The following is a 54655-nucleotide window of genomic DNA, read 5'->3' on the forward strand; positions in this document are numbered from 1 at the left end:
ACCGACGAGGCTGGGGAGGCGTGAGGTGCGGTTGCCGTGCGGGGTGGGACTCAAAGGGGCAGCCGCGAGGACGAAGACGGGCGACGCAAGCACCGCAGGGAGCGAGTGAAACGAGCGACTGAGGAGCGCAGCGAGTCCATCGAGTCCTCGCGGCTGGGGCTTTGGAGGTGTTCACCACCGATCCGCAGTCATCAATTTATAAGCGAGCGGCCGAGGCTTCGAAGGAGATCAGTCCGCTGCCAACGCAACTCATTTATAAACAACCGAGATCACACGCCGCAATCGAAACGACCACTCCGACGGAACCGACCTATTATTCCTCTAACGAAAGCGACGCGAGCAGCGACTCCAGTTGCACCTGCTCGTTGGCGCCCTCGGCGATCCGGTAGTCGGCCTCGCCGACCCGCTCCATCAGTGCGACCGCCTCGCGCTCGCTCAGGTCGAACTCCCAGACGGAGCGGTGGAGCTGGTCGATCACGTCGCCCCCGGCCATCCCCGTCTCCGTGAGGAGCGTGTCGAGCGTCGCCCGCGCCCGCGAGAAGTCGCCCTCTAGGGCGTCCGTCACCATCGACTCGATCTCCTCGGGCCGCGCGGTCGCCGTGATCGCGTACACCGCCTCCTCGTCGACGACGTCGCCGGTCGTCGCCGCCGCCTGTAGCGAGTTGATGGCGCGGCGCATGTCGCCGTCAGCCGCGTACACGAGGGCGTCGACGCCCTCGTCGGTCACCTCGATCTCCTCCGCCGCCGCGATCTCGCGGGTTTGGGCGGCGACGGCCGCGTCCGAGAGCGGCGAGAAGCGGAAGACGGCGCACCGCGACTGGATCGGGTCGATGATCTTCGACGAGTAGTTACACGAGAGGATGAAGCGCGTGTTGTCGGAGAACTGCTCCATCGTCCGCCGTAATGCTGCCTGAGCCTCATCGGTAAGCGAGTCGGCCTCATCGAGAAACACGATCCGGAAGTCGCCGCCGAACGACGAGCGCGCGAACCCCTTGATCCGGTCGCGCACCACGTCGATTCCGCGCTGGTCGGAGGCGTTGAGTTCGAGGAAGTTGCCGCGCCAGTTGTCGTCGCCGTACACCTGGCGGGCGATGGCGGTGGCCGCGGTGGTTTTCCCGGTACCGGCAGGCCCCCCAAAGAGCAGGTGGGGGATGTCGTCCTGCTCAATGTAGCTCTGGAGGCGCTCGACGATCTCCTCCTGTCCGTGGATGTCGTCGAGCGACTGCGGCCGGTACTTCTCGATCCAGATCTCTCGGCCGGTCGCGGTCGCAACCGTCTGCTCGTCGGCCTCGCTCATGCCGGATCGGAGGGTGGGCGGGGTGATAAACGAACCGAGAACGGGGCGTGCTCACGGCTCCGGAGAGGCGGTCGACGCGGCTGCCGAGCCACCGATGCCGCCTACGCGAACTCGTCGATGAGTTCCGGAACGACCTCGAACAGGTCGCCGACGACGCCGTAGTCGGCGATGTCGAAGATGGGCGCGTTCGGGTCGGTGTTGACCGCGACGATCGTGTCCGACCCCTTCATCCCGGCGACGTGCTGGACCGCGCCGGAGATGCCGATCGCGATGTAGACGTCCGGCGTGACGACCTTCCCGCTCTGTCCCACCTGCCGGTTCTTCGGGAGCCAGCCGTTGTCCACGATCGGCCGGGAGGAGGAGAGCGTCGCGCCGAGCGCGTCGGCGAGGTCTTCGACGAGCCCTAAGTTCTCTTCCTCCTCGATCCCGCGGCCGACCGAGACGAGCACCTCGGCGTCGGCGATGTCGACGTCGCCGCCGCCGACCTCCTCGAAGCCCGTGACGCGCGCGCCGGACTCGGGCAGGTCGACCTCGACCGACTCGACCGCCGCGTCGCCGACGCCCTCCGCGGCCGGCCACTCGCCGCCTCGAATCGTGAGCACGTGGCGGTCGCCGTCGACGTCGACGGTCGTCTCTACCTTCGAGCCGTACATCTCGCGGGTGACCGTTAAGCCGCCGTCGTACTCGAACCCGATCGCGTCGGTCACCAGCGGGATACCGCGGTTCTCGGCCACCGCTGGGGCGTAGTCGAGCCCGTTGACCGAGTTCGGCGTCACGACCGTGTCGGCGTCGGTTCGGTCGAGCAGCGCCGCGACTGCCGTCTGGTAGACGTTGTGGTCGAACTCCTCCCCGTTCCCGACGGTGTGGATGGCGTCCACGCCCTCGCGGTTCAGGTCCTCGGCGAAGGCGTCGACGTCGCCCGCGATGGCGGCCACGTGGAGGTCGCCGCCGCGCGCGTCGGCGAGCTCGCGGCCGGCCGTAACGGCCTCGTAGGAGACGTCACGGATCTCCCCGCGGCGGTGTTCGGCGACGACGAGCACGTCGGACATCACGCGCTCACCCCCTTATCGCGGAGGAGCTCGGCGAGGCGTCCCGCGACCTCCCCGGCGTCGCCCTCGATCATCTCGGCGTCCGACTCGCTCTCCGGCTCGTACATCGACGTGATATCGAGCGCGCTCTCGACGTCACCGGCGGTCACTCCGAGGTCGCCGAGGTCCTTCGCGTCGATCTCCTTGCGCTGGGCCTGCCGGATGCCGCGCAGGCTCGCGTAGCGCGGCTCGTTGAGTCCGGTCTGGACCGTCAGCACGGCCGGGAGGTCGACGTCGGTCAGCTCTTCGACGCCGCCCTCCAGCTCGCGGTGGACGTGCGCGACGCCCGCGTCGGCGTCGACCTCGAGATCGTTAACGACCGCGGCGTGCTCGAAGCCGATCCGCTCCGCGAGCGCGACGCCGGTCGCGCCGAACCCGGTGTCGGCGGCCTGGACCCCGCCGAGAACGAGGTCCGGATCCTCGGCCTCGACGACGGCCTCGATGGTCGAGACCTTCGCGGCCACGTCGGAAAACCCCTCCTCGAAGGCGTCGTCCCAGACGCGGACCGCCCGATCGGCCCCCTTCGCGAGCGCCATGCGGATCGTCTCCTCGGCGCGTTCCGGGCCGACGGTGACGGTGACGACCTCGTCGGCGATCCCCGCCTCGGCCAGCTGGACCGCGGCCTCAACCGCGTAGTCGTCCCACTCGTTGAGGTCGTACTCGAGGTCCCCCTCCGCGATGTCGGTTCCCTCGATCGCGAAGTCGTCGTCCGCCTCCGCGACCTCCTTGACGGTCACCAGAACTTTCATGATCGTTACTCCGGCGCTGACCGTGTAAGGGTTTTCGAAACGCCCCACTCACCGCGAGGGGTTGCCGCCGGACGAATCCCCTCCTGCCGCCGGCCGCGCTCTACCGTCGGTCGGGGTCGTCGCTGCTGTCGCCGTCCGCGTCGCTGTCGTCGTCCGGGAGCGAGATCAGGTTTTCGCGGCCCAGGCGGAGCTTCTCGACGCGCTCCCCGTCGGCCATCTCCGACAGGAGCTGTGAGACCTTCGCGTCGGACCACCCCGTCTCGGCGACGATGTCGGCCTGTCGCATCCGCCCGCCGTTCTCCGTGAGGAGCCGCTCGACGCGCTCCTCGTCCGAGAGCAGCGAGAGGTCCTCCTCGGGCTCCGACCCCGCCGCCGCGCTGAGCTCTCCGTCGGGATCGGCGTCGGTAGACGCCCCCGTACCCGCGTTCGGGCCGGCGCTCGCGTCCGCCTCCGGTCGGGGACTCTCACCGTTCCCGTCCGTCCCGTTCGCGCCCGCCGCACCGGACGTCCCCGCCGCGCCGCCTGCGCCGCTCTCTCGTCGCCGGTAGCCGACGACGCTCCCCGCGATGAGCAGCGCGGCGACGACGATCGCGGCGGCGAGCATCCCCCACGGCGGTCCCACGGTCCCGGTCGACGCGTACACCACCGCGACCCGCTCGTCCTCGCCGAACGTCCGCGGCCCCTCGATTATCACGGCGTTGTCCCGGAGCGGGACGGTGGCCCCGGGGGTCCCGGTGACGGTGTACCCCTCCGGCGTCGCCACCTCCAATGTCTGTCCCTCGCCGAGCGACCGGAGCCACGTCCCTTCGGGAGTCGTCAGCGCGTCGCCCAACACGAGGTTCTCGCCCTCGGTCCCGAGGAACTTCGTCCAGACGAACGTCAGCCGGAGCTCGCCGACGGCGACGGCCTCGTCGCCGGCGAACTCGAACTCGGACGGGTCCTCGTGGACGATCACCTCGCGCTCGACGCTCTCGATCCGCATTGTCCGATCCACGTTCCGGCTCGCCTCCCGCGCGAACCCCTCGAACAGCGCCGGACTCGGCCCGATCTCGCCGTCGAGGAAGCGCTCGCCAGCGGTCTCGAACGCCCCGACCTCAGTCTCGTCGGCGAGCGCGTACCTGACCGACACCTCCCACCGGGCGTCGCGGTCAGGGGTCGGTTCGATCCGGATCCCGGTCGCCGTGTTCGGGTCGAAATCGGTGTCGATCTGCGTGACGGGGCCCGCGGTCGTCCCGAGGGCATCCGCCGCCGGAATTTCGCCGCTCAGTCCCCCGTGCGAGGGCGTCGCGCCCGGCGCGGACGCCGCCGGCGCCGCGACCGCGCCTCCGGCGACCGGCGCCGCGACGCCGCCGACGAGGAGGAGGGCGAACAGCGAGACGAGGAAGACACGAGGGGGATTCCGCATGCACGTCTGTCCTCTCGTGGACCGGGCAAAACGCTTTCCATAGCCGGTTTCGCCGGACGCGGGTGGCTCGGCGGCGGCGTCCTCGCCCGGAGTCCCGCGGAGCCGTTGAGGTGGATTTTTTATAATAGGGGGAGAACTCATGCGTGATGAGAGCCCTCCCGGTCTTGGTCGCGATCCTACTGCTGGTGGTTCCGGTCGCGGCGGCGACCTCCCCCGCCGCCGACTCCGAATCGTCGGCGGCCGTCGAGGCTCCCGGTCCGGCCCCGATCGACTCCGCCGACGCGGTCGATCCCGCCGACGCGGTCGATCCCACCGATCCGGTCGAGCCGCCGCGGCTCCCGAGCGACCCCTCGCAGATCGACGAGTCGAATCTCACGTTCCGGACGCTCTCGGCGCCCGCCGACGCCGACTCCCGGGTCACCAGCGTCGTGCGCGGCGCGAACCTCGGTCCCGCCCTCTCCTTCTCGGTCGACGAGGCCGGCGCCGCCGCCGAGACCGCGGCGGTCGTCGACCGAGTCGAGAACGCTGAGACGACTACGGAGCGACAGCGCCTGATCCTCGCGGCGCTCAGCCGCGTCGAGCGCGACGAGGTGAGCCTCTACAGCCGCCAGGCGGCGGCGTTCAGCGCGCACGCGTCCGGAAACCTCTCCGACCGGGAGCTGCTCGACGAGCTCGTCCGCATCTCCGCCACCGCCCGCGAGTACGACGAGCGGCTCGAGGAGATCGACGCGCTCGCGGAGCAGACCGACGGCTTCAGCTCGCCGACCCGGCTCGACGAGCTCCAGGTCGCGCTCCAGGTGTACGAGGGCCCGGTCCGCGACCTCGCGGTCGCGGCCGCCCGCGCCGAGGTCTCGGCCACGGAGATCCACGTTGAGTCGACCGCGAGCTCGGTCACGTTGGCGGCGATCGTCGACGGCGAGTACGTCCGCGAGACGTTCCGGAACGACCGCTGGGACCGCGGGGGCGGCGCGATCAGCAACGACGCGGCGATCAACGTGACGACGGAGTCGTACCCCGAGACGGCGGCGCTCAGGGCGCCCGACGCGTTCGGTGCCGGCTCCGTCCAGCGGATCACCATCCCGCACGAGTACGGGCTCCTCCGCGTCTTCGTCAGCGGCGGGACGGAGCAGGTGTTCGTCGAGCACCAGCGGATCGACCTCGACGCCTTCCCCGACAGCGAGCGCGTCTCCGAGACCGGCGACGGGTTCAACGTCACCGTCGATCGGAGCTACGCCGGCGGACCGGTGACCGTGACTGTCCTCGACGAGGAGACAGGCGAGCCGGATCCCGACGTCACCGTCACGAAGAGCGTCGGCGGCGGCGACAGCAGGGCGATCGGGACCACGAATGCCGACGGCGTCGTCCGGACGCTCTCGCCGGCGGACTCGTACCGTATCACCGTCGTCGATGAGCCGCGGGTCGTCGTCGTCGACGGTCTCCGGCCGATCGCGACCCCGCGGCTTGAAGACGACGAGTAGCGAGCCGCTTGGACCGACCCGCTCGCCGCTCCCGGCTCTCTTGGTTCCCTCACTTTTTACCGGATACCGCGGCCAGCCGCCCCGTGCCCTTCGACCGCTCACCGCCCCCACGCTCGCCGTTGCGTCGGGACTCTACCGCGGACGCCCGTCGCCCCGACCGGGCGCTCGCCCCGGTCGCCGGCGTTCTGTTGCTCGCGATCACCGTCGTCCTCGCGGGCGGCGTCGTCACCGTCGCGCTCGGCGCTCCCGCCGAACCCGCGCCGACGGCGTCGCTGTCGCTGTCGGCGACCGACGATCGGATCACCGTTGCGCACCGCGGCGGCGACGCCCTCAACGCGAGCGGACTTGACGTTCGCGTCAGCGTCGACGGCGAGCCGCTCGCCCGCCAGCCGCCGGTGCCGTTCTTCTCTGCCGCGGGGTTTCGACCGGGACCGACCGGCGCGTTCAACGCCGCCAGCGACGGCGACTGGCGGGTCGGCGGGGAAGCGTCGTTCCGCGTTGCCGGGACGAACGACCCGGTTCTCGAACCGGGTCGCACCGTCACCCTCGAGATATCGGTCGACGGACGGCCGGTCGCGACGCTGGAGACGGTCGTCGAACCGGAGTAGAAGAGCGGTCGGGACCCTCTACGGCCCGCGCTACTCCTCGGAGACCCGCGCGACCGTCGTGATCGCTCTGGGGCTCTGCGGACTCGCCTGCTGGATGTGGTGGTCGAACGCCTCGTAGCCCGCCGCCTCGAACATCCGGTCGGCCTCGTCCTCGTCGTAGAAGAGCATGATCGCGTCGGCGACCCGCTGGAGGACGCGGTTGTGCGGGTAGTCGGGGCCGACGACGAGCACCTGCCCACCCGGCTTCGCGACGCGGCGCAGCTCTCGGAGCCCCTCGACGGGGTTCGGCCAGTACTCGATCGAGCCGGACGACCAGACGACGTCGAACGCGTCGTCGCGGAAGGGGAGCCGCTCGGCGTCGCCCCGGTAGAAGTTCACTCGGTCGTGTTTCCCGAACTTCCCGAACGCCTTCTCCATCTGGTGGACGCTCTGATCGAGCCCGTGGACGTCGTCGGCGTGTTCGAGCAGCCCCTCGGTGCCGAACCCGGTCCCGCACCCCACGTCAAGCACCTTCGGGTCGTCGTCGAACTCCAGCCAGGAGAGCGCCTCCGAGCGCATCTCCTCGGTCCAGGTGAACCGGTTGACCCGGTCGTACACCTTCGAGAGGTATTTGTAGAACAGGCGAGCGTTCGACTTGTTCTCGAGGATCCCCATTTACCGTTCCGTTGGGCCGGCACCCCCATAACGACACGGATCCGCCACCGCGGCGACCTCGGCGTCCGGGGCGTGACCACCTCGTGGCCCCGTGCGCGCCCCGGTCCGTCCCGCTTATCCGCGCGCCGACCGATCCCCGTGTATGGACCCGACGACGAGCGGCCGGTTCCGCGTGCACGACCGGCGGTCACGCCCGGACATCGAGGGGGACCCAGAAGCCCACGACTCCGATGTCGACAACGCCCCGGACGAGTTCGTCCTCGTCGAGCTCCCGGACGGCTCGATCGACCCGACGGCGCCCGACGCCGAAGACCGGTTCGACCCTCTGTACGCCACCGCGGAGGGGTACGAGGGAGCGCTCGCCGACCGCGTGGCGTCGCTGGAGCCCGGATACGTCGTCGACGCGACGCTGGCGTGGGCGGACGGCTCGGCGCGGTTCGACGACGTCGAGGTCGCCCGCGAGAGCCGATTCCGCTTCGCCGACGGCGTCGAGGGGATGTTCGAGGCGGCGGTCGAGACGTGGGAGCAGATACGCGCCGACGGCGAGGCCGTCGGCTCGATCACGACCCGGTCGAACGACGGCGAGCCGAACGGCGCGCTGTACCTGTTCGCCGACGCGCCCGGCGGCGACGCCTTCGCGGACCTCCAGGCGGGTCGACTCCCCGTCGAGCCGCTCGTCGCCCGCGTCAACGAGTCCCGCGAGGACGACGGCCCGCGCGAGGTGTTCGTGCTGCGTCCCGCCGCCCACGACTTCGTCGCCGTCTACGTCGTCTTCGACCGCGACGGGGTGCTCGCGCAGACGGTCCGGGACACGTACGACCTCGGTCTCGGGCTGGCGGCCGGGCTGGATGCGGGGGAGTTCGAAGCGGCGAAGGCGGACGACACTGGGGCGTCGGAGGACGGGTCCGGCGACAGTTCCGAGGACGGCGACGGGTTCGACGCCCTCGACCGCCTGTAGCCCGCTTCTCGCCGCGTACCGCCCATCGCAGCGCTACAGCCAGTCCGCGTCCGGATCGACTCGCCCGTCCGGGGTCTTGCCGTTGAGGACGGCGGCGACGTCGGCCGCGCCGCTGCGGTTCAGGTCGTCTCTCGCCTCCTCGCTGTACCACGCCGCGTGCGGCGTGACGAGCGTGTCGTCGCGACCGACGAGCGGGTCGTCTTCCGGGGGTTCCTCGGCGAGCACGTCGAGGCCGGCGCCCTTGATCTCGTCGCGCTCTAACGCGTCGAGCAGGGCGTCGGCGTCGACGACCGGCCCGCGGCTCACGTTGACGAGTACCGAGTCCTCGCCGAGGCGTGCGAGCGCGTCAGCGTCGACCATCCCGCGGGTCGCGTCGGTCAGGGGCGCGTAGACGCCGACGTGGTCGGCGCGGTCGAACAGCGCCTCGAACTCGACCTTCTCGACGCCGTACTCCGCCATCTCCTCGGCGTCGACGAACGGGTCGTGCGCGATCAGTTCCGCGTCGAAGCCGGCCAGCTGCTCCGCCGCGCGCTGCGCGATGGGACCGAACGAGAGCAGCCCGACCGTCGACGCGCTCACGCGCCGGACCGGACTGCCCGCCTCCCAGCTCCAACCCCCGCCGGCGACGTCGTCGTCGTACGGCTTCAGCGAGCGCAGGCAGGCGAGGAGGAGCGAGACCGAGTGGGTCGCCACCTCGTCGGTGCAGTAGTCGGGGACGCGGGTGACGGTGACGCCCTCGTCGGCCGCGGCGCCGACGTCGACGTTGTCGACGCCGACGGCCGACCGGACGACCACCCGCAGGTCGAGCGCCGCGAGCGCCTCGGCGGTGACGGGCGTGTTGATGTCGGTGACGACCGCGTCGGCGCCTGCGGCCGCCTCGATCACTCGCTCGGCCGACCCCAGGTCGGCCACCTCGATCTCGACGGGTCCCTCGACGCGTTCGCTCAGGACCTCCCGGTACGTCTCCGGGTCGATCATCGGGAACGACGACAGGACGGCTCTGGCCATGATTCGGCTTCGACCCGATCCCACTTGATGGCTGGTATTGACGTTGTCAGGCACTCAAACGTCTGTTTCGATCGTGATGTTCTCGTCCGACCGGTCTCGTCCCGCGCGCTTCCGGTGGCTCTTTGCTGACCGGGCGACTACGATCTCCCGTGACCGACGAGAGCTCGTCTAAACCCCCCATGCTCGTCTTCCTCGAGTCGCTGGCGTTCTACCGGAACGTCCGGATCGGTCTCGTCGCGGGCGCCGGGGTCGCACTCCTGTTGTACCTCGTCCGGACGCTGGAGCTGCTCGGCCCCGTGATCGACACGCGGGAGTACCCGCTGTTCGGGCCGGACGTCTGGTTCCTGTTCCTGGCGTTCGTGCTGGCGGCGACGTTCGCACTGCTGGTCGCCGTCGCGCTCACGATCGCCGAGGCGGCTCGCGGAGCCGGCGAGGTGTCGACGGAGTAGGTCGAGCGAACCGGAGAACGGACCGCTCTGCGGTGCGAAAGAGCGAGCGATAGCTGGGGCGGATCGGGTGCGGACCGGCCGCAGCGGTCAGTCGGCGGTACAGGAGGCGTCGCTCTCCTCGCCGGTGAACTCCTGTGCGGGCTCGGTGAGCTTGTAGAGGTTCTGTCTGGCGTCCGCGAAGTAGACGTCCTCGTCGACAACCCCGATCCCCTCCAACCGTTCGAGGGCGTACCGAACGGTACGGGCCGACAACATCGACTCCTGCACGATGCCCTTCTGCGTCAGCGGGCCGTTGTACTCGAGCATCTTGAAGACGAGTTTGGCGCTCGGCGGGAGGTCGTCGAGACCCTCCGTTTGGCTTCCTTCCATCGTGAGAATTTGAAACCGCACATCGGCATAAATGTTGATGGCCCGCGGCCCTATTTCGCGGATTTTGCCGGTATAACAGGATCGTCCTGCCGGTTACTCCGTTGATAACCAGCAATATAGTCCGCTACCCCCGGTTCGACTGACCAGTCAGTCAGCGATGCGACTCGCGCGCGCTCCGCCGGGGCCGCCTCGCTCCCCTCGCGCCGGCCGCGTTCCACGACGCGATCCCCGGGCTCGACGGCCGGAACGAACGGCTTTTCACGGGCGCTCGCGGATCCGTTGGTATGAGCGACGAATCGGGCATATCCGGCCACGCGCGCGGTGTGGTCGTCACGACGATCTGCTGTCTGGCGGGGATCGCCGCCGGCGTCGTCTCGGCTGCCTACGTGGGGACGACCGTGGAGGCCGCCCAGAGTACTACGGTCGTGCTGGTGCTCGGCGCGTTCGTGCTCGCCCAGTACCCCCTGTACAAGATCATCGGTGTCAGCGACTTCGGCGTCAAGGACAACCTCTACGTGGCGTTCCTCACGTTCACGCTGTGGTTCATCAGCTACACCGTGCTGGCGACGTCCGGCGTCCAACTGGTGGCGTGAGATGGCGGACGACAGCATCGCCGTGGTCGACCTCGATCGCTGCCAGCCCGACCGGTGTAACTACGAGTGCGCGAACTACTGCCCGCCGAACCGGACGGGCAAGGAGTGTATCACTCAGCGCGGCGAGGACACGGTCGAGGGCGACCCGGACCAGATCCACATCTCCGAGGAGATCTGCTTGGGCGAGACCTGCGGTATCTGCGTCGAAAAGTGCCCGTTCGACGCGATCGAGATCATCAACCTCCCCTCCGAGCTCGACGAGGAACCCGTCCACCGCTACGGCGAGAACGCCTTCTCGCTGTACGGCCTGCCGACCCCCGAACCGGGCAACGTTACCGGTATTCTCGGTCCGAACGGGATCGGGAAGTCGACGGCGGTCCACGGGCTCGCCGGCGAGATGGTCCCGAACCTCGGCGACCACGAGTCGGACGCCGACTGGGACCGCGTGCTCGACCGCTTCCGCGGCACGGGGTTACAGAACTACCTGGCGGCGCTGCGGGACGGCGACGTGAGCGTCTCCCGCAAGCCCCAGTACGTCGACCAGATCCCCAAGCAGTTCGACGGCAACACCCGCGAGCTGTTGGAGCGCACCGACGAGCGCGGCGCGCTCGACGAGCTGATCGACCGGCTCAACATCCGCCCGGTGATGGACCAGGACATCGACTCCATTTCCGGCGGCGAGCTCCAGCGCGTCGCCATCGCGGCGTGTCTGGCCCGCGATGCCGACTTCTACTTCCTCGACGAGATCACGCCGTACCTCGACATCGGCCAGCGGATGATCGTCGCCCAGCTCATCCGCGAGCTGGCGGACGACGACGCCGCCGACCGCTCGATGCTCGTCGTCGAGCACGACCTCGCCATCTTGGACCTGCTCGCCGACACCCTTCACGTCGCGTACGGGGAGCCGGGCGCGTACGGGGTTATCACCGACCCCAAGTCCGTCCGCAACGGTATCAACGAGTACCTGAAGGGATACCTCGACAACGAGAACATGCGGATCCGTCCCTCCGCGATCACGTTCGAGGAGCACGCGCCCCGCGTCGCCTCGCGCAGCGAGACGCTGATCGAGTACCCCGAGCTCTCGAAGTCGTACGGCGACGGGGAGTTCGAGCTCCGCGTCGAGGGCGGCGAGATCAACCACTCGGAGGTGCTCGGTGTCGTCGGCCCGAACGGGATCGGGAAGTCGACGCTCGCGAAGCTGTTCGCGGGCTCGCTGGAGCCGGACGAGGGGTCACTCGACTTCGCGCTCGACATCGCGCACAAGCCGCAGTACATCGAGATCGACCAGCCGATGCGCGTCGACGCGTTCCTCTCCTCTATCACCGACGAGTTCGGCGGCTCCTACTGGAACACGGAGATCGCCCAGCCGCTCCAGCTCGACCGGATCATGGAACAGGACCTCACGGACCTGTCGGGCGGGGAGCGACAGCGCGTCGCCATCGCGGCGTGTCTCTCCGAGGACGCCGACCTGTACCTGCTCGACGAGCCCTCCGCCCACCTCGACGTCGAGCAGCGCGTCCGCGCGACGACGGCGATCCGGCGGTACGCCGAGAACCACGACGCGACCGTGATGGTGATCGACCACGACATCTACATGATCGATCTCCTGGCCGACCGGCTGATGGTGTTCGACGGCGAGCCGGCCGAGCGCGGTCACGCCGCGCCGCCCCAGGACATGCGCGACGGGATGAACGAGTTCCTCGCCGACCTCGAAATCACGTTCCGCCGCGACGAACGCACGGGGCGCCCCCGGATCAACAAGCCCGGCTCGCAGCTCGACAGCCAGCAGAAGCGCGACGGCGAGTACTACTACTCCGGCTGAGCCGGCACGGGGGCCACGTTCCAGTCGGCCGATCCGCCGTATCGAAGCGATTAAGCGGGGAACCCGCCAACGACGGGGTATGCAACACCTCATCATTCGCGGCGACCCCGAGATCCGGCGGGACGCGGTGATCGAGTACGACGGCGAGGAGTTGGTCTGTTTCAGCATCAACGTCCAGGGCGGCTGGCACGGCCCGGACGAGCCCCAGCTCTGGTGTACGGTCGGCAGCGAGGACGAGCGCGAGGCGTACGACAAACGCGAGTACGTCCCCCACTGGCTCGACGTCGACGCGGTCGACGCCGAGGAGATCGAAGTGCTGAGCGAGAAGGGCGCGCTGTCGGTCTGAGCGCGGAGTTCTCTTTTATATGGGCGGATCCGCAAGCCACGCCTCGATCGCGCCGGCCATCGCGCCGCGCCGGTGGATCGTCCCCGCGTCGGGGTCGACGACGGTGCTCTCCGTGCCGGGCGTCTCGCCGTCGTCGATCGCGGCGCCGACGCCCTCGCGGATTTCGTCCCCGAGGTCGTCGAGATCGGTGACGCTGCCGGTCCCGGAGGCGTTCGCGCTCGTCGCGGTGAGGGGGCCGGTCTCGCGGAGGAGCGCCCTGGCGACCGGCTGGTCGGGGACGCGGAGGCCGACCCGGTCGCCCCCGGCGGTGAGCGCGTCCGGGACCCTGTCGCCGCGCTCGACGACGATGGTCACGGGGCCGGGGAGGAACGCCCGAGCGAACGCGACCGCGAACTCCGTGGGCCGGGCGTAGCGGAGCGCGTCGTCGACGCTCGCCACGCCCAGGGAGAGCGGGTCCGACCGCTCGCGGCCCTTCAGCTCGAAGACTCGTTCGACGGCGTCGGGGTCGAGCGCGTCGCCGCCGAGCCCGTACACCGTCTCCGTGGGGTAGACGACGAGCTCGCCGCCCGCGACCGCCGCGGCCGCCCGCCGGACGTCGTCTCGGCCGCTCGCGGCGTCGCGTCCGGCGTCCGGCTCGGATCCGGGGCGAGGCTCTCGACCGTTGGTGTCGTCCGTCACGCGCGGTCGTTCGGCCGCTATTTAAAAAAGGGTGACGTGTACGGACGTCGTGATCGCACGCGAGAGCCGTCCGTGTCGACACCGACCTCAGTCGACGAGCCGGTCGACCGCGTCGTCGATCGCCTCGGCGTCGGGGAACTCGGGGTGGTCGCTCGCGACCCACGCGTGCTCCACGGTGCGGTCGCCGGCGAGCAGGAACACGGCCGGGCGCGCCTCGGTGACCCCCGTCATGCCGTCGATGTCGTGAGCGACGCCGTACTCCTCGATCACGCCAGCGCCGGGGTCGGCGAAGATCCGAACCCCGTCGCCGCGCTCGGCGAGCAGGCGCTTGTGGGCGTACGGCGACGAGATCGACAGACCGAGGACATCGAGGTCGTCGGCCCAGCCGTGGTCGTCGATCGTGTTGTACAGGTACGTCCCCTGGAAGGCGCCGTCCATCGGGTGGAAGACGAGGAGCGTCGGCCCGTCGACGACGTCGTCGAGCGCGCGGTCCTCCCAGTACTCCTCGTTCACGAGGGGGCGGGTGAAGTCGGGCGCCGTGTCGCCCTCGGCGACGTGGTCCGTCTCGGGCAGGGAGACGACGTCGAAGTCGGGCATCTCAGGCACCTCCCTCGCCGTACGTCCCCTCTAAGTACTCCACGATGTTCGCGCTCTCGGACATCGTCACGCCGGTCTCGCGGTCGATGATCGCCGGGACGCTCCGGGCGCCGGAGACGCGCTTGACGACGTTCCGCTCCGAGTGCATCGGCTCGACGTACCGGGACTGATACTCCAGCCCGAACCGGTTCAGGGTCCGGACCACGCGCTCGCAGTAGGGGCACGCCTGCAGCCTGTACAGGGTGATTTGTGGCTCCGTCATGGACGGTGATTCGACCGCGGGAGGTGTAACCGTGTCGGCCGCGGCACGCTCCGTGCGTGTCCGCGCGCGACCGGCGGCGACCGGCGACCCGCCTCGTCGACCCCGTCGTCGATCGGGTGAATCGTCCGACGACCCGGACCGTCGAAGGTAATCCTTTAACCGTCCGCCGCCGGAAGGCGAATGAATATGGGCTTGCCGCCGAGCGCGCTGACGGCCGATCTGCTACAGCTGCCGCCGCCGGGCGACAACGCCGTTATCGTCCTCGGCGTCCTCGCGATCGTGGTGCTGGTCGGCCTGTCCGCCTTCTTCTCCTCGTCGGAGATCGCGATGTTCTCGCTGCCGCAACACCGCGTCGACAGCCTCGTCGACGAGGGCGTCGCGGGCGCGGAGACCATCCGCGACATGAAGGAGAACCCCCACCGGCTGCTGGTGACGATCCTCGTCGGCAACAACATCGTCAACGTCGCGATGACCTCCATCGCGACCGCGCTGTTCGGCCTCTTCCTCAGCCGCGGACAGTCCGTGCTGGCGACGACGTTCGGGATCACGACGCTGGTGCTGATCTTCGGCGAGAGCGCCCCCAAGTCGTACGCTGTCGAGCACACCGAGTCCTGGGCGCTCCGGATCGCCCGCCCGCTGAAGGCCTCGGAGTACGCGCTGTACCCGCTCGTCGTCCTCTTCGATTACATCGTGAAGGCGATCAACGAGGTCATCGGCGGGTCGGCCGCGATCGAGTCGACGTACGTCACCCGCGACGAGATTCAGGACATCATCGAGACGGGCGAGCGCGAGGGCGTCATCGAGGAGGAGGAGCGCGAGATGCTCGACCGCATCTTCCGGTTCAACAACACCATCGCCAAGGAGGTGATGACGCCACGCCTCGACGTCACCGCGGTCGCGAAAGAGCAGCCGGTCGAGGAGGCGATCGAGACGTGCATCCAGGCCGACCACGAGCGCGTCCCCGTCTACGAGGGGAACCTCGACAACATCGTCGGCGTGGTGAACGTGCGTGACCTGGTCCGCGAGCTGCGCTATTCCGAGGGAGAGCCCTCGCTGGCGCGGGTCGTCAAGCCGACGCTGCACGTCCCCGAGTCGAAGAACGCCGACGAGCTGCTCGCGGAGATGCAGGAGAACCGCCTTCAGATGGTCACCGTCATCGACGAGTTCGGGACCACGGAGGGGATCATCACCCTGGAGGACATGGTCGAGGAGATCGTCGGCGAGATCTTGGAGGGCGACGAGGAGGCCCCCGTCGAGTTCCTCGAGGAGAACGTCGCCATCGTCCGGGGCGAGGTGAACATCGACGAGGTCAACGAGATGCTCGGGATCGACCTCCCCGAGGGCGAGGAGTTCGAGACGCTCGCCGGCTTCGTGTTCAACCGCGCCGGGCGCCTCGTCGAGGAGGGCGAAGAGATCGAGTTCGACGCGATCCGGATCCGCATCGAGCGCGTGGACAACACCCGGATCATGTCGGCGCGCGTGACGGTGCTCGACGTCGACGGCTCCGAAGAGGGCGAGGCGGGCGAGGCCGAGACGCCGGCCGACGACGCATTTTAATAGGTTTATAAGGGCGTTTCAGTCAGCGTCGAGTGGTTATCGGGGTTGGTGGCGATGAGACAGAGACCGGTTCCGGAAGCCCGACCGCCTGCTTATAAACAGCGTCACCGCTCCCGATCGGGCAGCGTCTCGATCCCTACAGCGGTCACCGCTTCGGCTCTCACACCGCGTACGCCCGGGCGGCCGCGACGAGCGCTTTCCGGTAGTCGCTCTCGGAGGGGTCGGGGCCGAGCCCGAGGAAGCGCTCTTTGAACGCGCCCACGTCGACCGCGTCGGTGTCGCTGCCGGCGGCGCGCGCGAGGTCGTAGATCCGGTGCTCCGGGCCGGCGATGTCGTGGCGCTCGACTAAGGCCAGCGCGAACGCGGCGTTGACGGCGGTGATCTCCGGGTCGGCGCCGGCCGTCACGGGCGGCGAGCCGTCGCGCGAGACGTCGGGGCGGTCGGCGACCGCGGCCGCGAGGGTGGACTCCAGGAAGCCGAGGAGCTTGTCGGCGGGCGCGACGGAGAGGGTGATGTCGTCGGCGTAGATATCTTTCATGTGATTCGCGATCTGGTAACAGTGCGCGAGCTTGCGGCGCTCCACCTTCTCGCCGGAGAGCCCGAGGTACAGCGCCTCCTCCGTCGACTGGAGGTGGGATGGGTGACCCTCCTCGTAGCGGGCCATGTGCGAGAGCTCGTGGACGGCCAGCTCGCGGGCCATCGCGCTCGTGGCCGCGCGCTTCGAGACGTTGAGGACGTGGTAGCCGTCGTAGTGGCCGGCCCACGTCCGCTCGTCGGGGTCCTCGCGCACCTTCACGTGGACGGGGTCGGCGAGCGACCACTCGGTCTCGAACAGGTCGGCGGCGCCGAGGAACGGGTCGGGGGGAACGTCACCCTGCACGCGGAGATCCATGCGTACCGTTCTCACGGCGTCTGCCGATAAGTCTCTTGCGCCCGCCGCAGACGTTTGCCGAGACGCGGACCGCCGGGCGGCCGGTCGAGCGACGCGGTCGCCTACTCGCGCACGGCGCCCACGACGAGGTAGACGACCGGGGTGTCGAGGACGGCGATGACGAGCTTGAGGAGGTACTGTCCGAGCCCGAGCGCGAGGAGGACGCCTCCCGGGAGGGGATCGCCGACGCCGAGCAGGACCGGGGCGGCGTAGAACGCGACGCCGACGAAGATCGCGGTGTCGAGCGCCTGACTGCTCGCGGTCGAGGCGATGTTGCGCAGCCACAGCACCCCGGAACCGGTGCGGTCGCGGATCGCGTGGAAGACGAACACGTCCCAGTTCTGGCTCACGACGTACGCCAGCAGGCTCCCGGCGACGACGTTCGTCGCGGGGCCGAGCGCGGTCTCGAACGCGGCCGATATCTCGGGATCCACTCCGGGCGCGGCGAGCGTCGACCAGACGAGGGCGAGCACGAGGAAGTTCGCGAGGAACGCGACGTTGATGACCACCTGCGTCGCGCGGCGGCCGTACAGCTCGGCGTAGCAGTCGGACGCGAGAAACGTCAGCGCGTACGCGAGCGCGGCGCCCGGCAGCGTGACATCGGCGCCGACCACGGGAAGCGCGAACGGCAGCGGCAGCGAGATCACCTTTGCGGCGGTGAGCTGCGCGGTCGCGAGCGCGACGACGAACAGGGTGATCAGCCCGACGGCGGCCACCGCGGAGCGGTCGACCGGATCCGCCGCGAACGGACCGTCGGTCCCGGTCTCCGTCGGCGCGCGACTACTCATCGCTCGCCTCTCCGTCGGGGTCGGTGCCGTCGACTCCGGCGTCCGCCCCGCCGGCGTCGAGCCGGTCGTGACGCGCGTCGATCTCGTCGAGGCGGTCGAGCGTCTTGCGGATCGACGCGCGGACCGCGTCGCTGCGGTTCACGAACTTCCCGTCCTCGCCGACGTGCCCGTCGAGGTCGTCGAGCAGCTCGCCGGGGATCTCGACGCTGATCTTGGGCACGACTCACTCACCCCCCGCAGGCTCTCTCAGTACCCGATCGACCGTACCGCCGCTCATTCTCCGAGATGCTCTCATAGTACTACTGCGGGATTATCGAGGGGGTGATTAAAGCTCACTGTTCCGACGGAGCTCCGTTGCGTCCCGACGTCGGCCCGTTACCCGTTCGGTCGATCTGTCGGACATCCGTTGTCAGAATCGGCCGCCGACGCGCCGCGATCGAACCCTTTTATACGATCAGTCTGCCGATATTCCCCGACTATGGCACAACGAGAGTCGTGGGCGACCCGGGCGGGATTCATCCTCGCGGCGGCGGGCAGCGCCGTGGGGCTCGGGAACATCTGGCGTTTCCCTTCCTCACCGCCGAGTCCGGAGGCGCGGCGTTCCTCGTCGCGTACCTCCTGCTCGTCGTCGGGGTGGGGCTCCCGCTCGTACTCGCGGAGTTCGTGATCGGACGGCGGTCGAACCGGAACGTGATCGGCGCGTTCGAGGAGCTCGGCCGCTCGAACTGGCGGTTCATCGGCGGACTCGGCGCGCTCGCTGGCTTCGTCATCCTCTCGTACTACAGCGTGGTCGGCGGCTGGGTGATCCAGTACGTCATCGCGAGCGTCACCGGGGCGTACACCAGCGACCCCGCGGCGTACTTCGAGTCGGTGTCGGTCGGAGCGAACGCGATCGCCTTCGACGCGCTGTTCATGGCGTTCGTCGCGGGTATCGTCGTCTTCGGCGTTCGCAACGGGCTCGAGCGCGCGGCGAAGTTCATGATCCCGAGCGTCATCGTCCTGCTCGTGGTCCTCGCCGGCTACGGCGCGACGCTCGAGGGAGCGGCCGAGGGGTACGCCTTCTACCTCTCGCCGGACGTCTCGACGCTGTTCGGCGACGCGCTCGCGCTGCTGCCCGACGCCGCCGGGCAGGCATTCTTCACACTCTCGCTCGGGATGGGCGTGATGGTCACGTACGCCTCCTACCTCGGCGAGGACCGCAGCCTGCTCAACGACAGCCTGATCATCCTCGTCGTCGACACCTCCATCGCTTTCTTGGCCGGGCTCGCTATCTTCCCGTTCCTGTTCTCGCAGGGCGTCGACCCGGGAACGGGCGGCCCGGGAACGGTGTTCGTCGCGCTCGGCACCGCGTTCGCCGAGTTCCCGGCCGGCCGGGTCGTCGGCACGGTGTTCTACATCGCGCTGTTCATGGCCGCGGTCACGAGCGCGTTCAGCATCCTCGAGGTGATCGTCGCGTACGTCACCGAGACGTTCGACGTCGACCGGAAGCCGGCGACCGTCGGCCTCGCGGTCTTGATCTTCCTCGTGGGGATCCCGACCGCGACCGACCTGACGTACCTCACCGCCTACGACGTGCTCGCCAACCAGGTGCTGCTCATCGGCGGCGGGCTCCTGCTCGCGGTCTTCGTCGGGTGGGCGTACGCCGACGAGGGGATCGAGGAGTTCCGGACGGGCATGCGCGGCGGCGACGCGCTCAGCACGGTCTGGATCTGGCTGCTTCGGGTCCCGATCGCCCTGATCCTGCTGTACGTCCTCTACTTCGGCGTGCAGGCGACCGCTGAGGCCATGCAGGCGGCGCTGTGAGCGCTCCGGCGCGCCGCTGACCGGAAATCGACGCGCTGATCTCCCCTCTTTTCGTTCGCTTCGCTCCCGATCCGACCGACCGTCTCGCGCGTCCCGGTCGGCCTGGTCGCGGGCGGTCGACCGTGTGAGGTGGCCCCTTTGCGGGCCGATCGCGGCGGCGCCGACGCCCCGGGGAGAGCGGAGCGTCGGTCGAGGGAAATCGGTGCGGCCGGGCGCCACGGCCTGCCGTCCCGGCCCCCAGTGTCCGGACGGACACAAAAAGGCCCACGTTGCCGGGGGACCGCGCTTATTGAGCTCCCGTCGCTACGATCAGGTGCCGGTGGCCGACGGCTCCATCGGCGATAGTAGAGCGGTACTCGTCACCGACGGTGTGTCCCCCTCCCTGTGGGACGCGCTCGTTACCCCCACGCCGCCCGTGAGCGATCCGCCGGGGCGCGTCTCGCGGTCCGTCGCACCCGCGGGGTGCGCCGCTAAGGCCTCGATCGCACCTCTCTTTCCCGCGCGTCGGGTTCGGTATCGGCCGAACGAACGCTGCACTCGACGAGCCGCGTCTCGATCCCGGCGCGTTGGCGCCCCACCCGGGTAACCCGCCGCCGCTCGAGGCGTGGCACCTCCACCCACGCGAACGCCGTAGCGAAGCGGTTAAGGGCGAACCGCGGGAAATACGGACAACTCGCTGGTGCGGACACAGCGGGCGCTCGCCGCCGGGATCCCGTCGACGCGATCGACGCGCCCCGGGACGAGACGACATGTGGCCGCCTCGCGGCTGAATCGCAACCGTCCGCGGACAACATATGGCACGAAGCTTCTACTCGCACATCAAGGAGGCGTGGCGGTCCCCCAAGGAGGGGAAACTGGCGGAGCTGCAGTGGCAGCGCAAACAGGAGTGGCGCAACGAGGGCGCCATCGAGCGCATCGAGCGCCCGACTCGGCTCGATAAGGCCCGCGAGCTCGGCTACAAGGCCAAGCAGGGCGTCATCGTCGCCCGCGTGAGCGTCCGGAAGGGCGGCTCGCGAAAGCAGCGCCACAAGGCGGGTCGCCGCTCGAAGCGCCAGGGCGTCAACCGTCTCTCGCGCCGCAAGTCGATCCAGCGCATCGCCGAGGAGCGCGCCTCGCGGAAGTACCGCAACCTCCGCGTGCTCAACTCCTACTGGGTCGGTGAGGACGGCTCGCAGAAGTGGCACGAGATCATCCTCGTGGACCCCGCCCACCCCGCGATCGAGAACGACGACGACCTCGGGTGGATCACCTCGGACGACCACCGCGGGCGCGCCTTCCGCGGGCTCACCTCCGCCGGCACGAAGGGCCGCGGTCAGCGCACGCGCGGCACGGGCACGGAGAAGACCCGCCCGAGCGTCACCGGCAACGACCGCCAGGGCAAGTAGGCCCGTCCCGGTCTCGACAGACTTCTCTCGTTTATCAGCCGCGTAGTGGCGAGACCGACGTGTCCACAGCGCCCCCCGATCACAGTACGGTAACGACGAGTCCCGCGGCTCTCCGACTCGGCTCTCAAAAAATGAAACCAGGGGAACGCGAGCGTGCGTGTTCGAGGTGCGATGCGCGGTCGAAACGGGTCTGAGGGGTGTGAGTGAACCTATCCGAGACTCACGCCTCGCGGGTCGCTATCGCTCACGGGACGTATCGTCCCGTTCGCTTCGAGGTCTCCCTTCGGTCGACCTCGCTCGCTCCCCGCTCGGCAACGAGGTTCTTTCAGAACCTCGCTTACATCGCACCGCCCATGCCGCCCATGCCGCCCATGCCGCCGGCCGGGGCGCCGCCCTCGTCGTCGTCGCCGCCGGTCGACAGGTCGCCCGCGGAGATGATGTCGTCGATTTTTAATACGAGGTTCGCGGCCTCGGCGGCCGAGGAGATGGCCTGCTCCTTCGCCTGGGCCGTCTCCACGACGCCGGCCGCGGCCGTGTCCTCGACCTCGCCGGAGAAGACGTTCAGCCCGGCGTGCGCGTCGCCGCCCTCGTGGGCCGCGCGCAGGTCGACGAGCAGGTCGATGGCGTCGAGCCCGGCGTTCTCGGCGAGCACGCGGGGGATTAGTTCCAGCGAGTCGGCGAACGCCTCGACCGCGAGCTGCTCACGGCCAGTGACGGAGTCGGCGTAGTCGCGGAGCCGGCTGGCGAGCTCGACCTCGATGGCGCCGCCGCCGGGCAGGGTGCGCCCGTCGGAGACGGTCGTCGCGACGACGTCGATCGCGTCCTCGATGCCGCGCTCGATCTCGTCGACGACGTGGTCGGTCGTGCCGTACAGCAGGAGGGTGACGCCGTGGGCGTCCTCGCCCTCGACGTAGAACAGCTCCTCCTCCTCGTCGCGCTCGATCGAGCCGACCGCCAGGTCGTCCGCGGTGAGCGAGTCGAGGTCGCTGACGATGGGTGCGCCGAGCACGTTCTTGAGGAAGCTCAGGTCGGACTTCTTGGTCCGGCGGACCGCCAGGACTCCCTCCTTCGCGAGGTAGTGCTGGGCGAGGTCGTCAATGCCCTTCTGACAGAAGACGACGTCCGCCCCGCTGTCGACGATCTGGTCGACCTTCTCGCGGAGCTGCTCCTCCTCCTGGTCGAGGAACTTCTGGAGCTGGTCGGGCGAGTCGACGTTGACCGAGGTGTCGACGTCGGCCTCCTCGACCTCGATCGCGTCGTTGAGGAGGAGGACGTCGGCCGACCCAAAGTCGGTCGGCATGTCGTCGTGGACCGGGTCCTTGTCGACCGCCGCGCCCGAGAGGAGGCGGGACTCACCGGCCGCGCGGCCCGTGCGGGTCTCGATGTTGAGGTTCGCCAGGTCGACGACGTGCGAGCCGTCGTCGGCCTCGACGGTGACGCCCTGAATCGCGCGGACGACGAGGTCGGCGAGGGTCTCCTTGTCGAGCTCGGCGCCCTTGCCCGTCATCGACGTCTCGGCGACGTTCTTCAGCGCCTCCGTGTCGCCGGCGTCGACCTGCGTGGCGATATCGTCGACCTGCTCGCGGGCGTACTCGCTCGCGAGGTTGAACCCCTTGATCACCGCTGTCGGGTGGATGTCCTGCTCGAGGAGGTCCTGAGCGTTCTTGAGGAGCTCGCCCGCGATCGCGACCGCGCTCGTCGTGCCGTCGCCGGCCTCGTCCTCCTGGGTCTCGGCGACCTCGACGATCATCTCGGCGGTCGGGTTGTCGATGTCCATCGTCTGCAGGATGGTGACGCCGTCGTTCGTGATGGTGACGTCGCCCGTCGAGTCGACGAGCATCTTGTCCATCCCTTTCGGTCCGAGCGTCGAGCGCACGGACTCGGCGACGCCGCGCGCCGCGGAGATGTTGTACTCCTGTGCGTCCTTGTCCTGGACGCGCTGGGCGTCGTCGCCCATGATGATCATCGGCTGACCCTGCTGCATTCGCTGACTCATACACTGTTTGATTGATTGTGATTCTATATAAACCCGTCGGTGAGAAACGATCGAGCCGCGCCGGGATCGGCGGTCCGAAATCCGACAAAAACGCCGGACTCCGGTCGCTTCCCCCGTCGCATATGCGGGTAGTTAGCATGCCACCCCGCGGCGATTCTGGCGCCCACACAGGCCTATTTATATACCTCGACGTCCGTCGCGGCGGGGAGACAGACGAGAGAGGCGCGTCGCTCTCGGAGTGCGAGACGGCGGGCGCGTCGCTCCCGGAGTGCGGTTACGAATCGAAAAGCGAAGGCGGCATTCGGTCGCGAGCGGTCACCGATCGAGCTCGTCCCCGTCGAGGTAGTTCGAGTCGACCTCGTCGAGCGTCGGTTCCGGCGGTTCGTCGGCGGCGTCGAGCTCGCGTTCGTTGAGGCGGCTCTCCAGCTGCCGGCGCTTGTTCTTCCCCTTCCGTTCGCGACCCGATTTCGTGTCTGGCATCGTCACCCGTGACAACACAACCCACACATATGAGTCTTGTGTCGGTGTGCGGAAACGTCGAGCGACGGGGTGGAGACGGCGCTGTGGCTACGAACTCGCGTCGGCCTGAAAACGCCAGGAGAGGGATTTGAACCCCCGATCCCAGAAGGGAACACGCTTTCCAGGCGTGCGCCTTACCACTCGGCCATCCTGGCTCACGTCGAGGTAATCCGCTGTGACTGTTAAGTCCTTCTCTTCGGGTGCTTCGTCCGCAGTCGATGCTCCGTCGCGTAGGCGATCCCGCCGGACGCGACGGCGACCGCCGCGGCGAGCCCGATCACGCCACCGTATCCGACCGGGAGGTCGCCCGCGGCGATCCGGAACCCCTGCGCGAGCACGAGGAACGAGAACCCCCCGACGAGCCCCCACAGGGCGGCCGACTTCGCTCTGGCGCGCTTCGTCGGCCCGGGAGCCCGCGTCTCGGACCCGCCCGTGGCTCGTCCGCCGTCGCCGTTCATCCTACTCGACGACGGCGACTGCCTCTATCTCGACGCCGACGCCCTTCGGGAGGGCGCCCGCCTGCACCGCCGAGCGCGCCGGCGGCGACTCGCCGAAGTAGCCCGCGTACGCCTCGTTCATCTCATCGAAGTCGTCGATGTCGGCGAGGAAGACCGTCGTCTTCAGCACGTCCGTCGGTTCCGCGCCCGCCTCGTCGAGCACGGCGACGAGGTTGTCGAGGGCTCGCTCGGTCTGTTCCGCGATCGGCGCGTCGCCGAGGAGGTCGCCGTCAGGCGTCAGCGGGATCTGCCCGGCCGTGAAGACGAGGTCGCCGTTCGTCGTCGCCTGGCTGTACGCCCCGACCGCCTCGGGCGCCCCGTCCGTGTGGACGATATCCTTCATACCCCTCCACGTTCGGCGGGCCGCCGTAAGAGTGGCGGGGGACGCCTCCTCGAGAGAACCGTACCGGACCTCCCTCAACCACCGTTGATCCTATATCCCTCGCCTGCTAACACGCGACACATGACGGGAGGTACCCTCCTTCCGGTCGCCTCGGTGTTCACGGCGGTGATCGCCGCCAACCTCGCCCTCGCGTGGCTCCTCGCGAGGCGGGACTGGGAGCGGCCCGAGATCCTCGGGTCGGCCGGCGATTCGTCGCCCTCGGAGTCGGAGTCCGGACCGGGAGCCCACCCGGACGGCTCCCCGGCAGCTGGCCCGGAGTTCGCCGCGGACGCCGACACCGGATCGTCGGCGACCGGAACCGTTCCGGACGGAGACCCGCCGTCGATCGACGTCGACGGCGAGACCGTCGTCTGCCAGCACTGCGGGGCGGAGAACCGATCGGACTTCCGCTACTGCCGGTGGTGCGTCCGGTCGGGGTTCCCGGCCCAAGGCTCGGGCGCCGTCGGCGGCTCGGGGGTGACCGAGGGTTCGCCGTGACCGGCGTCGGACCACACCCGCAGACTCAGTCCGCGTCCACGCGACAGCCGCCCGAGTAGTCGATCCCGTCGATCGTCTCGATGGCGTCGTCGCCGCACACCGGACAGTCCGGATTCCGCCGGTACGGGACCGTCTCGAAGCTCAGGTCCATCGCGTCGTAAAAGAGGAGTCGACCGCCAAGCGTCTCCCCGACCCCGAGCAGGAGCTTGATCGCCTCGGTGGCCTGGACGCAGCCGACCGTGCCGGGGAGCACGCCGAGCACGCCCGTGGCCGCGCAGTCGGGCACCGTCCCGGGCTCGGGCGCCTCCGGGAACAGACACCGGTAGCAGGGGCCCTCGGGGACGAGCGTCGTCGCCTGTCCCTCGAACTTGTAGATGGCGCCGTGGACCACCGGCAGCCCCTCGATCCGGGCTGCGTCGTTGACGACGTACCGCGTCCGGAAGTTGTCCGCGCAGTCGACGACCACGTCGTACCCGGCCAGCAGGTCGCGGACGTTCCCCTCGTCGAGGCGCGTCTCGCGGGCCTCCACGTCGATGTCGGGGTTGAGCCGGTCGACGTACCGCGCCGCGGACTCGACCTTGGGCTCGCCCACGTCGGCGTCGCCGTGGATCACCTGCCGCTGAAGGTTCGAGCGCTCGACGACGTCGTCGTCGACAATCCCGATGGTGCCCACGCCGGCGGCCGCGAGGTACTGGATGACCGGCGCGCCGAGCCCGCCCGCCCCGATCACGAGGGCGCGCCCGTCGAGGAGCCGCTTCTGCCCCTCCGGGCCGACCTCGTCCATAATCACGTGTCTTGAGTACCGGTCGAGCTGGTCGGCGTCGAGCGAGAGACTCATGGATCGGTGTGTGTCGGGAGCCGGTATAATCGTGTTCCCGACTGTACGACGTTTGAGTGTTCTCGGGGCTCGGCGGTTCTGTTGGTTGTTTATAAACAGCTGACCTCGATCTGACGATGAACACCTGCAAAGCCCAGGCCGCTCGCCTATAAATGGTTGACTGCAGACCGGCGGCGAACATATCCAAAGCCTCAGCCGCTCGGATCTGTGTGATCGACTTCCTCGCGGTGAACACCTCCAAAGCCCCAGCCGTGAGGACGGCGCACGCTCGCCGCGCTCCTCGGTCGTTCGCTTCGCTCACTCCCTGCGGTGCTCGCGTCGTCTGCGCCGTCCTCACGGCTGCCCCTTTGAGTCCCACCCCGCCCCGCACAGCAACCACACCTCACACCTCCCCAGCCTCGTCGCTCACTCCGTTCGCGACTCCCTCGCACGCGCTGACTCGCGGCCGCCGAGGGCGGCCGCTCGCAGGCGCGCGCCACCGCAGACTCATTTATAAATCAAATTCATAAATCACGTCACCGACGCTCCCGTGTGGGACCTCACCGTCGCCCCCGCGCCCGCCGTCGATCCAGCAGGGTTCAAGTACCCTTCTGGCAAAGCTTGCGGTATGCAGACGCTGCTTCTCAACGCGGACGACGTCGACGAGAACGCCCGGATGGACCGCGTCATCGACGCGGTGCGCGGCGCGTTCACGGCCTACGAGCGCGGGAACGCGAAGATGCCGGCGAAGTCGTACATCGACCTCCCGGAGTACGACGGCGACTTCCGGTCGATGCCCGCCTACCTCGACATCCGCGCCGAGGACACCGCGGAGGAGACCGGGTGGGACGCCGCCGGGATCAAATGGGTGAACGCCCACCCGGACAACCCCGCCGACCACGGCCTCCCGACCGTGATGGGGACGATGATCTACTCCGACCCCGAGACGGCGTTCCCGCTGGCGATTCTCGACGGCACGACGCTCACGATGAAGCGCACGGGCGCGGCCGCCGCGGTCGCCACCGACCACCTCGCGGTCCCCGACGCGACCTCGCTCGGGATCGTCGGCGCCGGCGTCCAGTCGTACACCCAGCTGGAGGCGATCGCCGAGGTGCGCGACATCGAGGAGGTCGTGGTCAGCGACCTCGACGAGGAGCGCGTGGCGGACTTCGTCGACGCCTTCGGCGACCGGTTCGACGTCCGGGCGGGCTCTCCCTCGGCGGCCGGGCACTGCGACGTGCTCTCGACGGTGACGCCCGTCGAGGACCCGATCGTCGGCCCCGACGACGTGGGCGAGCACACCCACGTCAACGCGATGGGCGCCGACGCCGAGGGCAAACACGAGCTCGCGGACGACCTCCTCCTCGACGCGACCGTCGTCATCGACGACCGCGAGCAGTGCACCCACTCCGGCGAGATCAACGTCCCCTACGCGGCGGGGACGCTCACCGACGACGACATCTATGGCGAGGTCGGCGAGATCGTCGTCGGGAACCGACCGGGCCGAGCCGGTGTCGACGCGGGAAGCGACGCCCCCGACGCGGACGCGGAGGGCGTCACCGGGGTCACTGTCTTCGACTCGACCGGCCTCGCGATCCAGGACGTCGCCGCCGCCCGCGTCGTCTACGAGCAGGCCGACGACAACGACAACGGCTACCCGTTCGACCTGCTCGGGCTCGCGGAGTAACCGGAGCGACCGCCTTTTACCGCCGCCGCGCCTATCGTGCCCGTGCAACTCGTCAGCGTCGCCGCGCTCGCGGAGAACCGAGTGATCGGCAACGACGGCGGCGTCCCGTGGCCGGACCTCCCCGAAGACGTCCGCCAGTACCGCGAGCGCGTCGCCGGCTCGCCCGTCGTCCTCGGCCGCCGGACCTTCGACTCCATGCCCGACGACCTCCCCGGCCGCCGGCAGATCGTCGTGAGCCGCAGCGTCGATTCGGTGGACGAGCCCACCGCGGTCGTCGCCGACGGCGTCGACGCGGCGGTCGAACTCGCCCGCGAGAAAGTCCGCGAACGAACCGATGCCCGCGCGGCCGACGGCGTCGCCGGCGAGGCGTCGCCCGCCGGAACCGGACCGGTCGACGCTCGCCCGGATGACTCCCTCCCAGACGACCCCCTCTCGGACGCCGCCGTCTACGTCCTCGGGGGCGGGACGATATACGAGCTGTTCCAGCCCCGCGTCGACCGGATGGTCCTCAGCCACGTCGACGGCGCCTACGAGGGCGACACCCGGTTCCCGGCGTGGGACGAGACGGCGTGGCGCGTGGTCGACGAGACGGCGTACGACGGGTTCACCCTCCGCGAGTGGGTCCGGCGCGCGGACGCGACCTGACCGCCGCGGACGCCTCCCGCCGCGGACGCCTCCTGCCGCGGCTCGTCACACGAGCGCCTGTGGTTCTCACATCTGCGAGTCGGGGCCGTTGATTAAGTAGACTCGCTCTCTTCGACTAAGCTGAACATGGCTGTGTCATGGTGGTTCGCGGGGCTGTTCGCGCTCTCGGGAGCCGCCTGCTTCGCGGCCGCGCTCCACGGCTCCCGCCTGCGGAACGACGACGCCAGGCACGGCCTCCGCTGGCTGCTGATCCTCGTCGGCGTCTGGGGGGTCCTGCAGGCCGGCGTGCTGCTGGCCGGCACGGAGTCGACGGCGGTCGCGCTCTACGTCCTCGCGCTCCTCGCCGGCTTCGCCACGCCGTTCGCGTGGCTCTACTTCGCCTCCGCGTACGCCGCCCGCGACTACCACCGCCGACCGAGGTACCGGTGGGTCGGCCTCGGGGTGTACGTCGCTGTCGCCGGGATGAAACTCACGAACCCGATCCACGGCCGGTACTTCTCCGCGTCCTTCCGCACCGATCCCGCTCGTCGCCTCGTCATCGACGAAGGGGCGCTCTACTGGGGGTCGCTCGCCCTCGCGTACGCCCTCTCGCTCGTCGGCTTCTACCTGCTGTACCGTCTCTTCCAGGAGTCCGAGCATTCCTCGTGGACGCTCGTCGGGCTGTTCGCGGCGACCGGACTGGCCGTCGTCCCGAACGCGGTCGCACAGGCGGCGCCGAGCGTGCTTCCGGCGCTCAGCTACGAGCCGCTCGGGGTCGCGGTGTTCGCCGTCGGGACGGTGTACTTCGTGGAGGACACCTTCCTCGCGCTCGAACGGACGGCGACCAACTCGTTCGTCGAGCGCACCGCCGGCGGCGTGCTCGTCCTCGGCCCCGAGGGACAGGTCCGCGACCACAACGAGCGGTTCGCCGAGCTGTTCCCCTCGGTCGCGGCCGGTGCGACTCGCGTCGGGGAGATCTCGCCGGCCGTCGCCGACGCGTACCGCGAGGAGCGGACCGCTCTCGTCGACGTGGCCGAGTCCGAGAGAGACACGCGGACTTACTGCGTCACGAGCGAGTCGCTCTCCATCGGCGGGGCGGAGTTCGGGCACGCGCTGCTCGTCCAGGACGTGACCGAAATCGAGCGACAGCGCGAGCGGATCGAGCGCCACGAGGAACAGCTTGGGGACATGGCGGGCGCGATCGCCCACGAGCTTCGGAACTCCGTCGCGATCGCCGACGGCTACCTCGGGGACGCAGCGGGGCGGCTCGACGGCGGCGACGACCCGGACGCCGCCGAGTCGATCGCGGTGGCGCGCCGTCGGATCGATCGGATCGGCGACGTCGTCGAGGACCTCCACACGCTGGTGCGACACGCCCGCGACTTCGACGACCCGTCGCTCGTCGGCTTCGAGGGGGCGGTGCGCGACGCGGAGGCGGCCTCCGACGTCGGCGTCGACGTGGTCGTCGAGGGGTCCGGCCACATCCTCGCGGTCCCGACCCGATTCAAACAGCTGCTGAAAAACGCGTTCGCGTTCGCGGCGTTCAACGAGGCGACCACGGTGACGGTGTCGCTGACGGACGGGGGATTCGCGGTCACGGACGACGGCCGGTTCGCCGCGGGCGCCGCCGCCGACGCCGAGCTGCTCTTCGAATACGAGAGCGCCGAACCGGCCGCCGACGCCGGGATGTCGCTCCCCAACGTCCGCGCTCTCGCCCGGATCGAGGGCTGGTCCATCGAACCCGACGTCGCGCACGACGAAGGGGTCCGGTACGTCGTCTGCGGTGCCACGGTCGAGCCGCCGGCGCCCGCCGAGCCGGAGCCCGACGCGTGACTCGTCGTCGCCGACTCGGGCGCGAGTCGCCGAAGCGCTCGTCCGAGGTCAACGGCCGCCGGAGTCGCTTTCGGACTCCGCGTACGACCGGAGCTGTAGCTCCGCGCTCTCGGTGAGCCTGTCGAGCGCCTCCGCCGTCCCGTACTCCCGCGCCTCGACCGACGCCTCGGCGACGAGCGTCCGGACCGTGTCGAACGGCCCTATCCGGGCTCCCGTCGTGGCGACGCGGTCCTCGGCGTCCGCCAGCTGGTCCATCGCCGTCCGGTAGCCGGGGTTCTCGTTGAACCAGCCCTCCCGGGAAAGCCGGTCGACGGCCCCCTCGTGGACCGGGAAGTAGCCCGTCTCGCGGTGCCAGCGGGCCTGCCGCTCCGGGGCCGCGAGCCACCCGAGGAACGCGGCGGCCGCGCGCTTCGCGTCGGTCGGCGCGCCGTCGGCGACCCACAGCGACCCGCCCCCGACGACGACGCCGTGGCGCTCGTCGGCCACCGGGAAGTAGCCGGTGCCGACGGGGAACGATGCCCCCTCGCGAACGGTGACCATCGCCGAGGTCGACCCGATAAGCATGCCGGCGCGCCCGTCGTGGAACGCCTCTCTGGCCTGCCCCCGCGCCTCGATTCCGGGGTCGTGGTACAGCCCGTCGGCCGCCATCTCGGCGATCCACTCGTACACCCGCTCGCCCGCCTCGGCGTCGAAGTACGCCTCGGTCGGGGTCCCCGCCCGGCCGTTCTCGGCGTCGACGAGGGGCTGGCCCGCCTCGGCGAACCACTGCTCGACGAACCACGAGTAGTTCGCGAACGTGATGCCGGTCTCGACGCCGCCGCGCTCGACGAGCCGCTCGGCGCAGTGCCGCACCTCGGCGAACGTCGACGGCGGGTCGTCCGGGTTCAGCCCGGCGCGCTCGAAGGCCGCCCGGTCGTAGTAGAGTACCGGCGTCGAGGCGTTAAAGGGGAGCGAGTGGAGCCGCCCGTCCGTCCGGTAGTAGTTCGCGACCGGGTCGAGGAGGTCGTCGGGGTCGAGCGCGGCGTTGGCCCCGAACCGGTCGCGGTCGACCGCCTCCAACAGCCCCTCGACCGGCGCGAACGCGCCGCTGTCGAGCGCGCGCTTCGTCCCGATCTCGTAGAGGTGCGCGACCGTCGGCGGCTCGCCGCGCTCGGCGGCCGCCAGCGTCGCGTCGAACACGCCGCGGTAGCTCCCCTTCGAGGACGGTCGGATCTCGACCCCCTCGGTCGCCGCCTCGAACTCGGCGGCGAACTCGTCGAGCAGGTGGGCCTTCCGCCCGCCGAGGGCGTGCCAGAACTCCACGACGGTCGCGTCGTCGTCCGCGGTCGCCCCGTCGAGCGCGTACGTCTCCAACTCCTCGTCGAGCGCACCCGTCCGGTCGGAGAGCGTCGACGCGCCCGCAGCCACCTCGGTCAGCGATGTCTTCTGCGTGTGGGCGATCGTCGTCACGGCGGCGGCGTCGGCGGCCGTGTCGTCCGCGAGCGCGCCCACCGATTCGACCATGTCGACGGCCTCCTCGATCGAGGCCGCTTGGTCGTCGGTCGCCTCGCTGATCTCCTCGACTCCGCTCGTCGTCTCCTCGACGTCCTCGGCGAGGTCGGCGAACGCCTCCAGCGCGGTCTCGGCCGTGTCGATCCCGTCGCCGACGCGCTCGCGCATGTCGGCGATCTCCGCGACGGTCGCGTCCGTCTCCTCGCGCACGTCGTCGATGGACGCCTCGATCTCGGCGGTCGCCTCCTGCGCCTCCTCCGCGAGCGACTTCACCTCCTCGGCGACGACCTCGAAGCCGGCGCCGGCCTCGCCGGCCCGCGCGGCCTCGATCGAGGCGTTCAGCGCGAGGATGTTCGTCTCGTCGGCGATATCGCGGATGAGGTCGGTGACGTCCTCGATCGCGGCGACTTCGCTCTCCAGCGACTCGACGCGCTCGCGGGCGGTCTCGGTGCGTTCGTCGACGACCCGGAGCTCGTCGATCGCGGCCGTGGCGGCGTCGTTGCCCTCGTCGGCGCGCTCGGCGACGCTCGCCGCGGTGGTCGCGACCTCCTCGGCGGAGGCGGCGACCTCCTCGGTCGCCGCGGAGACGCTCTGCAGCTCCCGCGTCGCCTCCGCGATCTCGTCGCGCTGCGTCGTCGCGGCCGCCTCGATGTCGTCGACCGCGGCGTACACGTCCTCGCTGCGGTCCTTCGCCCGCGCCACGTTCGACCGGACGTGATCGGACGCTCCCGCGACCTCGTCGCCGAACCCGTCGGCCGCCGAGAGGGTGTCGGCGACGTCGTCGACGAAGGCGTTGAGGTCGCTCGCGAGCGCGGCCGCCTCGGTGTCCCTCTCGTCCCCGTCAGGCTCCGGGAACCGCGCGCCCAGGTCGCCGTCGGCGAGCCGCGCCGCGACCTCGCGGAACGCCCCCGTCGGAAGCCCCTCGTCGTCACCGGACGCCTCCGGCCCCTCGCTCGCTCCCGTCGCCGTCGCTCCGTTCGTCGCGTGCCCGTTCGACCGCTCTCCGTCCCCTCGGGACGGCTTCTCTCCGTTCGACCGTTCGCCGCCGCCGTTTCGACTCATTCGTCGCCGGTTTCGGATCGGGGTATATAACCACTCGACCGGAGTTCTCGGAACTGATAAGGGAACCGCGGGCGGCGGCCGCGAAAAGCGAGCGCCTACGCGTCGGCGTCGTCGGCGTGCGCTTCGTCACCCTCGTCGCGTTCCTCGGCGACATCGACGCGCTCCGCGAACCCGAACCGCGGCTTGGCCTCGTCGATCTCGACGGTCACGGTCTCGCCGACCGCGGCGTCCGAGACGAAGACCGAGTACCCCTCGACGTACGCGATCCCGTCGCCCTCGTCGCCGAGCTCTTCGACGGTCACCTCCAGTCGGTCGCCCGCCTCGACGGGCGCCGTGTTCAGTCCCTTCGCGACGAGGTACACCTCCGAGGAGGAGTCGCGGGAGGCGGGCGGCGAGACGGTCCGGAGGTACTGGAACTCCCCGCGGACGTCCTCGCGGAAGGCGTCGAGGTCCTCGCCCTGGAAGGCCTTCGCGACGAAGTCGCCGCCGGGCGCGAGCAGCTCCTCGGCCACGTCGAACGCCTGCCTGGCGAGGTGAATCGACCGGGCGTGGTCGAGGGAGTACTCGCCGGTCATGTTCGGCGCCATGTCGGAGACGACGACGTCGGCCCCGCGCTCGCCGACCGCCTCGCGCAGGTAGTGACGCGTGCGCTCGTCGGTCATGTCGCCGCGGATCGTCTCGGCGTCGTGCTCCTCGAGGTCGTCGATGCGCTGGAGGTCGACGCCGACGACCGTCCCTGACTCGCCGACCTCTTCGGCGGCGACCTGTAGCCACCCGCCGGGCGCGGCGCCGAGGTCGACGACGGTGTCGCCGCGCTCGAACAGGTCCGACTCCTCGTCGATCTGTTTCAGCTTGTAGGCCGACCGGGCGCGGTACCCCTGCTGTTTCGACTTGTTGTAGTATTTGTCCTTTCCTGCCATTGGTTGCGGGCCGTAGACGATACAGGCCTAAACCCGTGTCGTTGTCCCGATTCGTCCGCCAAACATCCAGAGATTGTTACCGGTACATGAGACAGAAGATAATGAAGCAAACAACCGTATTAGACACTGAAATACCCGAAAGCGTCCGACACGGGCGGCTATCGAACCTCCGAGATTCCCCGCTCGTTTACCGATTAGAAAGCGTGCAAGCCCATGAGGGACATATCCGGTGTATCTCCGACTCCCACCTCCTATGAGTTCACAGGAATCGCACGTCGACGCTGAACAGTTCCTCACCAATCTTGTCAATTTCCGCTACCGGGAGGTGATGATGGCACTCGCGACACTCATCGTCGTCGCCGGGTCGGTCGTCTTCTTTCCGGGGACGGACAACCTCACCGCGGGACTTCAGTCGGACGTGTCGGGTGGGTTGCTCGCCCTGTTCGTTCTCGTCGCAATCGCGGCCGGTGCGGTCAAGGGGATGATCGGCTTTGGCTACGCGCTCATCACGACGCCCATCTTCGCGTCGGTCATCGACCCGACGCTCGCGGTGGTCGTGCTCGCGATTCCCCCGTGGATGCTCAACGTCTTCCAAATCGGCGAGACGGACACTGGCATCGCGTTCATCCGGGAGGAGTGGGTGTTGCTCGGACTGGCTGTCGTCGGCTCTGTTATCGGCGTCACGTTCCTCTCGCAGTTCCGGACCGGCCCCATCGTCCCCTTCCTCATCGGGCTGGTCATCCTGGGCTACGTCGTCTTTCAGGTCCTCCAGAACTTCGTCACGGTCGAGGAAGCCCACCACCCCGTCGCGCTCAGCGTCGCTGGCTTCCTGGAGGGATTCTTGCTCGCGGTGGCCAACCTCGGCCCGGTTCTCCCCACGTACTTCCACACGTTCGAACGTGACGTCGAGCGGTATATCGGCGGACTCTCGATGGTTCTCCTGACGATATTCACCGTCCGCATCCTCCAGATGGCCTTCTTTACCGACCTCATGACGACATACCGGCTCTGGCTCGGTTCGGTCATCGCCGTCGTCACCATCGTCGGCCTGCTCATCGGCACCTACCTGCGACGGCTCGAAATCGACGAGGAGAAGTTCAACTGGCTCGTGGTCGGACTCCTCTTTCTCATCACGCTCAACATCTTCCGGAACACGATTCCGGCGCTGTTTTTCTGATTACTGTCGTTCCCCACGGTAGACATTTGCTACCGCGGCACATACAGCCGGCATGGCCTACTGCGAGCACTGCGGCTTTCGCATCGAGCGGGGGGTAGAAACCTGCCAACAGTGTGGCCACCTCGACTTCTCGTACGTCAGCGACGACGCCAAACCGATCGACCCCGAAGACATCAGGTGGGCCGACACCGAGCGGAACTTCGACTTCGAGACGACGAGCCGTGAACTGGCTGCCGGGCTCTCGGTGTTGCTTACCCAGCGCGGAGAGAAGCACTCGTTGAAATACAGGGACGCAAAATCGTCGTACACGATTCGGACCTGTGACTACTACCGTTCCGGACGCGACCCGGTGCTAAACGACGTCGACCACGACGGGTACGTCTACGACCTGAGTGTCGAAGAAAACGAGAACTTCGTCGACGGCGTCGGCGGTCTCGTCCTCCACAACACCGACTCGGTTATGTTAGAGGTTGGAGATGTCGGCCCCGAAGATGTCGAGGGCGGGGTCGAGATTACCGACGAGATGCGGGAGAAACACCCGGAAATGGATGAGGGGGAACTCGAAACCATCGCGGCGACAATCCAGAAGGGGTTCGAACTGGAAGACGTCATCAACAGTTCCTACGACGAGTTCGCCCTGGAGGAACTCAACGCGGCCGAACACCGCTTCCAGATCGAGTTCGAGAAACTCTACCGGCGCTTCTTCCAGGCGGGCAAGAAGAAACGCTACGCGGGACATATCGTCTGGAAGGAGGGCAAGGACGTCGACGACATCGACATCACGGGCTTCGAGTACCAGCGCTCTGACATCGCCGCCATCACGAAAGAGGTCCAGAAGGAGGTCATCGACATGATTGTGACCGGCGAGGACACAGAGACGGTCAAGGAGTACCTCCACGAGGTCATCGAGGATTTCCGGGCGGGCAACGTCTCGCTGTCGGATGTGGGCATCCCCGGCGGCATCGGGAAGAAACTGGACAACTACGACACCGACACCGCGCAGGTCCGGGGCGCGAAGTACGCCAACATGCTGCTGGGAACAAATTTCCAGAGCGGCTCGAAACCCAAGCGACTGTATCTGAAGAAGGTCCACCCCGATTTCTTCCAGCGGGTGCAGGACGAGCAGGGGCTGGACCCCTCCGAGGACCCGCTGTATGGCGAGTTCAAGCGGGACCCGGACGTCATCTGCTTCGAGTACGACGACCAGGTGCCCGAGGAGTTCGAGGTGGACTGGGACAAGATGCTCGACAAGACGCTGAAAGGCCCAATCGAGCGCATCATCGAGGCACTGGGCATCTCGTGGGAGGAGGTCAGGTCCGGGCAGGAACAGACCGGACTCGGGCAGTACATGTGACCGGACTGTCACCGCCAGCAGCTAGTCGGTCAGAATCTCGAAGCGCGCACCGCCGTCCTCGCCGTTCGTAATCTGCAATTCCCAGCCGTGGGCGTCGGTGACGTTCTCGACGATCTGGAGGCCGTACCGGCCTTTTTCGGTGTAGTAGTCGACGACGGACTGGCCGGCGGCGAGGGCATCCTCGGGAAAGCCGGGGCCGTCGTCTTCGACGTAGAATCCACCGTCGATGTCCCCGACGGTGACGGTTACGCCATCCTCGGCCTGTGACTGACTGTCCGTCGAACCGTGCTCCACGCTATTCCGAAAGAGGTTCTCGAAGCACTGTCTCAGGCGTCGTGGGTCGGCGTCGACGGTGGCTGTCGTCTCGACGTCGAGCGTTCCGGGCCCATCGCTGGTGGCGTCCCACACCTGCCGTGCCATCGACTGTAGCTCCACGATCTCCGTCTCGTGGATGTCCCCGCCCGTGCGCGCAACCGTAAGAACCTGGTCGACGATTTCCTCCATCCGTTCTGTCGCCTCGGCTATCGACTGGAGCCGGTCTTCGTGTTCGGACTCTTCGATGAGTGCCAGATTCGCACTGATAATCTGGAGCGGGTTGCGCAGGTCGTGTGAGACGAGTCCGGCGGCCTCGTCTAACTGTTTGAGTTTGTAGGCCGACCGGGCGCGATACCCCTCCTGTTTGGCCTTGTTGTAGTATTCGTCTTTGCCGCTCATCTGCCTCTCCTCCCGTCTCGTGACGCCTTGCGCGCGAAGACCGCTGGCGAAACTGCGTTCATAAGGTCGCATACGCCGCCGACGCGGAAAGGGACGTCGGATGTGCGCCCCCTCTCGCCCGCGGGCGACTCGGAAAGATTTACAAGTGTGCTTTTGTTCGTACAAATTAGATTGTCAATGGCTGCGAACACGGTTCACGACCGGCTGTGACTCGCGCGAACGGAACTCACGCTCACGCAGGTGCTGTCCGTCCTCCTCGCGGTGGCGGCGCTCGGCTTCGCGCTCGCGCTGCTCCAGGAGCCGACGGCACACGAGGCGATGCACGACTTCCGGCACGCGGCCGGCGTCGTCTGCCACTGAGATGATCGCCGCCTACGTGGCGAACGGCGTCAAGTCCGGGCTCGTCGCGGGGCTCGCCTTCGGGCTGCTCGTGGCGCTCGTGGCGAACCCGCTCGTGGCGTTCGCCGAGGGGAGCGCGCACGTCGAAGGCGCGGGCGGCCACGACCACGCGGGCGACTCTCACGGGGAGGGCGGGCTCTCGGCTTCCGTCGCCGACGGCGCGAGCGTGCTCTCCGGCGTCCTCTGGGGCGTCTTCCTCGGCGTCGTCGCGTTCGGGGTCGCCTTCTACCTCCTCGAGCCGATCGTCCCGGGATCCGGCGCGGTCCGGAGCTACGCGTTCGGCGCCGCAGGCCTGCTGACGGCCTCCGTCGCGCCGTGGCTCGCGTTCCCGCCCGGACCGCCCGGGAACGTCGGCCGTCGCGGCGGCAGCGGCCTCGCGGCCGGGCTGACGAACGAGCTGGTCCACGTCGCCAGCGACGCCCGCGACGGCGGGGTCGAGCTGTGACGGGCGAGGAGGCGGCCCCCCCGGACCTCCCCGATCGCCCGGCCGAGGCGGCGAGCGCGGCGCCGGAGCCGTCCCGGGCCGACGACGAGGACCGCCGGCCCGTCCACGCCGTCGGCATCGGTCCGGGGAACGCCGAGCTGCTGACGCGGCGCGCGGGTCGGCTGCTCGGCGAGGCCGACGTCGTCGTCGGCTTCGAGACGGTGGTCGACTTCGTCGCCGGGGAGACCGACGCGGAGCTTATCACCTGTGGCTACCGCGACGAGCCGGAGGCGCTCGGGCGGTTCGCCGCTCGCGCCGCCGACGGCGCGCGCGCGGTCGCCGTGCTGATGGGCGACCCGAACCACTCCGGCTACCAGTTCCTCGGCAAGGTCGAGGCCGCCGTCGACGCGCCGGTCGCGGTCGTCCCCGGGATCTCCTCGGTGCAGGTCGCCGCGAGCCGTGCGCGCACGCCGCTGGAGGCGTCGGTCTTCGAGACGCTCCACGTCAGGGGCGACGTCTCGCCCGCGCTCGCCCGCCTCGGCCGAGCCGTCGGCGACCGACACCTGATCGCGATCCCGCGCCCGTACGACTGGATGCCCGAGGACATCGCGGCCGAGCTCGTTTCCGGGGGCGCGGACCGGGGCCTCGACGCGCTCGTCTGCGAGCGGCTGACCCATCCCGACGAGGCGATCACGCGAACCGATCTGGGAGCGCTCGCCGACGGCGCCGGCGGCGACGAGCCGGCCGACAGCGCCTTCTCCGACCTCTCCGTGCTCGTCGTCCGCGCCTGATTCGGCGCGTGACTCCCGGGCAAGGGTCGCCGACTCAGTCGCCCCGCTCGTCGGGATTCTCGCGGTCGCGGTCCTCGCTGACCCGGCGGCGACCTCGGAGTCGGCCCGGCTCGTCGGAGTCAGTCGCCGGGACCGCCTCGAAGTCGAGACCGGCGTAAAACCCCTCCAGTTTCGGGTCGAACTCCGCGGTCACGAGACCGACTCCGGCGTCGCGCTCGGCCCGTCGCACCGCGGCGGCGACGAGCGCGGAACCGATGCCCCGTCCGCGACGCGCCCGCCGGACGGCCACGGCGTCGACGTGTAGCCGGTCCGGCTCGGGGCGCGTGGCGACCAGCGCGCCGACGACCGCGTCCGTCCTTTTAAACCGGGCGACGAGCGCGTCGCCGCCGTCGATCGCGGCGGCGACGCCCTCGGAGTCCGTCTCCAGCATGGCGGCGTCGAGCACGCGGAGCACGCCGAGGCGGTCGTCCGGCGAGGCCGTCTCGACCGCGACACTGTCTGGGAGGTCGGTCGGATCGGCCGGACCGCGCTCCCCGCTCACGCGCCGTCCGTCGCGCCGCCCTTTATCAGTCGGAGCAGCTTCACCGACCCGGCGTCGACGACGCGGTCGCCGGGGACCGGAGAGCCGTCGACCAGCGCCGACGCCTCCTGCGGGTGGTAGCCGGCCTCCCGAATGAGGTCGGCGTAGGTGGCGTCGTCGGGGAGGTCCAGCTCGGCGGTCCCCTCGCCGACGACCTCGACGGTGACGTTCATCGGCGGAGCCGCTCGACGGTGACGTTCATCGGCGGAACCGCTCGACGACGCCGGTCACGACTCACCCGTCCAGCTCCTCGCGGAGCAGCCCGTTCACCTCGCCGGGGTCGGCGCTCCCGCCCGTCGCCTGCATTACCTGGCCGACGAGGAAGTTGATCGCGCCCTCGTCGCCGTCGTGATAGTCGCCGACCGCGTCGGGGTTGTCGTCGATGGCGGCCGCGACCGCGGCCTCGACCTCGCCGGAGTCGGCGACGCCGAGCCCCTCGCGCTCGATGACGGTGTCGGGGTCGTCGCCCGCGTCGAGCATCTCGCGGAGGACGACCTCCTCGGCGTTTTTCACGGTGAGCTCCTCGGCGGCGACGAGTTCGACGAGGCGCTTGAACTCGTCCAGACGGTCCTCGACGTCCGTAATCTGCATCTCGCGGTAGTTGAGTTCGCCGAGGAGGTTGTCCGCGACCCACGTCGCCGCGAGGTCGGGGTCGAACGACTCCGCGACGTCCTCGAAGAAGTCGGCGACCGCCTTCGTCGAGGTGAGCTTCGAGGCGGACTCGCGGTCGAGCCCGTACGCCTCCCGGAAGCGCTCGCGGCGGGCGTCGGGCAGCTCCGGGATCGGGATCTGCTCTTTCCAGTCCGACACCTCCAGGGCGGGGAGGTCGGCCTCGCGGAAGTAGCGGTAGTCCTTCTCGGCCTCCTTCGAGCGCATCGAGACGGTGACGCCGCGCCCCTCGTCCCAGTGGCGGGTCTCCTGTTCGATCTCGCGGCCGCGCCGGAGGACGTTCTCCTGCCGGGTGATATCGTACGCGAGCGCCTGCTCGGCGCCCTTGTGGCTGGAGATGTTCTTCACCTCGGCGCGGTTCACGTCCGCGAGGGCGTCGTCCGTGATCGTCCCGTCGTCGGCGACCTCGCTTTCGGGCACGAGCGAGACGTTGGCGTCAACGCGCAGGCTCCCGTCGCGGGTCGGGTCGAAGACGCCGAGGTACTCGAGGACCTCCTCCAGCTTCGCCAGGAAGGCCCGCGTCTCCGCCGGCGACCGGAAGTCCGGCTCGGTGACGATCTCCATCAGCGGCGTCCCGGCGCGGTTGTAGTCCACGAGGGTGTGAGTGGCGCTCTCGATGGAGCCCCCGGCGTGCTGGAGGCTCCCGGGGTCCTCCTCTAGGTGCGCGCGCGCGATCCCGATGGTCCGGGGCTCGCTGTCGACGCGGACCTCCAGCTCCCCGGACTGGCAGATCGGGGCGTCGTACTGCGTGAGCTGGAAGTTTTTCGGCAGGTCGGGGTAGTAGTAGTTCTTCCGGTGGAACGTCGTCGTCTCGGGGATGTCGGCGTCGATCGCCTTGCCGACCTTCACCGCGGCCTCGACGGCGCCCTCGTTGAGGACCGGCAGCGCGCCCGGCAGCCCGAGGCAGGTCGGGCACGTGCGCGTGTTCGGCTCCTCCTCGGCGGCGGGCTCCGTCGAACAGCCGCAGAAGATCTTCGTGTCGGTCTCGAGCTGGACGTGGACCTCCAGCCCGATCACGACCGTGTGGTCTTCCGTCGCGGCCTGAGTACTCATTACCGACCCGTTACGGGCGGGTCACCTAAATCGTGTCGGGACTGATATGACGTGTGATGAGGCCGATTCGTTTCGATTTCGGGGACTCGTTTTCGCGGTTCTCATCTCCACGTCGTTGCCGTCGCTGACGCGGAATACGCTCATATCGCCTCAGAAGTTCGCTTATAAATGACCGACTGCTACACGGGGACCGCTCACAAAGCCCCAGCCGATTACTGATAAATCGTTGACGGCGGATCGACGGCGGACTCCTCCGAAGCCCCAGCCGATTACTGATAAATCGTTGACGGCAGATCGACGGCGGACTCCTCCAAAGCCCCAGCCGATTACTGATAAATCGTTGACGACAGATCGACGGCGGACTCCTCCAAAGCCCCAGCCGTGAGGACGGCGCACGCTCGCTGTGCTCCTCGGTCGCTCGTTTCACTCGCTCCCTCCGGTGCTTACGTCGCCTGCGCCGTCCTCACGGCTGCCCCTTTGGGTCCCACCCCGCCACGCACTACAACCGCGCCTCATGCCTCCCCAGCCTCGTCGGTCGCCCTCCGCGTTGCTCCGGACGACCCACTCCCTCGCACGCGCTCCTCGTGGCCTGTCGGCCACTCGGAGGCGCGCGCCACCGCAGTTCCGAATGAGTCGTGTCGCGTCGCTCGCTTCGGTCGATCCCCCGCTGGGAACGTTGCTAAACCCTTATGAGCGCGCGGATGAGAAGGACGGCCGTATGAGCGACCTCCCGGACGACTTCGACTGCACCCTCACCAACTGGGAGTACATCTACGGGCTCTGCCGCAACGTCTCCAACGAGGTGAAACGCGCCGACTTCGAGCCGGACGTGGTCGTCGCGCTGGCCCGCGGCGGCTGGTTCGCGGGGCGGTGCGTCTGCGACTTCCTCGGGCTCAACGACCTCACGAGCCTCAAGATGGAACACTACGTCGGGACCGCCGAAAAGAGCGGCGAGCCGCAGATCCGCTACCCGATGCCGGAGGGAAGCGTCGAGGGGAAAGACGTCCTAATCATCGACGACATCGCGGACACCGGCGGCTCGATCCGCCGCGCCGAGGAGTACGTCGACGACCGGGAGGCCGCCGAGGTCCGCACCGCGACGCTCCAGCTGCTCGGCACCTCCGAGTTCCAGCCCGACTTCGTGGGGGAGCGACTGGAGGAGTGGACGTGGGTCGTCTACCCGTGGAACTTCCTCGAGGACATGATCGACCTCACCGAGGGCGCGATGGAGCGCGCCGACCGGAACGTCTTCGATCGGGAGGACGTCCGGCACTACCTCGACGAGTACCACGGCATCGGCCGCATCGAGATGGAGGTCGCCCAGGCCGGCCGCCTCGACGAGGTGCTCGACGAGATGGTCCGCCGCGACGTCGCCGACCTGGCGGGCGAGAACGCCTGGACCCTCGCCGAGTAGCCGCCCGCGATGGCCGGAGACGAACCGGAGTCCGACGGCGACGCTCCCCCCGAGGCCGAGCCCGCCCTCGACGCCCTCCTCGACGCCTACGCCCTCAAAGACGAGCGGCGCACGGGCTGGCAGCTCCGCGGCGTCGACGAGCCCGAGTCGGTCGCCGCGCACGCGTGGGGCGTCGCGTACCTCGTCTTAACGCTCGGCGACCGCTTCCGCGGAGACCTCCCCGACGTCGACCTCGACCGCGCGCTCCGGCTCGCCGTGGTCCACGACGTCGCCGAGGCGGAGACGGGCGACGTCGCGACTCGCGCCGATTCGACGGCGGAGACGGTCGACCCCGACGCCAAGGAGGCCGCCGAGCGCGAGGCGATGCGCGACCTCGCCGGCCCGCTCCCCGACCGCGTCCGCGACGCGTGGGAGGCGTACGAGGCCCGCGACTCGCCGGCGGCCGCGCTCGTCAAGGAGTGTGACCTCCTCGACGTCTGCCTGCAGGCCGTCGTCTACGAGCGTGACGACCGATACGACCCCGACCGGGGGGATCCGGACGCCTTCCGCGAGTACGACGACCTCGACGAGTTCTTCGCGACGACCGAGCCCCGGCTGCGGACCGAGACGGGCCGCGCACTGTTCGCCCGACTCCGGGAGCGGTATCGCGACGCCCGGGATGGGGCGTGAACTCAGTCCGACGCGCGCCAGGCGGCCGCGGCGGCGTCGATCACCGCCAGCGCGTCTCGACTGCCGTCCGCCTCGCCCTTCTCGAAGTCCTCCTCGGTCTGCCCCATCTGGTTGGTCACGTGCGCGAAGCAGACGACCGCCCGGTCCCGGGCGTCCGCGAACGCGTACAGGGCCGCCGCCTCCATCTCCACCGCGAGGACCCCCTCGGACCGGGCGCGTTTGATCGCGGTCTCCGTCTCCCGGAAGGGGGCGTCGGTCGTCCACGTCGCTCCCGCGTACACCGGTCGAGACACCGCTTCGCACGCGCGTTCGACCGAAGCGCGGAGGTCGGGGTCGAGACTCGCGTACCGGCCCGACGACCGGTAGTGGTGGCTCGTCCCCTCGTCGCGGAGCGCGCGCTCGATGAGCACGAAGTAGGGCGGATCGTCTTTCGGCACGATCCGCCCGGACGAGGTGACGCTGACGAGGAACTCACAGCCGGCGGCGAACAGCTGCTCTGCGACGAGGACGGCGAACGACGCCCCCACGGCACAGCCCACGATCCCGAACTCCTCGCCGTTCCGTTCGAACCGGTAGAGGTCGGTGTGATACCCCGGCCACGTCTCGTCTTTTTCCGCCGCACCCGCGGCCGTCAGGTGACGGACGACGTCCCCGTCCGGGTCGAGGACGCAGACGTCCGGGACCCGGCGTTCCGGGAGGTCCTTCTGCCGCCGCGCGTTCTCCATGAGGGCCCCGGGCGCGAACACGGATGGTTCGTCGAACTCCTTCGCCTCGAAGAGCGGAGACGCCTCCGAGTCGGACGAATCGGTCACACGTCGACGTTCGCGGAACCGACGAAAGGATATTTCGGTCGCTCGGCTCGCCGGCTCGCGCCTCTCCCAGAGATTTCGACGACTGTCGAACCTCAAAACGACGAATGCAGGGCCTCTCCCGGCGGATTAGCGTCGAGAGATAGCAAGAACGTTAACGGCTGAGTTTGTTCCGATAAGTGAGAGCTTTCATCACGCATGTCCGAACACACTGATCTTGTCATCGTCGGCGGGGGTATCAGCGGGGCGTCGCTTTTATACGCGGTCGCGAAGTTCACCGACGTCGACGACGTCACGCTGATCGAGAAGGAGCGGGAGATCGCCGCGGTGAACTCCCACCGCACGAACAACTCCCAGACGCTCCACTTCGGGGACATCGAGACGAACTACACCCTCGAGAAGGCCGAGGAGGTCAAGGAGGGCGCCGAGCTGCTCGCGGGCTACCTCGAAGGCACGGACCCCGACCGCGAGATGCACAGCAAGCGGAGCAAGATGGTGCTCGGCGTGGGCGACGAGGAGGTCGCCAAGCTGGAGGAGCGCTACCGAGAGAACGGGTTCGGCGACCTCTACCCGAAGCTGCGCGAGATCGGCCGCGAGGAGATCGGAGAGCTGGAGCCGAAGGTCGTCGAGGGGCGGGACCCCGACACGGAGCTCAAGGCGCTCCAGACCCCCGACGGCTACGTCGTCGACTACGGGGCGGTCGCGCAGTCGTTCGTCGACGACGCCCGCGCCGAGGACGGCGTCGCCGTCCACCTCGGTACCGCGGTCGAGAACGTCGACCGGACCCCCGACGGGTTCACCGTCGAGACCGACGACGGCGACTTCGAGTCCGACGCGGTCGTCGTCGCCGCCGGCTCCCACAGCCTCCAGTTCGCCAAGGAGATGGGGTACGGCGAGGACATGTCCCTATTACCGGTCGCGGGGAGCTTCTTCCTCGCCGACGACCTCCTGAATGGGAAGGTGTACACGCTCCAGATGAAGAAGCTCCCGTTCGCGGCGGTCCACGGCGACGCCGACGTCCACGACGACGGCGTCACCCGGTTCGGGCCCACGGCGAAGCTCGTCCCCGCCCTCGAGCGCGGCGAGCTCTCCACCGTGAGCGACTTCGCCGACGTGTTCGGCTTCTCGCCGGCCTCGGTCCTGAGCTACGTCAACATCCTCTCGGACCGTATCCTGTTCCCGTACGTGGTCCGGAACCTCGTGTATGACATCCCCGGGATCGGCAAGCGCGCGTTCCTGCCCGACGTCCAGAAGGTCGTGCCGAGCGTCGACGTCGACGACATCGAGCGCGCGAAGGGGTACGGCGGCGTGCGCCCCCAGATCGTCGACACGGAGAACAAGGAGCTCGACATGGGCGAGGCGAAGATCACCGGCGACGGCATCCTCTTCAAGATCACGCCCTCGCCGGGCGCCTCGACCGCGCTGAAGAACGCGATGACCGAGGTACAGGCCGTCCTCGACTTCTTCGACGAGGACCACGAGTTCGACGAGGCGGCCTTTCGCGACGCCACCATCGAGAACTTCCCGCGCGTCGACGACGCGGCCGAAGCGGCCGACACGGACGCCGAGAGCGACGACGCGGCCGCGGGAGACGCCGACGTCGAGAGCGACGACGCGGCCGCGGGAGACGCCGACGTCGAGGATCCCGATGACGACGACCGCGTCCCCGCCGAGGCCGACGACTGATCCGGTCGCTTCGCCGATCCCGACCCGTCGCTCCGTCGACCCGGTCTCCCGGCCGAGACCCGGACCGGGGCGCCCCCCCCCGCGGAATCGGTCGGATCCCGTCCGATTACCCTCCTCTCACCGATCTCCCGTCGCTATCCGCGTTGAGCCGCGGACGACCGGATAAACTCGGCGAAGCAGATCTGCTCACGACGGCAACGCTCGCAATCGACGCGGCCGAGGTGGCCCTGCAGGCTGGCCCGCCGGCCGACGCCGCCTCGCAGGCCCCCGCGTTCGTCCAAGAGATCCTCGCCGAGGTCGGTTCCAGGGCCGGCGACGCGGCCGGCGGCATCGGCGAGGCGATCAGCGGTCTGACGCCCGGCGGAAGCGACGCGGCCGAGCGCGCCGGCGAGGCCGCGAGCGACGCCGCGGGGAATGCCCCCGGCCGATAGCGTCGGCCGCCTGACCGAGAGCGATTCTCCCCTGCCCGACCCCGCTCGCCGGCTCCTTTCCGCGTACCCCCGACCGTATCCGCGGTTTCGCGCACCCGTCCGAGCGCCGGCCGTCGACGGCGTCCCCGTCCGGGTCAGGTTCGCGTCTCCTCGACGACCTCCCGCTCGAACGCCTCTCGGAGCACCCGGATCGCCCGCCGCTTCGTCCCGTCGGGGACGAACACGAAGGGGATCGGCACGTCGAACGCGCGGTCGCCGTACAGCCCCCAGTCGCCGACGGACCGCGTCGTCCCGCCGTAGGCGATGGGGATGTCCTCCAGCTCGTCGGGGTCGTAGGCGGGGACGTACGAGCGGTCGATCCACACCTCGTGGACCGGCGCGTCGAGCGCGTCAGCGAGGAGCCGCTCCAGCCGGTCGTCGCTCTCGGTGAGCCACGCCGTGAAGTCGTCGAGGTCGGGGGCGCGTCCGTCGTCGCGGGTCTCCTCGTCCCCGTCGCCCTCGTCGTCCCCGTCGCCGAGATCGCCGCTGAGCTCCCCGCCGATCCGGTCGGCGAGCGCGATCCGGTGTTTCCAGCAGGTGGCGGGAAAGCGCCGCCCGCGGAACCGGTCGTACATCGACGCCAGCGTCGAGTCGGGGTGTTCGCGGGCCGCGATCCGGAGGCGTTCGAGCACGGCGTTGTCGTCGAGCTCCCGGGCGAGCACCCCGTCGACGGTCACCGGACTCTCGCCGGTCACGGCCTCGTACTCGCCGAGCAGCTCCTGGAGGAGGCGGTTGGCGTAGACCGCCTTGTGATGCTGGGTGACCCACATGTACAGCGCGATCCGCCCTTCGAGGTAGTTGCCGATGGTCGAGAGCGCCTTCTCGGTGAGCGCGAGCCCCTCCTCGGGGTGGGCCGTGTAGGCGTCGACCATGCGGTCGACGTCGAAGCTCAACACGCCGGCGCCGGTCATCTGGTTGTCGCGGGTGATGTAGTCGAGCCGGTCGACGTCAATGGGGGAGTGAAGCAGCTGCGCGCCGACCCCGTACTGCCAGGGCTCGCCGCGCTCGTACGCGAGGCTGTACCCGAGGACGTACGCGCACACCTCGAAGGGGTCCACGTCGAACGAGCGCAGGGCGTCGCCGTACTCCTCGACGATCAGGACGCAGCCGAGCAGCTCGTGCGGGCTCGCCGACCGGAGCGGCGCCCCGCCGACGCCCGCCCGGTCGAAGGCGTCCATCAGCCCGGTGTCGACGATCCGCTCGCGGAGGGCGCCTTCGTCGAGGAACCCCTCCGAGAGGTGCGAGAAGGGCGGGTGGCCGACGTCGTGGAGGAGACAGGCGCACTCCAGCGTACGCTGGATCTCCTCGAGCTCGTCGGTCGTCACGTTCTGCGTGACGTACGGCTGGCGGCGGAGGTTCTCGAAGACGGTCCGACCGAGGTGGTAGACGCCGAGCGAGTGCTCGAACCGCGTGTGGTTCGCGCCGGGGTAGACGAGGTGCGTCGCCGAGAGCTGCCGGACGTACCGCAGGCGCTGGAACGGACGCGTGTCGACGACGCCGTCGACGAGCGCGTCCGGCAGCTCCACGTAGCCGTGGACGGGGTCTTTGATCTGGGTGGTGGCCATCCGGATGTCCGAGGGACGGCCGCCCGGGCCCTGCCTCTTTCGGTCCCTCTCCCCTCCCGGCCACCGTTTGCCCCTCTCCCCACGGCACGTCCCGATTCCGTCCTTATAAGTAGCGAGCGCGGCGATCTACACGCATGGTATCGGACGCCGGCGACGGGACCGCCTCCCCGCTCGTCGATCGATGGCTCGCGCTCGACCGGGGCTGGCAGGCGCTCGCGCTCGGGCTGGGAGTCGTCGCCGCCCACGCCGCGGGACAGGCCGCGGGCGTCTTCTGATGGGCGTCGTCGCCGCCGCTCGACCGTACCTCCCCGGTCTCGCGCTGCTGGCCGCCGGCGCGCTCCTCTCGCACCTCGTCGCCGGCGCGGTCGACGGGCTGCAGCCGCTCGTCGTCGCGGTTGCGCTCGGCGCGCTCGCCGGCAACACGGTGGGCACGCCAGAGGCTGCGAAACCGGGGGTTGGCGTCGACAAGCTCTTTTTGGAGACCGGGATCGTCCTGCTCGGCGCCGCGGTCGTCGTCGAGGAGTTCCTCGCGGCGGGGCCGACCGTGCTCGGCATAGTCGTCGTCGCGGTCGGCGGCGGGCTCCTGCTCGCCGAGGCGATCGCGCGGGTCCTCTTCCGACTGGACGGGACGACGCCCTCGCTGCTCGCCGCCGGCGCGAGCATCTGCGGCGTCTCCGCGGTCGTCGCGATCGGGCGCGTGCTCGACGCGCGCGGGTCAGCGATCACGTTCGCGGCGGCAACGATCCTCCTCTTCGACGCCGTCACGCTCGTGGCGTTCCCGATCGCCGGGGAGTGGCTCGGACTCACCGGCCGCCAGTTCGGCGTCTGGGCGGGCGTGAGCATGTTCTCGACGGGCCCCGTCGCGGCCGCGGGGTTCGCGCACTCGCCCGAGGCGGGCCAGTGGGCGACCGTGACGAAGCTCGCGCGCAACTCCCTGTTGGGGGGTGTCGCCGTCGTCTACTCGCTCGCGTACACGGCTCGATCGGCGACCGAGCCCGGCGTGCGCCGGCTGTGGGCGGAGTTCCCGAAGTTCCTCCTCGGCTTCCTCGCGGTCGCCGCGATCGCGAACAGCGGGCTCCTCTCGCCGGCCGCGCTGGAGTCGATCGGGCGCGTATCGGACGCCCTCTTCACCCTCGCGTTCGTCGGCCTCGGCCTCTCGATTCGGGTCCGCGAGATGCGCGAGGTCGGCGGGGCCGCCGTCGGCGCCGTCCTCGTCCACCTGCTCGTCGTGAGCGCGCTCGCGCTGGCGGCGGTGCGGTGGCTGCTGTGAGGCGCCCCGAGGCGCGCCGCCGCCCGCGTTCACTCCTTATAAGTAGCGAGCGGGCGCACTCCGCGTATGAGCACCATCGGCTTTATCGGCGGCAGCGGCATCTACGAGGCGCTCCCCCTGAACGACGTGCGCGAGGTCGAGTACGACACGCCGTACGGCGAGCCGAGCGACGCGATCACGATCGGCGAGTTCGCCGACACGGGTAAGGAAGTCGCCTTCCTCCCGCGGCACGGCTCCGAACACGGCGTCTCGCCCACCGACCTCCCGTACCGCGCCAACATGTACGCCTTGAAAAAGGCCGGCGTCACCCACATCTTCGCGTCAAACGCGGTGGGGAGTCTGAAGGAGGAGCTGAAGCCCGGCACCCTCGTCGTCCCCGACCAGATCTACGACCGGACAAAACACCGGCACCTCTCCTTTTACGGCGACGGCGTGGTCGTCCACCAGCCGTTCGCGGACCCGTACAGCCCCGAACTCGTCGACCACCTCACCGAGGCCGCGGAGTCGGCGGCGCCCGCCGACACCGGCGTCGTCAAAGGGGGCACCTACGTCTGCATCGAGGGCCCGCAGTACTCGACGCGCGCGGAGTCGGAGTTTTATAAGAGCCAAGGGTGGGACCTCGTCGGCATGACCGCGATCCCGGAGGCGAAACTCGCCCGCGAGGCCGAGATCGCGTACGCGACGATCGCGGGCGTCACCGACTACGACGTCTGGAAGGCGGACAGCGAGGTCACCCTCGAAGAAGTGCTGGAGAACGCGGAGCGGAACCAGACGGCGATCAAGGCCGCCGTCGAGGCGGCCGTGCGGACGCTCCCCGAGGACTTGGAGTGTGACGCGCACACGTCCCTCGAAGGCACCGTCAACACACCGACCGAGGCGATTCCGGAAGAAACGCAGGAACGCGTCGAGCCGCTGCTGGGCGACTACTTATAAATAGACGAAGCCGTGCGGTGGCGCGTGCCGACGAACGCCCGAAGGGCATGAGTCGCACGCGCGAGGGACGCGGCGACCGGAGCGAAGCGGAGGGAGCCGCGAGGCTGGGGAGGCGTGAGGCTGCTGTGCGGGACGGTCGGGAGGACTCAAAGGGGCAGTCGCGAGGACGCCGTAGGCGACGTAAGCACCGCAGGGAGCGAGTGAAACGAGCGACTGAGGAGCGCAGCGAGCGTACGGCGTCCTCACGACTGGGGCTTTGGAGGTGTTCTCCGCCGATCCGCAATCAGCTATTTATAAGCGATCGGCAATGACCTCGGAACCGGTGACGAAGTCGTAAACGTACTAGTCCGCGATCGCTTCGGATTCGCCCGTCATCGCCGTGGGGTCTTTCACCCACAGGTCGCCGAAGAAGTCGTCCTGCTGGAGCCGGACCGAGCCGCGGTGGGCCATGAACAGCAGCGCGAGGTACGTCATGAACGGGCGCCCGCCCGCGGTCTCGATCTCCGCGAACAACACCTCCGTGCGCCCGCGGTCGAAGTGGGTCCGGAGGGCGTTGTCGATCGCCACGATCACCTCCTCGATGTCCTCGTCGTGGGTGCGGTCGGTCGCCTCCCCCGCGGTCGGCTCGCCCTCCCGCCGGAACTCGTCACCGGTGTGGTAGTCGAGGGTCTGGGTGCCGCGGTCGTACCCGTGCGGCGACTCGGAGGTGTCGTACTCGCGGGACTCCTTCCACCACGAGTCGCGCTCGGCCTCCCGGAGCTCCCGGACCAACTCGTCGAGGGTCTCGGGGGAACCCCGGGTGTTCTTCCGGTCGAGCCGCCGGTCCATCTCCGCCTCCAGCTCGTCGATCGGGTCGAAGTCGCCGTCGGCGGGGTCCGGCGCGCCGCCCTCCATCGCGACCTCCCACGGCTCCGGCTCGGGCTCCTCGTCGTCGTCGTCGTCCGCCAGCATCCCGTCGCTTTTCATCCGTAACAGGACGCTGGCGTAGAACAGCGCCCGACCCGTCGTCCGGAGGTCCGTCTCGTCGAGCCGCTCGAGGAAGGCGTCGGTCACCTGCACGATGTCGATGTCCCACGGCTCGATCTCGCCCTCCTCGGCGAGCTGGACGAGGAGCTCGACGGGCTCGACCTCGCCGTCCTCGCCGGGTACCTCCTCGGTGTCCTCGCCGGGTACCTTCTCGGTGTCCTCGCCGTCGTCGCCGGCCTCGCCGTCGTCGCCGGCCTCGCCGTCGTCTGCGCCGCCGTCCCCCGCGACGCCCGCTCCGGGAACCCCGCCGCCGTCGCGCTCGCTCGTCAGATCGAGGTCGGGGACGTCCCCCGACTCCTCAGTCATCCGCGGTCACCTCCTCGTCGCCGTCGTCAGCGTCCTCGCCGAACTGCATTCCCGTGACCGCCGAGAGGTTGTCGCCCTGCATCGTGACGCCGATCGCGCGGTCGGAGCGCTCCAGCAGCGCCGAGCGGTGGCCGACCACGACGAACTGCGCCTCCGCGGACAGTTCCTCGATCATCTCGCCGACGCGCTCGGCGTTGACCGCGTCGAGGAACGCGTCGATCTCGTCAAGCGCGTAGAACGGCGCGGGGTTGTGCCGCTGGATCGCGAAGATGAAGGAGAGGGCGGTCAGCGACTTCTCGCCGCCGCTCATCGCCTCCAGCCGCTGGACCGGCTTGTCCGCTGGCTGCGCCTTCATCGTCAGCCCCTCCTCGAACGGGTCCTCGGGGTTCTCCAGCAGGAGCTCCCCGCTGCCGGCGGAGAGGCGCGCGAAGATGTCCTCGAAGTGGTCGTTGATCGACTCGAACGTCTGCATGAACGTCTCCTTTTTCGCCGCCTCGTACCCCTCGATCCGCTCTTCGATCGCGTCCCGCTCCTCGACGAGAACGTCGCGGCGCTCCTGGAGCCGGTCGAGCGCCTCCTGCACCTCGTCGTACTCGTCGATCGCGAGCATGTTGACGGGCTCTAACGCCTCCATCTCGGCCTCCAGCTCCTCGATCCGCGACTCGACCTCGCCGAGGTCCGGGATCGCGTCGGCGTCGTACTCGCCGACTTGCGACTCCAGCTCGTCGATCTCCCAGTCCAGCCGGTCGCGGCGGTCGGTGAGGTCCTCCAGGTCGGACTCCGCCTCGGCGACGAGCGAGCGCTGCTCGTCGCGCTCGCGGGTCGCCGCCTTGATCGCCTCGCGGAGGTCCTCGCGGTCGGCCTTCAGCTCCGTCAGTTCCGCTTCGAGGTCGGCGATCGCCGCCTTCTTTTCCCCGAGCTCGGCCTCCCGCCCCTCGATCGCGGCCTCGTGCTCGGCCACCGTCTCCTCGGCCTCCGCCTTCCGGTTCTGCGCCTCCTCGACGGTGTCGTGAAGCTCGTCGACCGCGTCCTCTGCGTACCCCTTCTCCAGCTCCAGCTCGCTCTGCCGCCCGTCGAGCGAGCTCATCCGGTCCTCCAGATCGGATATGTCGCCGCGGATCTCGTCGGCGCGCTCGGAGAGCTCCGGAATCTTCGAATCGGCGAGCTCCGCCTCTATCTCCTCGATCTCGTCCTCCAGCGCCGTGATCTCCCCGTCGAGCTCGTCGAGCGCCGCGTCCAGCTCGCTCATCTCCTCGTCGACCGACTCGCGTTCGGCCTCCAGCTCCTCGAGTTCGGCCTCCAGTTCGTCGATGCGCTCCTCGGCATCCGCCAGGTCCTCCTCGGCGCGCTCAACGTCGGCCTCCAGCGACCGGACGCGCTCGGCGGCGTCGGCCTTCCGGTCGCGCGCGTCGTCGATGTCGGCCTCGAGGTCGTCGATCTCCGCCTCCAGCGACTGTCGCTCGTCCTCCAGCTCCGATATCTCGGTCGCGAGCCGCTCCAGCTTCCCGCCGCCGGACTTGGTAAACGCGTACCGCGAGCCCCCCCCGGAGCCGCCCGTCATCGCGCCCGACTTCTCGACGAGGTCGCCGTCCAGCGTGACCATCCGGTAGTCGCCCATCAGCTCGCGGGCCGTGTCCATCTCCTCAACGACGAGCGTCGAGCCGAGGACGTACGAGAACACCGAGGCGTACTCGGCGTCGTAGTCGACGAGGTTCCGCGCGAAGTCGACGACGCCAGGCAGCGAGGGCTTCCGCGGGAGGCTCCGGTCGTCCATCTCCGTGATCGGGAGGAACGTCGCCCGGCCCGCGTTCCGCCGCTTGAGGTAGTCGATACACGTCGAGCCGACGCCGTCGTCGTCGACGACGACGTTCGCGAGCCGGCCGCCGGCCGCGGTTTCGCACGCCTCCGCGTACTCGGCCTCGACCGACCCGAGCTCGCCGACCGCGCCGTGGACCCCGTCGATGCCCCCGTTCTTTACCTCGGTCACCGCACGCGGCCAGGAGGTGTCGCCGCGCTCGTCGGCGGCGGCCTCCAGCTTGGCGTACTCGTTCTGCCGCTCGCGGAGCTCCTCCTCGACTCCCTCGAGGTCCTCGCTCCGCTCGGCCTTCTCCGAGAAGAGGTCGGCGACGACCTCCTCGATCGTCGCCTCGTTCTTCTCGGCCTTGTCGAGCTCGCTGCGGAGCTCGGAGATCCGCGCTTTATGTTCCGGCAGCGACTCGCGGGCCTCCTCCAGCTCGGTCCGCGCCTCGCTCACCGCGTTCGACCGGCGGCGCGCCTCGTCGAGGAGTCGGTCCTTCTCGCGCTGCTTCTCGTTTTTCGCCTCGCGCAGCGACTCGATTGCCTCCTTCTTTTCAGCCAGCTCGCCTTTGAGCTCGTCGAACTCGGTGTCGGCGCCCTCGATCTCGGCCTCGACGTCCGCCAGCTCGGACCGCTTCGTCGCGATCTCGGACTTGACCGAGGCCTTCTCGACTTTCGCCTCCCGGATCTCCGCTTCGAGCTCCTCGATCGTCTCCTCCTTCCGGTCGATCTGGACGAAGGCGTCGCGCCGCTCCGTCTCGGCCTCCGCGGCGCGCTCCTCGGCCGCCTCGATCTTGTCCTCGAGCCGCGAGATCTCGCCTTTTACCTCCTCGATCTGCGAGCGGATCCGGATCTGCTCGTCTTCGCCCTTCGTCTCGATCTCGTGGTTGAGGTCGGCGAGATCCTCCTCTAAGCGGGTGAGCTTCCCCTGCCTCGCGTCGAGCTCCTCGCGGAGCTCCGCGAGCTCCCCCTCCGCGTCGTCGATGTCGCCTTCGACCCCGTCGAGCGCCTCGCGCTTCTCCTCCAGCTCGGAGGCCTTGAGGAAGCCGCGGTACTCCTCCAACTCGTCGCGGAACTCCTGATACCGGAGGGCGGTCTCGCGTTCGTCGGCCAACTGGTCGAGCCGGTCCTCCTTCTCGCCGATCCGGAGGTCCGCCTCGCCGATCCGTTCCTCGACCGTGTCCAGCTCCTCGTAGGCCGCCTCCTTCTTCTCGTCGAACTCGGCGACGCCCGCGATCTCGTCGACGATCCCTCGCCGCTGGTAGGGGGTCATGTTGATGATCTCGGTGACGTCGCCCTGCATCACGACGTTGTACCCCTCCGGCGTGACGCCGGCGGCCGCGAGCAGGTCCTGCACGTCCGAGAGGTTCACCGAGCGCCCGTTGAGGTAGTAGTACGAGTAGTAGTTGTCCTCGGTCTCCTTGACGCGCCGTTTGATCGTGATCTCGGAAACGTCGCCGACGTTCTCCGTGCCGGCCGCGGAAACCACCTGCGACCGGTCGAGGGCCCCGTCCTCGTTCGAGAGCACCACCGTCACCGAGGCCTCGTTCGGCCCGCCGGAGTCTTCTCCGCCGTCGTGACCGGGGTTGTAGATCAGGTCCGTGAGCTTCTTCGCTCTGATCCCGCGGGTGCGCGCCAGTCCGAGCGCGAAGAGGACGCCGTCGATGATGTTCGACTTGCCGGAGCCGTTCGGCCCCGTGACGACCGTGAAGTCGTCGTAAAAGGGGATCCTCGTCGTCCGCCCGAAGCTCTTGAACCCGTCCAGAACGACTTCAGTGATGTGCATGTGGCGCGGGAGTGGGGACGGGTTACGCGACGATGATGTCGCTGTCGGACTCCTCGTCGTCGCTCTCCCCGTCGGCCTCGCCGGCCTCGGCGTCCGGCGTCGTCGCCTCCTGCTCGGAGACGACCATGTCGTCGCCATCGGCGTCGGCGTCCGCGGTCCCGTCGGTCGCCTCCCCGTCGCCCGTCCGCTCGACGACCTCCACGTGGTCGTCGGAGTGGGTCCGGGTCTCGCCACCGGCGGACTCGGCCGCCCCGGCCGATCCCTCCGAGCTCTCGGCGGCTCCCGCGTCCTCGCCGGCGGCGTCCGCCGCCACGGACACCTCTTGGGCGTCTTCCACCTGTCGGACGCGCTCTTTCATCTCGACCAGCTCCTCGGTGAGCCCGTTGACCGCCGCCTGCAGCTCCGCGACCTGTCGTTCGAGGTCCTCGACGCGGTTACTCATATACACACGTATGCCCACGCGGGGCGTATAAACCTGCGTCAGACACATGTGTGACCATGTGTCATGACTCTCGCCGGCCGCGGCGGCTCGGGGCGTCGTTTCGGGCGGACGAAACGCCGATCCGCCGTCGTCCGATATCGGGGGAGAAGATACTTGTAGTGCGGTCGACA

51 protein-coding genes, 1 tRNA gene and 5 pseudogenes are annotated in these 54655 nt (G+C 69.2%); 27 read left to right on the forward strand and 30 right to left on the reverse strand.

All coding sequences use genetic code 11. The annotated features are described in order from the left end of the window. Positions 1-313: 313 nt before the first annotated feature. The 4 genes from N5096_RS14095 to N5096_RS14110 all read right to left on the reverse strand — a co-directional run bounded on the left by N5096_RS14095 (position 314) and on the right by N5096_RS14110 (position 4539). A complete protein-coding gene (locus N5096_RS14095) occupies positions 314-1297 on the reverse strand; it encodes a replication factor C small subunit (RefSeq protein ID WP_267665448.1) in 984 nt (327 codons plus the stop codon). A gap of 101 nt (positions 1298-1398) precedes the next feature. Beyond that, on the reverse strand, positions 1399-2346 hold the full coding sequence (locus N5096_RS14100; protein ID WP_267665449.1) for an electron transfer flavoprotein subunit alpha/FixB family protein: 948 nt from the start codon (positions 2344-2346) through the stop codon (positions 1399-1401). Then, positions 2346-3134, reverse strand: a complete 789-nt coding sequence (locus tag N5096_RS14105) for an electron transfer flavoprotein subunit beta/FixA family protein (protein WP_267665450.1) — start codon at positions 3132-3134, stop codon at positions 2346-2348. Before N5096_RS14105 ends, N5096_RS14100 begins: the two co-directional genes overlap by 1 nt. Before the next feature lie 100 nt (positions 3135-3234). After that, entirely contained in the window at positions 3235-4539 is a 1305-nt protein-coding gene (locus N5096_RS14110) for a helix-turn-helix transcriptional regulator (RefSeq protein WP_267665451.1), read from the reverse strand. A 146-nt stretch (positions 4540-4685) separates the two neighbouring features. Here N5096_RS14110 and N5096_RS14115 point away from each other — a divergent pair, with 146 nt between their 5' ends. Next, positions 4686-6017, forward strand: a complete 1332-nt coding sequence (locus N5096_RS14115) for a DUF7094 domain-containing protein (RefSeq protein ID WP_267665452.1) — start codon at positions 4686-4688, stop codon at positions 6015-6017. A 119-nt stretch (positions 6018-6136) separates the two neighbouring features. Beyond that, positions 6137-6625: a type IV pilin domain-containing protein gene (locus tag N5096_RS14120; protein WP_267665498.1), complete on the forward strand. Its 489-nt coding sequence runs from the start codon at positions 6137-6139 to the stop codon at positions 6623-6625. A 30-nt stretch (positions 6626-6655) separates the two neighbouring features. Here N5096_RS14120 and N5096_RS14125 read toward each other — a convergent pair whose 3' ends face one another. Next, positions 6656-7279, reverse strand: coding sequence for a methyltransferase domain-containing protein (locus N5096_RS14125; protein WP_267665453.1), 624 nt, complete (start codon positions 7277-7279; stop codon positions 6656-6658). A gap of 142 nt (positions 7280-7421) precedes the next feature. Here N5096_RS14125 and N5096_RS14130 point away from each other — a divergent pair, with 142 nt between their 5' ends. After that, positions 7422-8237 carry a DUF6663 family protein gene (locus tag N5096_RS14130; RefSeq protein WP_267665454.1) on the forward strand — a complete coding sequence of 272 codons (816 nt, stop codon included), beginning with the start codon at positions 7422-7424 and terminating at the stop codon, positions 8235-8237. A gap of 33 nt (positions 8238-8270) precedes the next feature. On the opposite strand, the gene N5096_RS14135 is transcribed toward N5096_RS14130, so the two are convergent. Further along, positions 8271-9245 carry a C-terminal binding protein gene (locus N5096_RS14135; RefSeq protein WP_267665455.1) on the reverse strand — a complete coding sequence of 325 codons (975 nt, stop codon included), beginning with the start codon at positions 9243-9245 and terminating at the stop codon, positions 8271-8273. A gap of 149 nt (positions 9246-9394) precedes the next feature. On the opposite strand from N5096_RS14135, the gene N5096_RS14140 reads away from it, so the two are divergent. After that, positions 9395-9694, forward strand: a complete 300-nt coding sequence (locus N5096_RS14140) for a DUF7536 family protein (RefSeq protein ID WP_417448659.1) — start codon at positions 9395-9397, stop codon at positions 9692-9694. A gap of 87 nt (positions 9695-9781) precedes the next feature. Here N5096_RS14140 and N5096_RS14145 read toward each other — a convergent pair whose 3' ends face one another. Beyond that, positions 9782-10063 carry a MarR family transcriptional regulator gene (locus N5096_RS14145; RefSeq protein WP_267665456.1) on the reverse strand — a complete coding sequence of 94 codons (282 nt, stop codon included), beginning with the start codon at positions 10061-10063 and terminating at the stop codon, positions 9782-9784. Between the two features lie 284 nt (positions 10064-10347). Here N5096_RS14145 and N5096_RS14150 point away from each other — a divergent pair, with 284 nt between their 5' ends. The 3 genes from N5096_RS14150 (at position 10348) to N5096_RS14160 (ending at position 12824) form a co-directional block, all read left to right on the forward strand. Further along, the gene (locus N5096_RS14150) at positions 10348-10656 is read left to right on the forward strand and encodes an EMC6-like membrane protein (protein WP_267665457.1); all 309 of its coding nucleotides are present in this window, start codon (positions 10348-10350) and stop codon (positions 10654-10656) included. Between the two features lies 1 nt (position 10657). Further along, the gene (locus tag N5096_RS14155; RefSeq protein WP_267665458.1) at positions 10658-12478 is read left to right on the forward strand and encodes a ribosome biogenesis/translation initiation ATPase RLI; all 1821 of its coding nucleotides are present in this window, start codon (positions 10658-10660) and stop codon (positions 12476-12478) included. 79 nt (positions 12479-12557) lie between these two features. Beyond that, the gene (locus N5096_RS14160) at positions 12558-12824 is read left to right on the forward strand and encodes an HAH_0734 family protein (protein ID WP_267665459.1); all 267 of its coding nucleotides are present in this window, start codon (positions 12558-12560) and stop codon (positions 12822-12824) included. 15 nt (positions 12825-12839) lie between these two features. Here N5096_RS14160 and N5096_RS14165 read toward each other — a convergent pair whose 3' ends face one another. From N5096_RS14165 to N5096_RS14175, 3 genes are all read right to left on the reverse strand, one after another. Further along, positions 12840-13502 (reverse strand): L-threonylcarbamoyladenylate synthase, encoded by a 663-nt coding sequence (locus N5096_RS14165; protein ID WP_267665460.1) that lies wholly within the window; start codon positions 13500-13502, stop codon positions 12840-12842. 87 nt (positions 13503-13589) lie between these two features. Beyond that, positions 13590-14099: a redoxin domain-containing protein gene (locus N5096_RS14170; protein ID WP_267665461.1), complete on the reverse strand. Its 510-nt coding sequence runs from the start codon at positions 14097-14099 to the stop codon at positions 13590-13592. Position 14100: 1 nt separating this feature from the next. Then, entirely contained in the window at positions 14101-14361 is a 261-nt protein-coding gene (locus N5096_RS14175; protein WP_267665462.1) for a glutaredoxin family protein, read from the reverse strand. A gap of 186 nt (positions 14362-14547) precedes the next feature. On the opposite strand from N5096_RS14175, the gene N5096_RS14180 reads away from it, so the two are divergent. Continuing rightward, positions 14548-15918, forward strand: coding sequence for a hemolysin family protein (locus N5096_RS14180; protein ID WP_267665463.1), 1371 nt, complete (start codon positions 14548-14550; stop codon positions 15916-15918). A gap of 160 nt (positions 15919-16078) precedes the next feature. Here N5096_RS14180 and N5096_RS14185 read toward each other — a convergent pair whose 3' ends face one another. The 3 genes from N5096_RS14185 to N5096_RS14195 all read right to left on the reverse strand — a co-directional run bounded on the left by N5096_RS14185 (position 16079) and on the right by N5096_RS14195 (position 17857). Continuing rightward, positions 16079-16810 carry a DUF5781 family protein gene (locus N5096_RS14185; RefSeq protein WP_267665464.1) on the reverse strand — a complete coding sequence of 244 codons (732 nt, stop codon included), beginning with the start codon at positions 16808-16810 and terminating at the stop codon, positions 16079-16081. 101 nt (positions 16811-16911) lie between these two features. Further along, complete coding sequence (locus N5096_RS14190; protein WP_267665465.1) at positions 16912-17637, reverse strand: queuosine precursor transporter; 726 nt, start codon at positions 17635-17637, stop codon at positions 16912-16914. Then, positions 17630-17857: a ribbon-helix-helix domain-containing protein gene (locus N5096_RS14195; protein WP_267665466.1), complete on the reverse strand. Its 228-nt coding sequence runs from the start codon at positions 17855-17857 to the stop codon at positions 17630-17632. Before N5096_RS14195 ends, N5096_RS14190 begins: the two co-directional genes overlap by 8 nt. A 258-nt stretch (positions 17858-18115) precedes the next feature. Here N5096_RS14195 and N5096_RS14200 point away from each other — a divergent pair. Then, positions 18116-19440, forward strand: a pseudogene (locus tag N5096_RS14200) (sodium-dependent transporter). A 794-nt stretch (positions 19441-20234) separates the two neighbouring features. Beyond that, positions 20235-20825, forward strand: a complete 591-nt coding sequence (locus N5096_RS14205) for a 50S ribosomal protein L15e (RefSeq protein ID WP_267665467.1) — start codon at positions 20235-20237, stop codon at positions 20823-20825. Positions 20826-21162: 337 nt separating this feature from the next. On the opposite strand, the gene thsB is transcribed toward N5096_RS14205, so the two are convergent. The 5 genes from thsB to N5096_RS14230 form a co-directional block, all read right to left on the reverse strand. Beyond that, entirely contained in the window at positions 21163-22809 is a 1647-nt protein-coding gene (thsB, locus tag N5096_RS14210) for a thermosome subunit beta (protein WP_267665500.1), read from the reverse strand. 327 nt (positions 22810-23136) lie between these two features. Beyond that, entirely contained in the window at positions 23137-23301 is a 165-nt protein-coding gene (locus N5096_RS14215; RefSeq protein WP_267665468.1) for a hypothetical protein, read from the reverse strand. Between the two features lie 112 nt (positions 23302-23413). Next, positions 23414-23495 (reverse strand) — tRNA-Ser (locus N5096_RS14220). 27 nt (positions 23496-23522) lie between these two features. Beyond that, positions 23523-23798, reverse strand: coding sequence for a DUF7981 family protein (locus N5096_RS14225; RefSeq protein WP_267665469.1), 276 nt, complete (start codon positions 23796-23798; stop codon positions 23523-23525). Between the two features lies 1 nt (position 23799). Then, positions 23800-24180, reverse strand: a complete 381-nt coding sequence (locus tag N5096_RS14230) for a Rid family detoxifying hydrolase (RefSeq protein WP_267665470.1) — start codon at positions 24178-24180, stop codon at positions 23800-23802. 120 nt (positions 24181-24300) lie between these two features. On the opposite strand from N5096_RS14230, the gene N5096_RS14235 reads away from it, so the two are divergent. Beyond that, positions 24301-24717: a zinc ribbon domain-containing protein gene (locus tag N5096_RS14235; protein ID WP_267665471.1), complete on the forward strand. Its 417-nt coding sequence runs from the start codon at positions 24301-24303 to the stop codon at positions 24715-24717. Positions 24718-24742: 25 nt separating this feature from the next. Here the strand turns inward: N5096_RS14235 and ubaA are convergent, their stop codons facing one another. Continuing rightward, positions 24743-25555 (reverse strand): SAMP-activating enzyme E1, encoded by an 813-nt coding sequence (gene ubaA, locus N5096_RS14240; RefSeq protein WP_267665472.1) that lies wholly within the window; start codon positions 25553-25555, stop codon positions 24743-24745. A 607-nt stretch (positions 25556-26162) separates the two neighbouring features. On the opposite strand from ubaA, the gene N5096_RS14245 reads away from it, so the two are divergent. The 3 genes from N5096_RS14245 to N5096_RS14255 all read left to right on the forward strand — a co-directional run bounded on the left by N5096_RS14245 (position 26163) and on the right by N5096_RS14255 (position 29678). Continuing rightward, entirely contained in the window at positions 26163-27221 is a 1059-nt protein-coding gene (locus N5096_RS14245; RefSeq protein WP_267665473.1) for an ornithine cyclodeaminase family protein, read from the forward strand. Positions 27222-27263: 42 nt separating this feature from the next. Beyond that, positions 27264-27866 carry a dihydrofolate reductase gene (locus tag N5096_RS14250; RefSeq protein ID WP_267665474.1) on the forward strand — a complete coding sequence of 201 codons (603 nt, stop codon included), beginning with the start codon at positions 27264-27266 and terminating at the stop codon, positions 27864-27866. Positions 27867-27992: 126 nt separating this feature from the next. Next, complete coding sequence (locus N5096_RS14255) at positions 27993-29678, forward strand: histidine kinase N-terminal 7TM domain-containing protein (RefSeq protein ID WP_267665475.1); 1686 nt, start codon at positions 27993-27995, stop codon at positions 29676-29678. A 48-nt stretch (positions 29679-29726) separates the two neighbouring features. On the opposite strand, the gene N5096_RS14260 is transcribed toward N5096_RS14255, so the two are convergent. Then, a complete protein-coding gene (locus N5096_RS14260) occupies positions 29727-32231 on the reverse strand; it encodes an extracellular solute-binding protein (RefSeq protein WP_267665476.1) in 2505 nt (834 codons plus the stop codon). A 95-nt stretch (positions 32232-32326) separates the two neighbouring features. Next, a complete protein-coding gene (locus N5096_RS14265; RefSeq protein ID WP_267665477.1) occupies positions 32327-33151 on the reverse strand; it encodes an RlmE family RNA methyltransferase in 825 nt (274 codons plus the stop codon). Positions 33152-33404: 253 nt separating this feature from the next. Here N5096_RS14265 and N5096_RS14270 point away from each other — a divergent pair, with 253 nt between their 5' ends. Further along, the gene (locus N5096_RS14270) at positions 33405-34328 is read left to right on the forward strand and encodes a sulfite exporter TauE/SafE family protein (protein WP_267665478.1); all 924 of its coding nucleotides are present in this window, start codon (positions 33405-33407) and stop codon (positions 34326-34328) included. A gap of 202 nt (positions 34329-34530) precedes the next feature. After that, positions 34531-35682, forward strand: a pseudogene (locus tag N5096_RS14275) (DNA polymerase domain-containing protein); the annotation flags it as partial. A gap of 21 nt (positions 35683-35703) precedes the next feature. Here the strand turns inward: N5096_RS14275 and N5096_RS14280 are convergent. Continuing rightward, positions 35704-36396: a sensor histidine kinase gene (locus tag N5096_RS14280; protein ID WP_267665479.1), complete on the reverse strand. Its 693-nt coding sequence runs from the start codon at positions 36394-36396 to the stop codon at positions 35704-35706. Between the two features lie 225 nt (positions 36397-36621). Here N5096_RS14280 and N5096_RS14285 point away from each other — a divergent pair. The 4 genes and pseudogenes from N5096_RS14285 to N5096_RS14300 form a co-directional block, all read left to right on the forward strand. Beyond that, positions 36622-36756: pseudogene (locus tag N5096_RS14285) on the forward strand (CbtB domain-containing protein); the annotation flags it as partial. 1 nt (position 36757) lies between these two features. After that, a pseudogene (locus N5096_RS14290) lies at positions 36758-37129 on the forward strand (CbtA family protein); the annotation flags it as partial. Positions 37130-37141: 12 nt separating this feature from the next. Further along, positions 37142-37240 (forward strand): annotated as a pseudogene (locus N5096_RS14295) (precorrin-8X methylmutase); the annotation flags it as partial. After that, a complete protein-coding gene (locus N5096_RS14300) occupies positions 37237-38010 on the forward strand; it encodes a cobalt-precorrin-7 (C(5))-methyltransferase (protein ID WP_267665480.1) in 774 nt (257 codons plus the stop codon). The pseudogene N5096_RS14295 and the gene N5096_RS14300, both read left to right, overlap by 4 nt. A gap of 34 nt (positions 38011-38044) precedes the next feature. On the opposite strand, the gene N5096_RS14305 is transcribed toward N5096_RS14300, so the two are convergent. From N5096_RS14305 to gatB, 3 genes are all read right to left on the reverse strand, one after another. After that, entirely contained in the window at positions 38045-38551 is a 507-nt protein-coding gene (locus tag N5096_RS14305) for a GNAT family N-acetyltransferase (protein WP_267665481.1), read from the reverse strand. After that, complete coding sequence (gene samp2 / locus N5096_RS14310) at positions 38548-38763, reverse strand: ubiquitin-like small modifier protein SAMP2 (RefSeq protein ID WP_267665482.1); 216 nt, start codon at positions 38761-38763, stop codon at positions 38548-38550. Before samp2 ends, N5096_RS14305 begins: the two co-directional genes overlap by 4 nt. A 61-nt stretch (positions 38764-38824) precedes the next feature. After that, positions 38825-40312: an Asp-tRNA(Asn)/Glu-tRNA(Gln) amidotransferase subunit GatB gene (gene gatB / locus N5096_RS14315; RefSeq protein WP_267665483.1), complete on the reverse strand. Its 1488-nt coding sequence runs from the start codon at positions 40310-40312 to the stop codon at positions 38825-38827. A 718-nt stretch (positions 40313-41030) separates the two neighbouring features. Between gatB and N5096_RS14320 the strand changes: the two genes are divergently transcribed. Beyond that, on the forward strand, positions 41031-41726 hold the full coding sequence (locus tag N5096_RS14320) for a phosphoribosyltransferase (protein WP_267665484.1): 696 nt from the start codon (positions 41031-41033) through the stop codon (positions 41724-41726). A gap of 9 nt (positions 41727-41735) precedes the next feature. Beyond that, positions 41736-42395: an HD domain-containing protein gene (locus N5096_RS14325; RefSeq protein ID WP_267665485.1), complete on the forward strand. Its 660-nt coding sequence runs from the start codon at positions 41736-41738 to the stop codon at positions 42393-42395. A gap of 2 nt (positions 42396-42397) precedes the next feature. Here the strand turns inward: N5096_RS14325 and N5096_RS14330 are convergent, their stop codons facing one another. Then, positions 42398-43207 carry a nucleoside phosphorylase gene (locus tag N5096_RS14330; protein ID WP_267665486.1) on the reverse strand — a complete coding sequence of 270 codons (810 nt, stop codon included), beginning with the start codon at positions 43205-43207 and terminating at the stop codon, positions 42398-42400. 195 nt (positions 43208-43402) lie between these two features. On the opposite strand from N5096_RS14330, the gene N5096_RS14335 reads away from it, so the two are divergent. Further along, positions 43403-44890 carry an FAD-dependent oxidoreductase gene (locus tag N5096_RS14335; RefSeq protein WP_267665487.1) on the forward strand — a complete coding sequence of 496 codons (1488 nt, stop codon included), beginning with the start codon at positions 43403-43405 and terminating at the stop codon, positions 44888-44890. 143 nt (positions 44891-45033) lie between these two features. Further along, on the forward strand, positions 45034-45321 hold the full coding sequence (locus N5096_RS14340; RefSeq protein WP_267665488.1) for a hypothetical protein: 288 nt from the start codon (positions 45034-45036) through the stop codon (positions 45319-45321). 134 nt (positions 45322-45455) lie between these two features. Here the strand turns inward: N5096_RS14340 and N5096_RS14345 are convergent, their stop codons facing one another. Beyond that, complete coding sequence (locus N5096_RS14345) at positions 45456-46925, reverse strand: HD domain-containing protein (protein WP_267665489.1); 1470 nt, start codon at positions 46923-46925, stop codon at positions 45456-45458. Between the two features lie 134 nt (positions 46926-47059). Here N5096_RS14345 and N5096_RS14350 point away from each other — a divergent pair, with 134 nt between their 5' ends. From N5096_RS14350 to mtnP, 3 genes are all read left to right on the forward strand, one after another. Next, the gene (locus N5096_RS14350; RefSeq protein WP_267665490.1) at positions 47060-47200 is read left to right on the forward strand and encodes a hypothetical protein; all 141 of its coding nucleotides are present in this window, start codon (positions 47060-47062) and stop codon (positions 47198-47200) included. After that, on the forward strand, positions 47200-48195 hold the full coding sequence (locus N5096_RS14355; protein WP_267665491.1) for a YeiH family protein: 996 nt from the start codon (positions 47200-47202) through the stop codon (positions 48193-48195). Before N5096_RS14350 ends, N5096_RS14355 begins: the two co-directional genes overlap by 1 nt. A 66-nt stretch (positions 48196-48261) precedes the next feature. After that, positions 48262-49128, forward strand: a complete 867-nt coding sequence (mtnP, locus tag N5096_RS14360) for an S-methyl-5'-thioadenosine phosphorylase (protein WP_267665492.1) — start codon at positions 48262-48264, stop codon at positions 49126-49128. 342 nt (positions 49129-49470) lie between these two features. Here mtnP and N5096_RS14365 read toward each other — a convergent pair whose 3' ends face one another. From N5096_RS14365 to N5096_RS14375, 3 genes are read right to left on the reverse strand one after another with little or no spacing between them, the layout of a single operon-like run. Next, positions 49471-50460, reverse strand: a complete 990-nt coding sequence (locus N5096_RS14365; RefSeq protein ID WP_267665493.1) for a segregation and condensation protein A — start codon at positions 50458-50460, stop codon at positions 49471-49473. After that, on the reverse strand, positions 50453-54043 hold the full coding sequence (gene smc / locus N5096_RS14370; RefSeq protein ID WP_267665494.1) for a chromosome segregation protein SMC: 3591 nt from the start codon (positions 54041-54043) through the stop codon (positions 50453-50455). The genes N5096_RS14365 and smc overlap by 8 nt, the downstream gene beginning before the upstream one ends. Positions 54044-54065: 22 nt before the next feature. Beyond that, positions 54066-54485: a DUF7518 family protein gene (locus tag N5096_RS14375; protein ID WP_267665495.1), complete on the reverse strand. Its 420-nt coding sequence runs from the start codon at positions 54483-54485 to the stop codon at positions 54066-54068. Between the last annotated feature and the right edge of the window lie 170 nt (positions 54486-54655).

Origin of the sequence: Halorubrum yunnanense (assembly GCF_026586675.1) — an archaeon.
Classification (GTDB): Archaea; Halobacteriota; Halobacteria; order Halobacteriales; family Haloferacaceae; genus Halorubrum; species Halorubrum yunnanense.

What these genes read in the sequence shown, in the direction of transcription:
- samp2 (WP_267665482.1), bottom strand. Translation starts at nt 38,763, where the DNA reads ATGAACGTCACCGTCGAGGTCGTCGGCGAGGGGACCGCCGAGCTGGAC.
- gatB (WP_267665483.1), bottom strand. Translation starts at nt 40,312, where the DNA reads ATGAGTACTCAGGCCGCGACGGAAGACCACACGGTCGTGATCGGGCTG.
- N5096_RS14100 (WP_267665449.1), bottom strand. Translation starts at nt 2,346, where the DNA reads ATGTCCGACGTGCTCGTCGTCGCCGAACACCGCCGCGGGGAGATCCGT.
- N5096_RS14230 (WP_267665470.1), bottom strand. Translation starts at nt 24,180, where the DNA reads ATGAAGGATATCGTCCACACGGACGGGGCGCCCGAGGCGGTCGGGGCG.
- N5096_RS14175 (WP_267665462.1), bottom strand. Translation starts at nt 14,361, where the DNA reads ATGACGGAGCCACAAATCACCCTGTACAGGCTGCAGGCGTGCCCCTAC.
- N5096_RS14375 (WP_267665495.1), bottom strand. Translation starts at nt 54,485, where the DNA reads ATGAGTAACCGCGTCGAGGACCTCGAACGACAGGTCGCGGAGCTGCAG.
- N5096_RS14130 (WP_267665454.1), top strand. Translation starts at nt 7,422, where the DNA reads ATGGACCCGACGACGAGCGGCCGGTTCCGCGTGCACGACCGGCGGTCA.
- N5096_RS14135 (WP_267665455.1), bottom strand. Translation starts at nt 9,245, where the DNA reads ATGGCCAGAGCCGTCCTGTCGTCGTTCCCGATGATCGACCCGGAGACG.
- N5096_RS14190 (WP_267665465.1), bottom strand. Translation starts at nt 17,637, where the DNA reads ATGAGTAGTCGCGCGCCGACGGAGACCGGGACCGACGGTCCGTTCGCG.
- N5096_RS14105 (WP_267665450.1), bottom strand. Translation starts at nt 3,134, where the DNA reads ATGAAAGTTCTGGTGACCGTCAAGGAGGTCGCGGAGGCGGACGACGAC.
- N5096_RS14265 (WP_267665477.1), bottom strand. Translation starts at nt 33,151, where the DNA reads ATGGCAGGAAAGGACAAATACTACAACAAGTCGAAACAGCAGGGGTAC.
- N5096_RS14155 (WP_267665458.1), top strand. Translation starts at nt 10,658, where the DNA reads ATGGCGGACGACAGCATCGCCGTGGTCGACCTCGATCGCTGCCAGCCC.
- N5096_RS14225 (WP_267665469.1), bottom strand. Translation starts at nt 23,798, where the DNA reads ATGAACGGCGACGGCGGACGAGCCACGGGCGGGTCCGAGACGCGGGCT.
- N5096_RS14205 (WP_267665467.1), top strand. Translation starts at nt 20,235, where the DNA reads ATGGCACGAAGCTTCTACTCGCACATCAAGGAGGCGTGGCGGTCCCCC.
- N5096_RS14255 (WP_267665475.1), top strand. Translation starts at nt 27,993, where the DNA reads ATGGCTGTGTCATGGTGGTTCGCGGGGCTGTTCGCGCTCTCGGGAGCC.
- thsB (WP_267665500.1), bottom strand. Translation starts at nt 22,809, where the DNA reads ATGCAGCAGGGTCAGCCGATGATCATCATGGGCGACGACGCCCAGCGC.
- N5096_RS14095 (WP_267665448.1), bottom strand. Translation starts at nt 1,297, where the DNA reads ATGAGCGAGGCCGACGAGCAGACGGTTGCGACCGCGACCGGCCGAGAG.
- N5096_RS14345 (WP_267665489.1), bottom strand. Translation starts at nt 46,925, where the DNA reads ATGGCCACCACCCAGATCAAAGACCCCGTCCACGGCTACGTGGAGCTG.
- N5096_RS14125 (WP_267665453.1), bottom strand. Translation starts at nt 7,279, where the DNA reads ATGGGGATCCTCGAGAACAAGTCGAACGCTCGCCTGTTCTACAAATAC.
- N5096_RS14235 (WP_267665471.1), top strand. Translation starts at nt 24,301, where the DNA reads ATGACGGGAGGTACCCTCCTTCCGGTCGCCTCGGTGTTCACGGCGGTG.
- smc (WP_267665494.1), bottom strand. Translation starts at nt 54,043, where the DNA reads ATGCACATCACTGAAGTCGTTCTGGACGGGTTCAAGAGCTTCGGGCGG.
- N5096_RS14365 (WP_267665493.1), bottom strand. Translation starts at nt 50,460, where the DNA reads ATGACTGAGGAGTCGGGGGACGTCCCCGACCTCGATCTGACGAGCGAG.
- N5096_RS14335 (WP_267665487.1), top strand. Translation starts at nt 43,403, where the DNA reads ATGTCCGAACACACTGATCTTGTCATCGTCGGCGGGGGTATCAGCGGG.
- N5096_RS14245 (WP_267665473.1), top strand. Translation starts at nt 26,163, where the DNA reads ATGCAGACGCTGCTTCTCAACGCGGACGACGTCGACGAGAACGCCCGG.
- N5096_RS14215 (WP_267665468.1), bottom strand. Translation starts at nt 23,301, where the DNA reads ATGCCAGACACGAAATCGGGTCGCGAACGGAAGGGGAAGAACAAGCGC.
- N5096_RS14355 (WP_267665491.1), top strand. Translation starts at nt 47,200, where the DNA reads ATGGGCGTCGTCGCCGCCGCTCGACCGTACCTCCCCGGTCTCGCGCTG.
- N5096_RS14115 (WP_267665452.1), top strand. Translation starts at nt 4,686, where the DNA reads ATGAGAGCCCTCCCGGTCTTGGTCGCGATCCTACTGCTGGTGGTTCCG.
- N5096_RS14325 (WP_267665485.1), top strand. Translation starts at nt 41,736, where the DNA reads ATGGCCGGAGACGAACCGGAGTCCGACGGCGACGCTCCCCCCGAGGCC.
- N5096_RS14270 (WP_267665478.1), top strand. Translation starts at nt 33,405, where the DNA reads ATGAGTTCACAGGAATCGCACGTCGACGCTGAACAGTTCCTCACCAAT.
- N5096_RS14145 (WP_267665456.1), bottom strand. Translation starts at nt 10,063, where the DNA reads ATGGAAGGAAGCCAAACGGAGGGTCTCGACGACCTCCCGCCGAGCGCC.
- N5096_RS14160 (WP_267665459.1), top strand. Translation starts at nt 12,558, where the DNA reads ATGCAACACCTCATCATTCGCGGCGACCCCGAGATCCGGCGGGACGCG.
- N5096_RS14170 (WP_267665461.1), bottom strand. Translation starts at nt 14,099, where the DNA reads ATGCCCGACTTCGACGTCGTCTCCCTGCCCGAGACGGACCACGTCGCC.
- ubaA (WP_267665472.1), bottom strand. Translation starts at nt 25,555, where the DNA reads ATGAGTCTCTCGCTCGACGCCGACCAGCTCGACCGGTACTCAAGACAC.
- N5096_RS14260 (WP_267665476.1), bottom strand. Translation starts at nt 32,231, where the DNA reads ATGAGTCGAAACGGCGGCGGCGAACGGTCGAACGGAGAGAAGCCGTCC.
- N5096_RS14180 (WP_267665463.1), top strand. Translation starts at nt 14,548, where the DNA reads ATGGGCTTGCCGCCGAGCGCGCTGACGGCCGATCTGCTACAGCTGCCG.
- N5096_RS14110 (WP_267665451.1), bottom strand. Translation starts at nt 4,539, where the DNA reads ATGCGGAATCCCCCTCGTGTCTTCCTCGTCTCGCTGTTCGCCCTCCTC.
- N5096_RS14280 (WP_267665479.1), bottom strand. Translation starts at nt 36,396, where the DNA reads ATGAGCGGCAAAGACGAATACTACAACAAGGCCAAACAGGAGGGGTAT.
- N5096_RS14150 (WP_267665457.1), top strand. Translation starts at nt 10,348, where the DNA reads ATGAGCGACGAATCGGGCATATCCGGCCACGCGCGCGGTGTGGTCGTC.
- N5096_RS14350 (WP_267665490.1), top strand. Translation starts at nt 47,060, where the DNA reads ATGGTATCGGACGCCGGCGACGGGACCGCCTCCCCGCTCGTCGATCGA.
- mtnP (WP_267665492.1), top strand. Translation starts at nt 48,262, where the DNA reads ATGAGCACCATCGGCTTTATCGGCGGCAGCGGCATCTACGAGGCGCTC.
- N5096_RS14185 (WP_267665464.1), bottom strand. Translation starts at nt 16,810, where the DNA reads ATGGATCTCCGCGTGCAGGGTGACGTTCCCCCCGACCCGTTCCTCGGC.
- N5096_RS14320 (WP_267665484.1), top strand. Translation starts at nt 41,031, where the DNA reads ATGAGCGACCTCCCGGACGACTTCGACTGCACCCTCACCAACTGGGAG.